The sequence below is a fragment of the Roseixanthobacter liquoris genome, from assembly GCF_043195135.2.
In the GTDB taxonomy this organism is placed as follows: Bacteria; Pseudomonadota; Alphaproteobacteria; order Rhizobiales; family Xanthobacteraceae; genus NCEH01.
In genome coordinates, this window is sequence record NZ_CM195537.1 from 1,785,410 (window position 1) to 1,843,080 (window position 57,671).

At 67.0% G+C, this 57,671-nt stretch carries 46 protein-coding genes (2 of these 46 running past the window's edge); 25 read left to right on the top strand and 21 right to left on the bottom strand.

The window, feature by feature from the left end:
• Positions 1 to 374: the 5' portion of a GatB/YqeY domain-containing protein gene (locus tag V5F84_RS07895; protein ID WP_394044150.1), read on the bottom strand. It extends 85 nt beyond the left edge of the window; only the first 374 of its 459 coding nucleotides appear in the window; its start codon is at positions 372 to 374; the stop codon falls past the left edge of the window.
• Between the two features lie 256 nt (positions 375 to 630).
• Here V5F84_RS07895 and carA point away from each other — a divergent pair, with 256 nt between their 5' ends.
• A complete protein-coding gene (carA, locus tag V5F84_RS07900) occupies positions 631 to 1,836 on the top strand; it encodes a glutamine-hydrolyzing carbamoyl-phosphate synthase small subunit (protein ID WP_394044149.1) in 1,206 nt (401 codons plus the stop codon).
• A 61-nt stretch (positions 1,837 to 1,897) separates the two neighbouring features.
• Here the strand turns inward: carA and V5F84_RS07905 are convergent, their stop codons facing one another.
• On the bottom strand, positions 1,898 to 2,587 hold the full coding sequence (locus V5F84_RS07905) for a GntR family transcriptional regulator (RefSeq protein WP_348847416.1): 690 nt from the start codon (positions 2,585 to 2,587) through the stop codon (positions 1,898 to 1,900).
• A gap of 318 nt (positions 2,588 to 2,905) precedes the next feature.
• Between V5F84_RS07905 and V5F84_RS07910 the strand changes: the two genes are divergently transcribed.
• From V5F84_RS07910 to oxlT (V5F84_RS07925), 4 genes are all read left to right on the top strand, one after another.
• A complete protein-coding gene (locus tag V5F84_RS07910; protein WP_394044148.1) occupies positions 2,906 to 3,376 on the top strand; it encodes a CBS domain-containing protein in 471 nt (156 codons plus the stop codon).
• Positions 3,377 to 3,621: 245 nt separating this feature from the next.
• Positions 3,622 to 4,851, top strand: coding sequence for a formyl-CoA transferase (gene frc, locus V5F84_RS07915; protein ID WP_394044147.1), 1,230 nt, complete (start codon positions 3,622 to 3,624; stop codon positions 4,849 to 4,851).
• A gap of 88 nt (positions 4,852 to 4,939) precedes the next feature.
• Complete coding sequence (gene oxlT, locus V5F84_RS07920) at positions 4,940 to 6,244, top strand: oxalate/formate MFS antiporter (RefSeq protein ID WP_394044146.1); 1,305 nt, start codon at positions 4,940 to 4,942, stop codon at positions 6,242 to 6,244.
• 468 nt (positions 6,245 to 6,712) lie between these two features.
• Positions 6,713 to 8,020, top strand: a complete 1,308-nt coding sequence (gene oxlT, locus V5F84_RS07925; protein WP_509277182.1) for an oxalate/formate MFS antiporter — start codon at positions 6,713 to 6,715, stop codon at positions 8,018 to 8,020.
• A 125-nt stretch (positions 8,021 to 8,145) separates the two neighbouring features.
• Here the strand turns inward: oxlT (V5F84_RS07925) and V5F84_RS07930 are convergent, their stop codons facing one another.
• The 5 genes from V5F84_RS07930 to V5F84_RS07950 all read right to left on the bottom strand — a co-directional run bounded on the left by V5F84_RS07930 (position 8,146) and on the right by V5F84_RS07950 (position 13,561).
• Positions 8,146 to 8,379 carry a hypothetical protein gene (locus V5F84_RS07930; protein ID WP_394044144.1) on the bottom strand — a complete coding sequence of 78 codons (234 nt, stop codon included), beginning with the start codon at positions 8,377 to 8,379 and terminating at the stop codon, positions 8,146 to 8,148.
• A gap of 178 nt (positions 8,380 to 8,557) precedes the next feature.
• A complete protein-coding gene (gene pgi / locus V5F84_RS07935; protein WP_394044143.1) occupies positions 8,558 to 10,219 on the bottom strand; it encodes a glucose-6-phosphate isomerase in 1,662 nt (553 codons plus the stop codon).
• 13 nt (positions 10,220 to 10,232) lie between these two features.
• Positions 10,233 to 10,928, bottom strand: coding sequence for a 6-phosphogluconolactonase (gene pgl / locus V5F84_RS07940; protein WP_394044142.1), 696 nt, complete (start codon positions 10,926 to 10,928; stop codon positions 10,233 to 10,235).
• A gap of 172 nt (positions 10,929 to 11,100) precedes the next feature.
• Complete coding sequence (gene zwf, locus V5F84_RS07945) at positions 11,101 to 12,576, bottom strand: glucose-6-phosphate dehydrogenase (RefSeq protein WP_394044141.1); 1,476 nt, start codon at positions 12,574 to 12,576, stop codon at positions 11,101 to 11,103.
• A 31-nt stretch (positions 12,577 to 12,607) separates the two neighbouring features.
• The gene (locus tag V5F84_RS07950; protein ID WP_394044140.1) at positions 12,608 to 13,561 is read right to left on the bottom strand and encodes a LysR family transcriptional regulator; all 954 of its coding nucleotides are present in this window, start codon (positions 13,559 to 13,561) and stop codon (positions 12,608 to 12,610) included.
• A 109-nt stretch (positions 13,562 to 13,670) separates the two neighbouring features.
• Here V5F84_RS07950 and V5F84_RS07955 point away from each other — a divergent pair, with 109 nt between their 5' ends.
• A complete protein-coding gene (locus tag V5F84_RS07955) occupies positions 13,671 to 14,915 on the top strand; it encodes an MFS transporter (RefSeq protein WP_394044139.1) in 1,245 nt (414 codons plus the stop codon).
• A gap of 186 nt (positions 14,916 to 15,101) precedes the next feature.
• Here the strand turns inward: V5F84_RS07955 and rpsU are convergent, their stop codons facing one another.
• Complete coding sequence (gene rpsU / locus V5F84_RS07960) at positions 15,102 to 15,332, bottom strand: 30S ribosomal protein S21 (RefSeq protein WP_348847404.1); 231 nt, start codon at positions 15,330 to 15,332, stop codon at positions 15,102 to 15,104.
• A 222-nt stretch (positions 15,333 to 15,554) separates the two neighbouring features.
• A complete protein-coding gene (locus V5F84_RS07965) occupies positions 15,555 to 18,857 on the bottom strand; it encodes an Rne/Rng family ribonuclease (protein ID WP_394044138.1) in 3,303 nt (1,100 codons plus the stop codon).
• A gap of 877 nt (positions 18,858 to 19,734) precedes the next feature.
• On the opposite strand from V5F84_RS07965, the gene V5F84_RS07970 reads away from it, so the two are divergent.
• From V5F84_RS07970 to prfB, 3 genes are all read left to right on the top strand, one after another.
• Positions 19,735 to 21,048, top strand: a complete 1,314-nt coding sequence (locus V5F84_RS07970; protein WP_394044137.1) for an N-acetylmuramoyl-L-alanine amidase — start codon at positions 19,735 to 19,737, stop codon at positions 21,046 to 21,048.
• A gap of 240 nt (positions 21,049 to 21,288) precedes the next feature.
• A complete protein-coding gene (locus V5F84_RS07975) occupies positions 21,289 to 23,739 on the top strand; it encodes a penicillin-binding protein 1A (RefSeq protein WP_394044136.1) in 2,451 nt (816 codons plus the stop codon).
• 223 nt (positions 23,740 to 23,962) lie between these two features.
• Positions 23,963 to 25,093, top strand: coding sequence for a peptide chain release factor 2 (prfB, locus tag V5F84_RS07980; RefSeq protein ID WP_394044135.1), 1,131 nt, complete (start codon positions 23,963 to 23,965; stop codon positions 25,091 to 25,093).
• Between the two features lie 57 nt (positions 25,094 to 25,150).
• Here the strand turns inward: prfB and V5F84_RS07985 are convergent, their stop codons facing one another.
• A complete protein-coding gene (locus tag V5F84_RS07985; RefSeq protein ID WP_394044134.1) occupies positions 25,151 to 25,621 on the bottom strand; it encodes a peroxiredoxin in 471 nt (156 codons plus the stop codon).
• A 134-nt stretch (positions 25,622 to 25,755) separates the two neighbouring features.
• On the opposite strand from V5F84_RS07985, the gene V5F84_RS07990 reads away from it, so the two are divergent.
• Positions 25,756 to 29,307 (top strand): YhdP family protein, encoded by a 3,552-nt coding sequence (locus tag V5F84_RS07990; protein WP_394044133.1) that lies wholly within the window; start codon positions 25,756 to 25,758, stop codon positions 29,305 to 29,307.
• A 160-nt stretch (positions 29,308 to 29,467) separates the two neighbouring features.
• Positions 29,468 to 29,872: a PRC-barrel domain-containing protein gene (locus V5F84_RS07995; protein WP_394044132.1), complete on the top strand. Its 405-nt coding sequence runs from the start codon at positions 29,468 to 29,470 to the stop codon at positions 29,870 to 29,872.
• Positions 29,873 to 30,698: 826 nt separating this feature from the next.
• Here the strand turns inward: V5F84_RS07995 and V5F84_RS08000 are convergent.
• Together V5F84_RS08000 and tyrS are read right to left on the bottom strand one after the other, a co-directional pair.
• Positions 30,699 to 31,133: a hypothetical protein gene (locus tag V5F84_RS08000; RefSeq protein ID WP_394044131.1), complete on the bottom strand. Its 435-nt coding sequence runs from the start codon at positions 31,131 to 31,133 to the stop codon at positions 30,699 to 30,701.
• Positions 31,134 to 31,324: 191 nt separating this feature from the next.
• Entirely contained in the window at positions 31,325 to 32,569 is a 1,245-nt protein-coding gene (gene tyrS / locus V5F84_RS08005; protein WP_394044130.1) for a tyrosine--tRNA ligase, read from the bottom strand.
• Positions 32,570 to 32,644: 75 nt separating this feature from the next.
• Between tyrS and V5F84_RS08010 the strand changes: the two genes are divergently transcribed.
• Positions 32,645 to 33,757 carry an anhydro-N-acetylmuramic acid kinase gene (locus V5F84_RS08010; protein WP_394044129.1) on the top strand — a complete coding sequence of 371 codons (1,113 nt, stop codon included), beginning with the start codon at positions 32,645 to 32,647 and terminating at the stop codon, positions 33,755 to 33,757.
• A 223-nt stretch (positions 33,758 to 33,980) separates the two neighbouring features.
• Here the strand turns inward: V5F84_RS08010 and V5F84_RS08015 are convergent, their stop codons facing one another.
• Positions 33,981 to 34,643, bottom strand: a complete 663-nt coding sequence (locus tag V5F84_RS08015; protein ID WP_348847392.1) for an alpha/beta hydrolase — start codon at positions 34,641 to 34,643, stop codon at positions 33,981 to 33,983.
• A gap of 324 nt (positions 34,644 to 34,967) precedes the next feature.
• On the opposite strand from V5F84_RS08015, the gene V5F84_RS08020 reads away from it, so the two are divergent.
• The 7 genes from V5F84_RS08020 to V5F84_RS08050 all read left to right on the top strand — a co-directional run bounded on the left by V5F84_RS08020 (position 34,968) and on the right by V5F84_RS08050 (position 43,061).
• A complete protein-coding gene (locus V5F84_RS08020; protein WP_394044128.1) occupies positions 34,968 to 36,167 on the top strand; it encodes a cysteine desulfurase family protein in 1,200 nt (399 codons plus the stop codon).
• Positions 36,168 to 36,332: 165 nt separating this feature from the next.
• On the top strand, positions 36,333 to 37,802 hold the full coding sequence (sufB, locus tag V5F84_RS08025; RefSeq protein WP_394013370.1) for a Fe-S cluster assembly protein SufB: 1,470 nt from the start codon (positions 36,333 to 36,335) through the stop codon (positions 37,800 to 37,802).
• A 145-nt stretch (positions 37,803 to 37,947) separates the two neighbouring features.
• Complete coding sequence (gene sufC, locus V5F84_RS08030) at positions 37,948 to 38,703, top strand: Fe-S cluster assembly ATPase SufC (protein ID WP_394044127.1); 756 nt, start codon at positions 37,948 to 37,950, stop codon at positions 38,701 to 38,703.
• A 10-nt stretch (positions 38,704 to 38,713) separates the two neighbouring features.
• Positions 38,714 to 40,054 (top strand): Fe-S cluster assembly protein SufD, encoded by a 1,341-nt coding sequence (sufD, locus tag V5F84_RS08035; protein WP_394044126.1) that lies wholly within the window; start codon positions 38,714 to 38,716, stop codon positions 40,052 to 40,054.
• A gap of 905 nt (positions 40,055 to 40,959) precedes the next feature.
• The gene (locus V5F84_RS08040) at positions 40,960 to 42,207 is read left to right on the top strand and encodes a cysteine desulfurase (protein ID WP_394044125.1); all 1,248 of its coding nucleotides are present in this window, start codon (positions 40,960 to 40,962) and stop codon (positions 42,205 to 42,207) included.
• Positions 42,204 to 42,578 carry an SUF system Fe-S cluster assembly protein gene (locus V5F84_RS08045; RefSeq protein ID WP_394044124.1) on the top strand — a complete coding sequence of 125 codons (375 nt, stop codon included), beginning with the start codon at positions 42,204 to 42,206 and terminating at the stop codon, positions 42,576 to 42,578. The genes V5F84_RS08040 and V5F84_RS08045 overlap by 4 nt, the downstream gene beginning before the upstream one ends.
• Positions 42,579 to 42,659: 81 nt before the next feature.
• On the top strand, positions 42,660 to 43,061 hold the full coding sequence (locus tag V5F84_RS08050) for a VOC family protein (protein WP_509277183.1): 402 nt from the start codon (positions 42,660 to 42,662) through the stop codon (positions 43,059 to 43,061).
• A 163-nt stretch (positions 43,062 to 43,224) separates the two neighbouring features.
• Here V5F84_RS08050 and V5F84_RS08055 read toward each other — a convergent pair whose 3' ends face one another.
• Positions 43,225 to 44,211 (bottom strand): formate/nitrite transporter family protein, encoded by a 987-nt coding sequence (locus tag V5F84_RS08055; RefSeq protein ID WP_394044122.1) that lies wholly within the window; start codon positions 44,209 to 44,211, stop codon positions 43,225 to 43,227.
• A gap of 163 nt (positions 44,212 to 44,374) precedes the next feature.
• Here V5F84_RS08055 and V5F84_RS08060 point away from each other — a divergent pair, with 163 nt between their 5' ends.
• On the top strand, positions 44,375 to 44,761 hold the full coding sequence (locus tag V5F84_RS08060) for a HesB/IscA family protein (protein ID WP_394044121.1): 387 nt from the start codon (positions 44,375 to 44,377) through the stop codon (positions 44,759 to 44,761).
• Positions 44,762 to 45,418: 657 nt separating this feature from the next.
• On the opposite strand, the gene ilvA is transcribed toward V5F84_RS08060, so the two are convergent.
• Both ilvA and V5F84_RS08070 read right to left on the bottom strand, forming a co-directional pair.
• Positions 45,419 to 46,936 (bottom strand): threonine ammonia-lyase, biosynthetic, encoded by a 1,518-nt coding sequence (gene ilvA, locus V5F84_RS08065; protein WP_509277184.1) that lies wholly within the window; start codon positions 46,934 to 46,936, stop codon positions 45,419 to 45,421.
• A 497-nt stretch (positions 46,937 to 47,433) separates the two neighbouring features.
• Complete coding sequence (locus V5F84_RS08070; protein WP_394044119.1) at positions 47,434 to 47,574, bottom strand: hypothetical protein; 141 nt, start codon at positions 47,572 to 47,574, stop codon at positions 47,434 to 47,436.
• Positions 47,575 to 47,932: 358 nt separating this feature from the next.
• On the opposite strand from V5F84_RS08070, the gene V5F84_RS08075 reads away from it, so the two are divergent.
• From V5F84_RS08075 to V5F84_RS08095, 5 genes are all read left to right on the top strand, one after another.
• A complete protein-coding gene (locus tag V5F84_RS08075; protein WP_394044118.1) occupies positions 47,933 to 48,271 on the top strand; it encodes a GCG_CRPN prefix-to-repeats domain-containing protein in 339 nt (112 codons plus the stop codon).
• Positions 48,272 to 48,321: 50 nt separating this feature from the next.
• Positions 48,322 to 48,840: a Spy/CpxP family protein refolding chaperone gene (locus V5F84_RS08080; protein WP_394044117.1), complete on the top strand. Its 519-nt coding sequence runs from the start codon at positions 48,322 to 48,324 to the stop codon at positions 48,838 to 48,840.
• 47 nt (positions 48,841 to 48,887) lie between these two features.
• Positions 48,888 to 49,370 (top strand): cupin domain-containing protein, encoded by a 483-nt coding sequence (locus V5F84_RS08085; RefSeq protein ID WP_394044116.1) that lies wholly within the window; start codon positions 48,888 to 48,890, stop codon positions 49,368 to 49,370.
• A 90-nt stretch (positions 49,371 to 49,460) separates the two neighbouring features.
• Complete coding sequence (locus V5F84_RS08090) at positions 49,461 to 50,930, top strand: FAD-dependent monooxygenase (protein ID WP_394044115.1); 1,470 nt, start codon at positions 49,461 to 49,463, stop codon at positions 50,928 to 50,930.
• Between the two features lie 122 nt (positions 50,931 to 51,052).
• A complete protein-coding gene (locus tag V5F84_RS08095; protein WP_394044114.1) occupies positions 51,053 to 52,315 on the top strand; it encodes a phthiocerol/phthiodiolone dimycocerosyl transferase family protein in 1,263 nt (420 codons plus the stop codon).
• Positions 52,316 to 52,453: 138 nt separating this feature from the next.
• Here V5F84_RS08095 and V5F84_RS08100 read toward each other — a convergent pair whose 3' ends face one another.
• From V5F84_RS08100 to dld, 5 genes are all read right to left on the bottom strand, one after another.
• Positions 52,454 to 54,265: a CocE/NonD family hydrolase gene (locus V5F84_RS08100; protein ID WP_394044113.1), complete on the bottom strand. Its 1,812-nt coding sequence runs from the start codon at positions 54,263 to 54,265 to the stop codon at positions 52,454 to 52,456.
• Between the two features lie 55 nt (positions 54,266 to 54,320).
• Positions 54,321 to 54,689, bottom strand: coding sequence for a hypothetical protein (locus V5F84_RS08105; RefSeq protein ID WP_394044112.1), 369 nt, complete (start codon positions 54,687 to 54,689; stop codon positions 54,321 to 54,323).
• Entirely contained in the window at positions 54,686 to 55,021 is a 336-nt protein-coding gene (locus V5F84_RS08110; RefSeq protein WP_394044111.1) for a hypothetical protein, read from the bottom strand. The genes V5F84_RS08105 and V5F84_RS08110 overlap by 4 nt, the downstream gene beginning before the upstream one ends.
• A 60-nt stretch (positions 55,022 to 55,081) precedes the next feature.
• Entirely contained in the window at positions 55,082 to 56,689 is a 1,608-nt protein-coding gene (locus tag V5F84_RS08115; protein WP_394044110.1) for a thiamine pyrophosphate-binding protein, read from the bottom strand.
• Positions 56,690 to 56,758: 69 nt separating this feature from the next.
• Positions 56,759 to 57,671: the 3' portion of a D-lactate dehydrogenase gene (dld, locus tag V5F84_RS08120; RefSeq protein ID WP_394044109.1), read on the bottom strand. The gene runs 887 nt beyond the window's last position; the window shows 913 of its 1,800 coding nt (coding positions 888-1,800); its start codon lies beyond the right edge, outside the window; its stop codon occupies positions 56,759 to 56,761.

The following is a 57,671-nucleotide window of genomic DNA, read 5'->3' on the forward strand; positions in this document are numbered from 1 at the left end:
ATGGTGCGGCCCATGTCCTTGATGCCCTTGGCCTCGATCTCGGTGACCACGGCGGCGATGATGGCGCGGGTTTCCGCTTCGCCGAGCTGGCGCGGCAGGAAGTCCTGGATCACGGCGATTTCCGCCCGTTCCTGCTCGGCAAGCTCGGGGCGGCCGTTCTCGGTGTAGATCCGCGCACTTTCCTCGCGCTGCTTCACCATCTTGGCCAGCAGGGCGCGCAGATCATCATCGCTCAGCGGGTCCTTGCCGAGGCCGCGCGCTTCGATGTCGCGATCCTTCAGCGCGGCGTTGACCAGGCGCAACGTGGAAAGGCGCACCTTGTCGTGGGCCTTCATCGCATCCTTAAGGGCGGTGTTGATGTCGTCGCGAAGCAATGTCTGTCCTCTTGAAACTGTGTTGCGGCGCACGTTCGCGCCGTCCGGCGCCCGGCCCACCTTGCCGGGCCTACCTCGCCCGGACCGGCGGCGCGGGGCCAGCGGTCTGCGGCGCCGGTTGAACGCGGCCGGTGGGCAAAATGCGCACCCTCGACCCCGCATATACCGCGAAACTGGAAAAATCCCGAGCGGAATGGCGGGCAAACGTGCGCGAAGCACTGGAAGTGCGGCGCGTGACTCATTATCTAGGCGAGCCATGACGCAGGAACAAGATCACGCAAACGTCCCGGCCGAAGGCTGGGCCGAGCCGAAGCCGACCGCGCTTCTCGTGCTCGCCGATGGCACCGTGCTCGAAGGCTTCGGCCTCGGCGCTGTGGGAGAGGGTGTTGGCGAGGTGTGCTTCAACACCGCCATCACCGGCTATGAGGAAATCCTCACGGACCCCTCCTATTCCGGCCAGATCATCACCTTCACCTTTCCGCACATCGGCAATGTGGGGACCAACGAGGAGGACATCGAAACGGTGTCCATGGCCTCGGCCTCCGGCGTGCGCGGCGTGGTGCTGCGCACCGCGGTGAGCGACCCGTCCAATTACCGCGCCACGCGCGGCCTCGACCAATGGCTGAAGGCACGCGGCATCGCCGGCATCAGCGGCATCGATACCCGCGCGCTGACCGCCCTGATCCGCGACACGGGCATGCCGAACGGCGTCATCGCCCATGCGCCCGACGGGGTGTTCGACATTCCGGCGTTGAAGGAGAAGGCGCGCGCCTGGCCCGGCCTGGAAGGCATGGACCTCGTGCCCGGCGTCACCTCGGTGCAGCGCTTCGAATGGGACGAGACGCCCTGGCAGTGGAACACGGGCTTCGGCACCCGCACGGAGGGCAAGTTCCACGTGGTGGCCATCGATTACGGCGTGAAGCGCAACATCCTGCGCCTGCTCGCCCGCGCCGGCTGCCTGGTGACGGTGGTTCCGGCCACCACCACGGCGGACGAGGTGATGGCGCTCAAGCCCGACGGCGTGTTCCTCTCCAACGGCCCGGGCGATCCGGCGGCGACCGGGGAATATGCGGTGCCGGTGATCCGCGAACTGATCGCGCGCGACGTGCCGACCTTCGGCATCTGCCTCGGCCACCAGATGATCGGCCTCGCCGTGGGCGGTCGCACGGTGAAGATGCACCAGGGCCACCACGGGGCGAACCACCCGGTGAAGGACCTGACCACGGGCAAGGTGGAGATCACCTCCATGAACCACGGCTTCGCTGTGGATCGCGAGAGCCTGCCCGAAAACGCGGTGGAGACCCACGTCTCCCTGTTCGACGGCTCGAATGCCGGGCTCTCGCTCGCCGACAAGCCGGTGTTCTCGGTGCAATATCATCCCGAGGCGAGCCCCGGCCCGCAGGACAGCCATTATCTGTTCGATCGCTTCGTCGAACTGATGGCAAAGAACAAGGCGGCCTGAACCTTATGGCGCTCCTCCCGAAGGGGGAGCGCAATTCACGCCGTGGGCCGGCGGCGTACCCTCAGTCGAGAAAATCCCCGTGCGCTTCCACATGCTTGGCGATGCCGAGCGTGTGCTCGCGCACGAGGCGCTCGGCCAGATCGCCGTCGCGCTTCTCGATCGCCTCGACGATGCGGGTGTGATCGACGATGGAGCGCTGGGCGCGGTGGTCCTGCGCGATCGTCACCTTGCGGACGCCGCGCATGTGGGGGAACAGGCTGTCCGTCGTGTCGGCGATCAGCTGGCAGCCGGACATGCGGATGATCTGGCGGTGGAAGGCGAGGTTGGCGGCGGAATATTCGGAGACGAATTCTTCCGGATTGCGATCGGCGAAGGCGCGGACATTCTCGCGCAGCATGCGGATCTCGGCGTCCGAGGCGTGCTGGCAGGCGAGGCGGGCGGCCATGCCTTCAAGCGCGGCCCAGACCGTGATCATCTCCAGGATTTCCTGCTTGGTCTTGCGCACCACGAAGATGCCGCGCCGGGGCACCGAGCGCACATAACCTTCCTGTTCCAGCAGCGTCATGGCTTCGCGGATGGGGGTGCGCGAGACGCCGAGCTTTTCCGAGAGCTGGCGTTCTTCCAGCCGGATCTCCTCGGCGTGGCTATAGATGTCCATCTCCATGATGGCCGCCTTAAGCGCCTTGTATGCCTTCATGCGGAAGCTCGATTCGGTCTCGATCGGCTTCACGTTGATGTCCTGGTACGTCATCTCACCCCTTGCCCCGACTGCGCTGCGCGCGGCCCGCCACGCCCCGCCCGCCCGGCGGGCGAAATACATCATACTGTGATGGCATCGAATATAGCTTTCGGCAAGTAATGCCGGCAAAGCCAAGAGTCGCACTCGGTTCTGTTGCAGTGCAGCGCAGGCAGTCTGGAGTGATTCCGCATCGCTTATTGACACTGGGTATTTTGCATACCAGCATAGGATCCATGATGCGGCCGCAGTTTTTCCGTCGGGGAAGGGCGGTGGCCGAAGCCTTCGACAACCGCGGGCAAACCGTGGGCGCACAAGGTGAGGAAACAGCTGATGATTACCGTCGATGACATCCTGCGCGAGAAGCGCGACACCCGCATCGTCACCGTGCGGATGAACGAGACCGTGGCGACCGCCGCCATGGTGATGAAGCGGGAGAATATCTCCAGCGTCGTCGTCAAGGACGTTTGCCGGACCGAGGGCAATACGGTGGTCGGCGTGTTTTCCGAGCGCGACGTGACCCGCGCGCTGGTGGAACACGGGGCCAATACGCCGAACGTCACCGTGGCGGCGCTGCTGAAGCGCGCGGTGATCTCGTGTGAGCTCGGCGATTCCATCGCCACCGCGCTGCGCCTCATGAATGAACACCAGGTGCGCCATCTGCCGGTGATGGTGGAGCACAATCTGGTGGGCGTGATCAGCGCCACCGATCTGATGCGCCATTACTTGCATGAGGAAGAAGTCCACACCCATGCCGAGCAGGCCGACACCGGCCTGATGGCGGGCCTTTCCGCTCTGCGCTGAGCGGCTTTCAAGGCGCTGGAATAAGGCGCGTCGCGGCTGCGGCGCGCGTGCAGGAAGCCTGTCCTACAGTTTTTCGATGTGAGCGCCGCAAACCGTTTGCGACGGCACGGTGACAGTGATATTTCTGTATTTGGCATACGAAATTCAATAGACGGCATATCTCGCATGACGCATGATGATGTGCTGCTGCAAGCCGGCACAGATCGGCATCGCAAAAGTGGTCGGGATGGTTCCAGGGGTTTGGCATGAGCAAGGCACTTGATGGTGTGCGCGTGCTCGACATGACGCACGTGCAGTCCGGTCCGTCGGCAACCCAGTTGCTGGCCTGGCTCGGCGCCGATGTGATCAAGGTCGAGATGCCGCGCCGTGGCGACATTACGCGCACGCAGTTGCGCGACAAATCCAATGTCGACAGCCTCTATTTCACGATGCTCAACGCCAACAAGCGCAGCGTCACCCTCAACATCAAGTCGCAGCAGGGGCAGGACGCCCTGGTCCGCCTGATCGAGCGGTGCGACGTGATGGTGGAGAATTTCGGCGCCGGGGTTCTGGAGCGCCAGGGCTTCTCCTGGGAGCGTATCGAGGCCATCAATCCCCGCATCATCTACGCCTCCATCAAGGGTTTCGCGGAAGAAAGCGGCCTGGAGGCAAAGGCTTACGAGACCATTGCCCAGGCCATGGGGGGCGCCATGAGCACCACCGGCTGGCGCTCCGGCCCGCCGACCGCCGCGAGCGTCCAGGTGGGCGACACAGGCACCGGCATCCATTGCGTGGCCGGCATCCTCGCCGCCTTGTTTCAGCGCACCGTCACCGGGCGCGGCCAGCGGGTGGACGTGGCCATGCAGGATTGCGTGATGAACCTGCTGCGCGTGAAGCTGCGCGACCAGCAGCGCCTCGCCAGCGGCCCGCTCACCGAATATCCCGGCGCGCCCGCGACCGAGAGCGTGCCGCGCGCCGGCAATGCCTCGGGTGGCGGCCAGCCCGGAGCGGCACTGCGCTGCGCGCCCGGCGGCGAGAATGATTATTGCTACGTCATCATCCAGCCCCAGGGCTGGGCGCCGCTGATGCGCCTGATCGGCCGCAAGGACCTGATCGACGACCAGCGCTTTGCCAGCCACGAGGCGCGCGCGCAGCGCATCGACGCGTGCTTCGAGCTGATCGAGGCCTGGACGCGCCAGCGCACGAAATTCGAGGTGATGAAGGCCTTGCAGGCGATCGACGTGCCCTGCGGCCCCATCCTCTCCACCAAGGACATCATGGAAGACCGCGCGCTCTACGACCGCGGCTTTCTCGTGGAGGTCCCCCATCCCGAGCGTGGGACCTATGTGACCGTCGCCTCCCCCATCCGCCTGTCGGAAAACGACGTGCCGGTGGAGCGGGCGCCCCTGCTTGGCGAGCACACGGAAGAGGTGCTCTCCTGGGTCGGCTTCAGTGCCGAAGAACTCGCGACTATGCGCGCCACCGGCGTCGTGTAATCCGTCAACATGCCGCCCTAAGAGGGCCCAAGGGTGGGGCGGTTCATCTCATAAAATAAGAAGAGAATGACGTGAAAAGGGTAGGAAAATGGGATCGTCGGAGTCAGGTGGCACCGCCATTGTGACGACAAACCGCTGGCTGCAATTGATTGCCGGCGTCGTCTGCATGGTTGCTGCGGCTAATATTCAGTATTCTTGGACCTTGTTCGTCCCGGAAATTCAAAATGCGCACGGCTGGAGCCGGGCGTCGATTCAGGTCGCCTTCACGGTGTTCGTGGTCGTCCAGACCTGGCTCACCCCGATCGAAGGCTATTTCATCGACAAGTACGGCCCGCGGACCGTGGTGTTCGTCGGCGGCTTCTTCACCGGTCTGTCCTGGATCGTGAATTCCTATGCCACCTCGCTGACCGGCTTTTATATCGGCGCGGCGATCGGCGGCATCGGCGTCGGCTGCGTCTATGCGACCTGCATCAACAGCGCGCTGAAATGGTTCCCGGACAAGCGCGGCCTCGCGGTCGGCCTGACGGCGGCGGGCTATGGCTCGGGCACCGTGCTCACCATCATCCCGATCGCCAACATGCTGAAGACCTCCGGTTATTCGGAGACCTTCTTCCTGTTCGGCCTGATCCAGGGCGCGATCATCCTGCTTGCGGCCGGCTTTTTGCGGGCTCCCAAGAAGGGCGAAGTGACGTTCTCGTCCAGCGTGGCGCAGAGCCGTCGCGACTATACGCTCGGCGAAGCCCTTCGCACGCCGGTGTTCTACGTCATGCTCACCATGTTTATCTGCACCGTCACCGGTGGTCTGATGGCGGTGGCGCAATTGGGCGTGATCGCGGAAGATCTCGGGGTCAAGAAGGTCGAGGTCAATCTCTACTTCTTCGCCATGGCGGCGCTGCCGTTCGCCTTGATGCTCGACCGTATCCTGAATGGCGTGTCCAGGCCGCTGTTCGGCTGGGTTTCGGACCATATCGGCCGCGAAAAGACGATGTTCTTCGCTTTTGCGATGGAAGGCATCGGAATCGTCGCGCTCGGCGCGTTCGGCCACAATCCGTGGGCCTTCATTTTCCTCTCGGGCGTGGTGTTCCTGGCCTGGGGCGAAGTGTATTCCCTGTTCTCGGCAACTGCCGCGGACACGTTCGGTAGCGCACACGTGGGCAAAATCTATGGCGTTCTTTACTGCGCCAAGGGTGTGGCCGCGCTTCTCGTGCCGTTTGCAAATATTTTGATGGAAGCGACCGGCAGCTGGTCCACGGTTCTCTATACCGTTGCGATCATGGATCTGACCGCCGCCTTCATGGCCCTCTTCGTTCTGCGGCCGATGCTGAAAAAGCATCACCAGATGAACGCGGATGCGGCCGCCCGCGCGACGCTTCAGGCTCCGGTCGGCGCCTGATCAAACAGCCCTCTGCCGCCTTTGGGCGGCCCCTTGAGGCCCTGGCTCTGCCAGGGCCTTTTTTTTGACTCCGGTTCCCCGCGCGGCGCCTACGGCGGCGGACGTCGATTTTAATTGTATCTGTATCGCGCATGCGCATACTTGTAATGGCAAGATGAAGATCGCGCGAAATGGCGGATAAAGCACGCCATATATTGTATTGAAGCGAAAATCACTTCGTACAGCGTCGAATATATTTTCCGCCCTAGCGCATCTCGCCCCATTTTTCGACTGAAAATCTACATTTTCAGAGGGGCGGTAGCTGTTACATTACCGAAAATTACATGTTGCATACAGTATTTTGCATCGAACATTCGAGCCTGGTTCGCAGCGGGCCGCTCAAAACGAGCCCGCCACCATCAAGAATGGCGACCGTCACGGGCCGTTCATCGACTCGAATTCGATGACCCCAATAGGGAAGGGTAGGAAATGCCGTCTGTTGAGTCTGTGCAGAAGGGGCCCATTGGCGGGCGCTGGATGCAGCTGGTTATCGGCGTGATCTGCATGTCGATGATCGCCAACCTGCAATATGGCTGGACGCTGTTCGTCGAGCCCATCAACGACAAGCACCAGTGGGGCCGTGCGGCCATTCAGGTCGCCTTCACCATCTTCGTCCTGACCGAGACCTGGCTGGTCCCGATCGAGGGCTGGTTCGTGGACAAGTACGGCCCGCGCATCGTCGTGCTCATCGGCGGCTTCCTGTGCGGCCTCGGTTGGGTCCTGAACTCCATGGCCGATACGCTGGCCCTGCTTTACGTCGCGGCGGCCATCGGCGGCATCGGCGCGGGCGCGGTCTACGGCACCTGCGTCGGTTCGGCGCTGAAATGGTTCCCCGATCGCCGCGGCCTTGCCGCCGGCATCACCGCCGCCGGCTTCGGCGCCGGCTCGGCGATCACCATCATCCCGATCGCCGCGATGATCGCGTCGCAGGGCTATCAGCAGACCTTCCTCGTGTTCGGCCTGTTCCAGGGCGCGGTCGTGATGGCGCTGTCGATCTTCCTTCAGGCGCCCAAGCCCGGCCAGCTCCCGCCGGTCACCAATAAGGCCGCCACGCAGAGCCGCCGCGACTACGGCCCCGGCCAGATGCTCAAGGCCCCGGTGTTCTGGGTCATGTATGCGATGTTCGTGCTGGTTGCCGCCGGCGGCCTGATGGCGACGGCGCAGCTCGGCTCCATCGCCAAGGACTTCAACATCGCCGGCATTCCGGTGAGCCTGATGGGCATCACCCTTCCGGCGCTGACCTTCGCGCTGTCCATCGACCGCGTGCTGAACGGCCTCACCCGTCCGTTCTTCGGCTGGGTGTCGGATAATATCGGCCGCGAGAACACCATGTTCATCGCGTTCTCGCTCGAAGCCGTCGGCGTGCTCGCGCTCGGCCATTTCGGCTCGAACCCGGTGGCCTTCGTGCTGCTGACCGGCCTCGTCTTCTTCGCCTGGGGCGAGATCTATTCTCTGTTCCCGGCGACCTGCGGCGACACGTTCGGTTCCAAGTTCGCCACCACCAATGCCGGCTTCCTCTATACCGCCAAGGGCACGGCCTCGCTGGTGGTCCCGATCGCGAGCGTCGCCGTGGCGCAGCTCGGCAATTGGGATCTGGTGTTCCTCATCACCGCCGGCGTGAATGCCCTGGCGGCGCTGATGGCGCTGTTCGTGCTCAAGCCCATGCGCGCCCGCTTCGTTGCCGATGCCAAGCTGGCGACGGCGGCGGAAGCCAAGGCGGCCCAGGTCGCTCACTGAGCCTTTCTCGCTCACCGAGCCCCTTTCCCTGGCCGACGTCCCGTTCGGGGCGTCGGGACGGGACGGGAATGCACCTTGCGAAGGCAGGCGTCAGCGCCTGCCTTTTCGTTGACAACGGCGTCGGATCAGAAGCCGCGGGGGAAGGACGCGACGGCAGGCTCGCTGCCCTGCTTGTCCTTGTCGCCGCCGAACAGGGTGCCGGCCGTGCGGACCTGGTCCTGTTCCATCAGGGCCAGCTCGGCGGGCATGCCGGGGCCGCCGGCCGCAGCCATGAAGCTCTTGGGATTGCTGAAGCCGATCACGGCGCCGGTGACGGCGATGCCGAGGATGGCGAGGGCAACGAAGTCGAATGCGGTCATTTTAGCCTCCAGGCGTGGCGGGCGCGCCGCGCGTTGCGAGGAACCGGGGGCGATCGCTTGAGTGCCCCTGTCCTCATCCGGATGCCATACTGACCTAATTCGTCCCGGCTGTGGTATACATAATACGCAGAGGTCCCCCTCATTGCTGCATGGCAGCAATAATGGGCCGTCGACCGCCCTAGTTGGCTGAAAGATTTCGCAAGTGCGAGATGAGCCCCGCGGTCGAGCCCGAGGTTCCCCCGGGCGCCGCGCCGCCCTTCACCGCCGGCAACAGGGCCGTGGCCATTTCCTTTCCCAGCTCCACGCCCCATTGGTCGAAGGCGTTGATTCCCCAGATCGCGGCTTCCGTGAACACGCGATGCTCATAGAGCGCGATCAGGCGCCCCAGGGTGAACGGGTCGAGCAGGGTATAGGCCAGCGTCACCGAGGGGCGGTTGCCGGGGAACACCTTGTGGGGCGCGAGTTCCGCGACCCGCGCTTCGCCCATGCCCCCGGCGCGCAATTGCGCCTCCACCTGCGCCAGCGACCGCCCGCGCAGCAGCGCTTCCGACTGGGCGAGGCAATTGGCGATCAGCAGGTCGTGATGGGCCTGGAGCGCCGGTTCGTGCCCCTGGGCGGCGATGAGGAATTCCACCGGCACCACGTCGGTGCCCTGGTGGAGCAGCTGGAAGAAGGCGTGCTGGCCGTTGGTGCCCGGCTCGCCCCACACCACCGGGCCCGTCGGCCGCGCGACCGGGGCGCCGTCCCGCGTCACGCTCTTGCCGTTGCTCTCCATGTCCAATTGCTGGAGATAGGCCGGAAAGCGGGCGAGGTGCTGGTCATAGGGAATGACCGCCCGGCTGGCATAGCCGCAGACGTCGCGATGCCACACGCCCGCCAGGGCCAGGAGCACCGGCAGGTTTTCTTCCAGCGGCGCGTGGCGGAAATGATCGTCCATGGCCGCCCCGCCGGCGAGGAAATCGCCGAACGCGGCGGAGCCGATGGCGATCATCACGGGCAGGCCGATGGCCGACCACAGGGAATAGCGCCCGCCCACCCAGTCCCAGAAGCCGAACGTGTGCTCCGCCGAGATGCCGAAGGCGCTGACCTTGTCCAGGGCGGTGGAGACGGCCGCGAAATGATGCCCCACCGCCTCCTCGCCCAGCGCCGCGGCGATCCAGGCGCGGGCCGAGGCGGCGTTCGTCATGGTCTCGATGGTGGTGAAGGTCTTCGAGGCGATGATGAACAAGGTCGTGGCGGGCGTGAGCGGCTTCAACACGTCGCTGAGATGGGCGCCGTCCACATTGGAGACGAAATGCAGGCGCGGCCCGTCGTGATAGGGCGCGAGCGCGAGCGTCGCCATCACCGGGCCGAGGTCCGAGCCGCCGATGCCGATGTTCACGACATCGGTGAAGACCGGCCCGCGATGGCCGGCGATGGTGCCGGCGCGCACCGCGTCGGCGAAGGCGAACAGCCGGCCGAGGGTTTCGCGCACCTGGCCCTTCACGTCCGTGCCATCGATTTCGAGCGGCTCGGGGCCGCCGTCGCGCAGGGCCACGTGGAGCACGGAGCGCTGCTCGGTGGAATTGATGCGCGCGCCGGTGAACATGGCTTCGCGCCGCGCCTCGACCCCCGTGGCGCGCGCGAGCTGGAGCAGCAGGTCCAGGGTCTCGTCCGTCAGCGCGGTCTTGGAGAAGTCCAGCAGCAGGTCGCCGGCGCTGGCGGAAAAGCGGGTGAAGCGGTTCGGGTCGGCGAACAGATCCGCCAGGGGCGTGCCGGCGGCGCGGGCTTCGGCGGCGCTCAGCGCCTGCCAGAGGGCTTCGGCTTCGGTCCCGGACGCGGCAGCAGGGGCATCGGTCATGGTCGGATCTCCGTCAGGGGCACCACAGCACGTCGAGCGGGGCGCGGGCGCGCAGCACGGCGCGGATGGGCAGGGCCTCGGCCGGTCCCTCCGCGCACGCCGCCTCCAGCACCGCGCGCTTGCCGGCGCCCTCGATGTGCAGGAACAGCGCGTCGGCGGCGAGAAGCGGCGGCAGGGTGAAGGTGATGCGCGGCTCGCCCGCCGCCTCCGCGCGCACCGCGGCGAGCAAAGCGGAGGTCTTGGGATCGATGGCCGCGGGCAGGGCTTCCGCATGGGGAAAGAAGGAGGCGGTGTGGCCGTCATCCCCCATGCCGAGCACCACAGCGGCAAAGGGCAGGGGCAACCCCTCCGCCGCGCGCTCCGCGGCTGCCAATCCCTCCTCAGGGGAAGGGGCGCCGGTATAGAGCGGCAGGAAGCGGGCGGAAGCCGCCGCATTCTTCAGGAGATGCCGGCGCACCAAGGCGGCATTGGAGCGCTCGGAGGTCTCCGGCACCCAGCGCTCATCCACCAGGGTCACGGTGATGCGCGGCCAGTCGATGGGAGCGTTCGACAGGGTCTCGAAGAAGCGCGTGGGGGTACGCCCGCCGGACACCGCGAGGCTCGCCGCGCCCTCCCGCGCCGCCCGTGCGCGCAGGGCCTCCGCCACATGGGCGGCGAGCGCCCGGGCAAGGGCGTCGGGGTCGGGATAGGCGGCGAGCGCGATAGTCATATGCGTCCAGTCCCACGGCGATCCCACCGTAGCTTACCCTCCCCCTTGAGGGGGAGGGCAGGGTGGGGGGTATCTCTCCACTTGGTTCTGAGGTTGGGGGTCCAGGCGGCGCCATACCCCCCACCCCAACCCTCCCCTCAAGGGGGGAGGGAGCAGGTCGCGTCTGCCACCCTCAGGCATCGTCCATCCAGGTGCGGCCGTCCCGCTCGATCAGGGCGATCGCGGCGGAGGGCCCCCAGGTGCCGGCGGTGTAGGACCGGGGCGCCTCGCGCAGATTGCGCCAGGCGTCCAGGATTGGATCGATCCATTTCCATGCGGCTTCCACTTCGTCGCGGCGCATGAACAGGGTCTGGTTGCCCCGCACCACATCCATGAGAAGCCGCTCGTAGGCGTCCGGGTTCCGCACGCCGAACGCCTCGGCGAAGCTCATGTCGAGCGGCACATGCTGGAGGCGCATGCCGCCGGGGCCGGGATCCTTGATCATCAGCCACAGCTTCACGCCCTCGTCGGGCTGGAGGCGGATGACCAGATGGTTCGCCACGATCGGGCCCGCCTGCGCGTCGAACACCGAATGGGGGATCGGGCGGAAGGCCACGACGATCTCCGACACCCGGCTCGCGAGCCGCTTTCCGGTGCGCAGGTAGAAGGGCACGCCGGCCCAGCGCCAATTGCCGATTTCCGCCTTCAGGGCGACGAAGGTTTCGGTCTGGCTGGTGTTGGAGCCGAGTTCGTCGAGATAGCCCGGCACCGCCCCGCCGGAGGAGGCGCCGGCGCGATACTGGCCGCGCACGGTGAGCGCCGCCACATTGCTTTCGTCGATCGGCTCCAGCGCTTTCAGCACCTTCAGCTTCTCGTCGCGCACCGCGTCCGCGTCCATGTTGACCGGCGGCTCCATGGCCACCAGGCAGAGCAATTGGAGCATGTGGTTCTGCACCATGTCGCGCAGCGCGCCGGCGGTGTCGTAATAGCCCGCGCGGCCGGCGACCCCGAGGCTTTCGGCGACCGTGATCTGCACGTGGTCGATATGGGCATGGTTCCACACCGGCTCGAACAGGGCGTTGGCGAAGCGCAGCGCCATCAGGTTCTGCACCGTCTCCTTGCCGAGATAATGGTCGATGCGGAACACCGCTTCCTCGCGGAACACCCGGCCCACGGCCTCATTCACCGCATGGGCCGAGGCGAGGTCCTTGCCCACCGGCTTTTCCACCACCACGCGGGTCGTGGGCGTGACGAGATGGTGCGCGCCGATGCGGGCGCAGATGTCGTCGAACAGGTCGGGACCGACCGCGAGATAGAACACGCGCACCTTGTCGGCGCCGGGGGCGAGCAAGGCGGCGAGCGCGTCCCACCCCTCGTCGGACACCGCGTCCACTTCCACGTAATCGACCCGATCGAGGAAGCGATCGAGCTGCCGGCGTTCGATCTGGTCGATGCCGTCGCGATCCTCCACCGAATCACGGGCGAAATCCTGGAACGCGGCGCGGGTCATGGGGCGGCGCGAGACGCCGATGATGCGGGCGTCGTCCGGCAACTGGCCGGCGAGGTCGCGTTCGTAAAGGGCCGGAAGAAGCTTGCGTTTCGCGAGGTCGCCGGTCGCTCCGAACACGATGATGTCGAACGGTTCGACCGTGATGACGCGGGCTACCATGGGGACCTCCAGTTAACGGCCCAGGGCGCCGTCACGCGAGCCGATATTCGTCTTCTAGCAAATCTCTCGCGTCTGTGTTGCGACTGCGAGAGGCCGATGTTGATATCGCCTTTGTGAGGTGGTGCGCCAGATGCTCCATGGCCGGCACGAGCCGCCGCTGGTGCGGCGCGTGCACCAGCCACGCATCCATTTGCGGGGCGAAATCCACCAGGGCAACGCTCTGCAACTGGTCGCGGTGCCGGCTTCCCGCCAGCATGGCCGGCGTGGCGAAGCCGATGCCGACGCCGCGCGCCACAAGCGACAGCCGCAATTCCGAGGACACCGCCTCCGCCGCCACTTCGAACGGCAGGCGGGCATTTTCGAACGTGCGCTTCAGGACGCGGCGGAAATCGCACCCCCGCTGGCTCAGCACCCAGGGATAGGCGGAAAGATCGACCAGGCGCGTCGAGGCGGGAAAGGTGAAATGCCGGCTCGCCACCACTTCCACCGCGAGGCTGCCGAGCGGCAGCGCCACCAGGCCCTCCGGCGGCGCCACATGGGAGGCGAGCGAAAGGCAGGCGGCATCGAGGGCGCTTGAATTCACCAGATCGATGAGCGTGCCGCTCCAGTCGCTGGAGACGCGCGGCACGATGCGGGGAAAGGCGGCGCGCAAATGGTCCAGCGGCTCGGCAAGGGCCATTTCCGACAGGAACGGGGTCACGCCGAAGCGGAACTCGCCCTCCACCGCGCCGGTCGGGGCAAGGCGGGCCTTCAGATCCGCCACGGCGCCCACCACGTGGCGCCCCATCTCATAGGCGTCGCGGCCCGCCCGCGTGGGTTTCAGCGGCTTCGCCTGGCGATCCAGCAGCACCGCGCCGAGCGCCTCCTCCAACGCCTGGACGCGGCGGGTGACGCCGGGCTGGGTCAGATTCAGCCGCCCGGAGGCGGCGACGATGGAGCCGGTTTCCACCACGGCCAGGAAGGCTTCAAGATCGCGTATGTTCATGGTGCGTCTGTCTAATGCGAGATGCGCATATTGAAAATCATCTTAATTCAATTGTCGCATAAATAGGTGTGCACATAAAGTCCCGCCAACTCCATTCGCGGGATTTCCCATGACAGACGTTCCGGCCGCAGACAGCGCGCCATGCTCCACCACCGCTCCCCTCGCCCCGCTCGCGGCGGCAAAGGGGGCGCCGCCGACCTTGTTGTTCGCCATCGCCGCCGGCCTGCTGATCTCGGACATCACCGCGACCCAGCCGCTGGTGGGTGCCATGCGCGACAGCCTCGCCATCGGCGAAGGGCTCGCCAGCCTGGTGGCGACCCTGGCGCTGCTCGGCTACGCCGCCGGCCTTCTGTTCATCGTGCCCCTGGCGGATCGCATGGAAGCCCGACGGCTGGCGCTGCTGATGCTTGGGCTCGGCATCGCCGCGCGGCTCGCGCTTGCCGGCGCGGCGACCGCACTCGCCGCCTTCGGCGCGGCTTTCGCGGTCGGCGTCGGGTCCAGCGCCGTACAGGTGCTGGTGCCGCTCGCCGCCTCCATGGCGCCGGAACACGAGCGCGGCAAGGTGGTGGGCAACATCATGGCCGGGGTGATGGCGGGCATCCTGCTCGCCCGTCCGCTTGCCGGGCTGATCTCCGATTTCGCCGGCTGGCGCGGCTTCTTCCTCATGACCGCCGGGGCCACCACGGTGCTGTCGGTGGTGCTGGCGCTGCGCCTGCCGGATCATCCCCCGCGCTCGCAGGAGAGCTATCGCGCGCTGCTCGCGTCCCTCCTGACGCTGCTGCGGGAAGAACCGGTGCTGCGGCGCCGGGCCACCACCGCCGCCCTCGGCATGGCGGCCTTCAGCGCCTTCTGGACCATGGTCGCCCTGCGACTCGCGCAGGCGCCCTTCTCGCTCTCGCAGAGCCAGGTGGCCCTGTTCGCCCTGGCCGGCTGCGGCACCGTCATCATCGCCCCCATTGCCGGCCGCGCGGGCGACCGGGGCTGGACCAAGGGCGGCACCCATATCGCCCATGTCGCCATGCTGGCCGGCGCGGGGATTGCCGCGCTGGCCGGATGGCTGGCGCAGGACGGCGCGTTCGGCGTGCCGCTGGCTCTCCTGGTGGTGGCGGGGCTGGTGCTCGACATGGGCTGCGTCGGCGACCAGACGCTGGGGCGGCGGGCGATCAACATGATCCGCCCGGCGGCCCGCGGCCGCATGAACGGCTTGTTCTCCGGCATCTTCTTCATCGGCGGCGCCATCGGCGCATCCCTGAGCGGGATCGCCTATGCGAGCGGCGGCTGGCTCGGCGTGTGCGCGCTGATCGCGGGATTCGCCGTCGTGGCCGGGCTGATCGGCTTGTGCGAGCCGCGCTGATCCGAATCGCGGGTCGATCCAAGACAGAACGCCGGTCCCCTGGGGCCGGCGTTTTTCTTTGCCGCCCGCGCGGCCCCGAACATGAGCGGGCCGGCGCGTAAACGCAAAAAACCCGCGCGGCGGGGGCCACGCAGGTGTCGCTTCAGCTCAATGCCTCACCAGCCGCATGGGCGGCTGGAGACCCGCTCAGCGGGTGGGGCGGGGCTTGCTGGGGATCAGGCCTTCGCGCTGGGCGCGCTTGCGGGCCAGCTTGCGGGCGCGGCGAACGGCTTCCGCCTCTTCGCGGGCCCGCTTCTCGGACGGCTTCTCATAGTGCCCACGCAGCTTCATCTCGCGGAAGATCCCCTCACGCTGCATCTTCTTCTTGAGCGCCTTGAGGGCCTGATCGACATTATTATCGCGGACGAGAACTTGCACGTGTTGCCTCTTCGAGCTGTTGCGCCGAGCGAACTTGCACTGGTCTGAAAAACATATCCGGAAGCAGGAGGGGCGCTCTCACGCCGGACCGTCTCTGCCGGAAGGAGCGCTCTCATATCAGAGGCCCCGGTCTTTGTCCACACTTGCCCCGCGCGCGAGCGGGGCGGCACATCAAAAAAGGGCGGCATGCCTGCCGCCCTTTCGTGTCTGGACCTGATGAGATCAGGACCCGCCGAACAGCTTGCGCTGCCACCAGCCGGACCGCGGCTTGGCGGACGGGGCCGCTTCCTGGCTCTCGCGCGCCTCGACCGGCGCGGGCGGGGCCAGCGGAGCTTCCGCCTCGGCGGTCGCACCCTCGGCGGTCACGATATCGGCGTCGGCGATGGGAACGCTGGCGCTCTCCTGGTTCGAGGCCGCGGCTTCCGCGGCCGGGGCGCCTTCGCTCGCGGCCGGGGCCGCGGGGGCCGCCGGGGCGAGGACGCCGTCCTCGGTCAGGATGACCGGCGCCTTCTCGCGCACCGTCGAGCGGCGGCGCGGGGCGGGGGCGGGTTCCGGCTCCACCTCCGCCGGTGCGGCGGCCCGGACGGGTTCCGGCGCGGGCGCGGGAGCAGCCGCGACCGGTGCAGGCGCGGTCTCCTCCTCGCGGACGGGTTCCGCTTCGGAAACCGTCTCCGCCTGGGGAGCGGCCTCGGCCTCGGAGGCTGCGTAGGCGGGGGTGGCCGCGATATCCTCGGGGGCGCGGACCGGTGCCGCCTCGAAGGCGGCTTCGGTGAGAGCGACCGGAGATTCCGCGCTCAGCGTGGTCTCGGTGCCATCCGCCTCGCCTTCGCCCTCGGCGGCCAGCGGACCCTCGGCGGTGTCCTCGTCCTCGCCGGAGCGGGGCGCGCCCTCCTCGCCCTCACGGCGATTGCGGCGGCCGCCCCGGCGACCGCGACGGCGCCGGCGGCGCTCGCCCTCGGTTTCGCCGCGACCTTCGCCTTCGGCACGATCCTCGTCGTCCGCCTCGTCGCCTTCGCCATCGCCCTCGGCGTTCGCGGCGAGGTCGTCACTCTCGGCGGCGTCGCCCTCGCCCTCGGCGGGCAGGCTGCGCGGCTCGCCGTCACGCTCGCCGCGCCGGCGCCGGCGCCGGCGCCGACGGCGATTGCCGTTCTCGTCCACGCGCTCGGCGCTGCCCTCGCCGTCGGTCTCGGCTTCGCCTTCGCTCTCGCCGGCCTCGGTTTCCTCGCCGGTGTCCTCATCCTCCTCCTCGTACTCCTCCTCGGGGAGGATGGAATCGGGATGCACGGCCTTGGAGAGGCGCGGGGCGGCCGGCGGGGGCACGGCAAGATCGCCCTTCTCGATCAGGAACGGCTGGTGGCCGGTCACGCTTTCGTCCGCCGTGACGAGCAGCGTCACGGAGAAGCGCTCTTCCAGCTCGCGCAGATGGGCGCGCTTCTGGTTCAGCACATAGAGCGCCACTTCCGCGCGGGTGCGGGCGACCAGATTGTGCGTGGCGCCGCGCACCAGCTGTTCCTCGAAGGCGCGCAGCAATTGCAGCGCCACCGAGGCCGCCGAGCGCACATGGCCGGTGCCGCCGCAGACGGGGCACACCTCGATGGAGCTTTCCAGCACGCCGGTGCGGATGCGCTGGCGCGACATTTCCATCAGGCCGAAATGCGAGATCCGGCCGACCTGGATGCGCGCGCGGTCGTTCTTCAGGCAATCCTTGAGCTTGCGCTCCACCGCCCGGTTGTTGCGCTTCTCCTCCATGTCGATGAAGTCGATGACGATCAGGCCGGCGAGATCGCGCAGGCGCAGCTGGCGCGCGATTTCCTCGGAGGCTTCCAGATTCGTCTTGAGCGCGGTGTCCTCGATATGGTGCTCGCGCGTGGAGCGGCCCGAGTTCACGTCGATGGAGACCAGGGCCTCGGTCGGATTGATGACGATATAGCCGCCGCTCTTGAGCTGGACCACGGGGGAGAACATCGCATCGAGCTGATGTTCCACGCCGTGCTTGGCGAAGATCGGCTGGTGATCGTGATAGGCGACGACGTTCTTCACATGGCTCGGCATGAGCATGCGCATGAAGTCGCGGGCCTCGCGGAAGCCCTCCTCGCCGGCGACGTGGATGTCGTCGATGTCCTTGTTGAACAGGTCGCGGATGGCGCGCTTGATCAGCGAGCCTTCCTCATACACCAGGCTCGGGGCGCTGGAGGTGAGGGTCAGCTCGCGCACCGTCTCCCACAGGCGCAGCAGATATTCGAAGTCGCGCTTGATCTCGACCTTGGTGCGGTTGGCGCCGGCGGTGCGCAGGATGATGCCCATCCCTTCCGGCACCTCCAGGTCCTGCACCACCTCCTTCAGGCGCTTGCGGTCGACCGCATTGGTGATCTTGCGCGAGATGCCGCCGCCCCGCGCGGTGTTGGGCATCAGCACGGAATAGCGGCCGGCGAGCGAGAGATAGGTGGTGAGGGCCGCGCCCTTGTTGCCGCGCTCCTCCTTGACCACCTGCACCAGCATCACCTGGCGGCGGCGGATGACTTCCTGGATCTTGTAGGAGCGGGCGCGGCGCTGGTGCGAGCGCTCGGGCACCTCTTCCATGGCGTCGTCGGAGCCCATCTGCTCCACGCCTTCGTCTTCTTCCTCGCCGTCCTCGTCCTCGTCGTCCTCGGCGGAGCGGCGGGACTTCTCCGAACCGCGACGGCCGCGCGGCGCGCGCTCGCGCGGCTCACGCTCGGAGGTCTCGCGTTCGGCGGTCTCGCCGTCCGACGCCTCGCCCGCGCCTTCGCCGGCCGGTGCGCCGTCCTCGGGCGGCAGGATGGGATTTTCCTCGCGGTCGGCCAGGGGGGCTTCCGCGCGCGCCTCGTCCTCGAAGGCGGCGCGGGCGTGAAGGCCGGCCTGCTCCTGGGGCGCGGGCAACTCGGCCTCGAGGTCGGCGGCGCGCTCATGGCTCGCGCCCGCCTCGTGGGCGATGATGTCGGCGACGTCGGTGGAGGCCGGCAGGTCGCGCGGATCGACCGGGATCTCCTCGCCGGTGTCGGTCTCGGCATAGTCGACGCGCCGCTCGTTGGGCGCCTCGTCGTCGTCGTCCGAGGCCGGGCCGCCGGAAATCTGGCCGTCCTCGATGGTTTCCACCACGTCGGACTCGTCGATCTCCTCGACATTGCTGGAGACGCTCTCGTCGGACGAGGGGCGGCGCGACTTCGGCCGCTCGCGGCGGCGCTCGCGGCGCTCGTCTTCCTCGTCGGCGGCGCGCGCGGCGCGCTCCTCTTCCTCGATCAGGGCGAGGCGGTCGGCCACCGGGATCTGGTAATAATCGGGATGGATCTCGCTGAAGGCGAGGAAGCCGTGCCGGTTGCCGCCATATTCGATGAAGGCCGCCTGAAGCGAGGGCTCGACCCGCGTCACCTTGGCCAGATAGATGTTGCCCCGCAATTGCTTGCGGGATGCGGACTCATAGTCGAATTCTTCGACCCGGTTGCCGCGCACGACCACGACCCGGGTCTCCTCCGGGTGGGTCGCATCGATGAGCATTTTGTTGGGCATGGAAATCTCTCTGCGCGGCGTCGGAGACACAGCTCCGCGACGGTCGGCGCGGCAAAGCCTGCGAACCGCCGATACGCCTGAAATTGAAGCGGGAGGAGACAGAGGAGCTGTAGCGCGCGGGGGTCATTTCGACACCCTCCGCATCGAGACACACGGGCGCACGTGGTGCGCGCTGTTCGTGCGGTTGAAAGTCATGCCCTCGGCTACTCGTTCCTCAGCGAAGCATCAGACCAGGCGAGTGCCCGGCCCCGGCATACGGCAGCCCGATTCCCCCCGACAGACAGCTTCCTCGGCGGCATGAGCGACGCGAGCGGCCGTCCAGTCGCGCGCTTTGGGCGCGCGCGCCGCAGGGTGGCACACTCAAATTCTTGAGCAGCCTGCGACGGGAGATGCCGGACCAGCTTCGGGAAAGTGGAAGTTCCCAAGCAGGACGCCATCAGCGGCAGCCGCGGCAGCCGGGGGCCGAAGAGCCTGTTCCGGAACGCGAACCGTATACATCTCCTTCTTACTCGTCCCGCTCGCCTCTTGGCAAGGTTCATGCCTGTTCCACCGGCAACAATGTGGTTCAAGCCTGTGTCGGAGCGACAACAGGGCGGCGATAAGTGTGCCCGGCGTCAACCTTGGATTAACGAAAGCGCCCCTATCCGGTACAAATGGCAAGTCTTGCCGTCTCCGGAAGGCGGACAAGGGAAGGTTCCTGGACATGTGGGCCCGCAGGCAGCGCGCCGGATGGACAAAAGCGGCGCCGGCATCGCGCCGGCCGCGCCGTGCCATCCCCTCGTGGGGCATGGCCGAGCATCCGCTCGCGCCCCGCGCCGCCGCGCGTGTCCCCGCTGCCGGGCGCCTCCTCACTCTCGTTTTGGCCGTCGCGGGCTGCATGAGCCTTTGCCTCGCCCCGGGGCACCCCGCCCGCGCCGCCGAGGCTCCGGCGGTGCAACTCGCGGCGCGCCCGGAAGCGGCCCCCGGCGCCGCCCCGTCGCCCGCGGTTCCGGCGGAAGCGGCCACCCGCCCCGCCGCCGCGCCGGGACCCGCCATCGCCACCGACGCGCGCCTCGCCGGCGATGCCCAGCGCACGCGCCTCGTGATCGACCTCAGCCGGCCGGTGGAATTTCGGGCCTTCACCCTGGCCAATCCCTATCGCGTCATTCTCGACCTGCCGGAGGTGCGCTTCGCCTTCGACGCCTCCAAGGGGCAGGCCAAGCGCGGCCTGGTGAATGCCTATCGCTATGGCGATTTCGCGCCCGGCAAGGCGCGCGTCGTGATCGATCTCGCCGAGCCGGTCGCCATCGACAAGGCGTTCGTGCTGGAAGCGGTGGACGACCAGCCGGCGCGCCTCGTGCTCGACCTCGTGAAGACCGATGCGGCCAATTTCACCTCCACCGTGGCGACCGCGTCCGAAGCGCGCGGCGCGCCGCCCGAGGTGCCGCACGTGGATGTCGCCGCCGACGGCGATACACGGCCGGTGATCTGCCTCGATCCCGGCCATGGCGGCATCGATTCGGGCACCACCGGGGCCAGCGCCTTTGCGGAAAAGAACATCGTGCTGGATGTGGCGCTCGCCCTCAAAGCCAAGCTGGAGGCGGGCGGCCAGTATCGCGTCGTCATGACGCGCTCCACCGACACCTTCATCGCGCTGGGCGAGCGGGTGCGAATCGCCCGCGCCAATCGCGCCGCCCTGTTCGTCTCCATCCATGCCGACGCGCTCGCCCGCAACGACGGGCAGGCGCGCGGCGCCAGCGTCTACACCCTCTCGGAGACCGCCAGCGATGCCGAGGCGGCGCAGGTCGCGGAAAAGGAGAACAAGGCCGACCTGATCGCCGGCGTCGACCTCTCCGAGGAGAGCAACGAGGTCGCCGGCATCCTGTTCGACCTTGCCCAGCGCGAGACCAAGACTTTCTCCGCCCTGTTCGCCCGTACCCTGGTGGGCGCCATGAAGGGCGCCGGGCGAATCCACAAGACGCCGCTGAAATCCGCCGGCTTCCGCGTGCTGAAGGCGCACGACGTGCCCTCGGTGCTGGTGGAGCTGGGCTATATGTCGAGCCGCGAGGATCTCAAGCTGATGACCTCGGACGCCTGGCGCGACAAGGTCACGGACGCCATGCAGGCCGCCATCGGCGAGTTCTTCGCGACCCGCGTCGCCGGCGGCGCCGGTGCTGCCGCACCCGTGGCCACGGGCAGCCTGCCGCGCTGAAGCCTCGCGCGCGATCTTGGGACCCGCCGAAACCTGCCGCTAGGTGAGCCCGGTCCTTTTTGACGTTCCGTCGTGAAGCAGCCACTTTTGGCCAACATAGCCGTCTCAGCGGCGTCGATTTCCCAGGTTCTCGCGCCGCGACCCTTGCACAAAGGGGGCGAATGCGGCTTTTGGACAGGCTCGCCCGGATCGGGCAGGGAAAGCCGCCGTTGCGGGTGTCGTGGAGGGAGAGCCGGCGAAATGCGGCTGCTGTTGAGGTTCTTCGGATTTCTGTTCGCCCTCGGCACCCTGGTGCTGCTCGCGGGGGCGGCGGGGGCGACCTATTTCGTCTGGAAATATTCCCAGGACCTGCCCGACTACACCCAATTGCAGAATTACGAGCCACCGGTGATGACGCGCGTCCATGCGGATGACGGCGCCCTGGTGGCCGAATGGGCGCGTCAGCGCCGCCTTTATATTCCCATCCAGTCGGTGCCCAAGCTGGTGATCGAGGCGTTCCTGTCCGCCGAGGACAAGAATTTCTACGAGCATGGCGGCATCGATCCCTCCGGCATTTTCCGCGCCGGCATGCTTTATCTCCAGAATTTCGGCTCGAACCGCCGGCCGCAGGGCGCGTCCACCATCACCCAGCAGGTGGCGAAGAACTTCCTGCTGACCAACGAGGTGTCCTTCGACCGCAAGATCAAGGAAGCGCTCCTGGCGCTGCGCATCGAGCGCGCCTATTCCAAGGACCGCATCCTCGAATTGTATCTGAACGAGATCTATCTCGGCATGGGCGCCTACGGCATCGCCGCCGCCGCGCTGGTCTATTTCGACAAGTCGGTCGAGGACCTGAACATCCAGGAAGCGGCCTATCTCGCCGCCTTGCCGAAGGCGCCGTCCTCCTACAACCCGTTCCGCGAGCGCGAGCGCGCCACCGACCGCCGCAACTGGGTCATCGACCGCATGGCGGAGAACGGCTACATCACCGCCGCCCAGGCGGAGGCCGCCAAGAAGTCCCCCATCGACGTGACGCCGCGCCCCACCGGCGCGCAGATCTTCGCCGCGGAATATTATGCCGAGGAAGTGCGCCGCCAGATCTATGAGCGCTACGGCGAGACCAAGCTCTATGAGGGCGGGCTCTCGGTGCGCACGGCGCTCAATCCGAAGATGCAGATGATCGCCAAGAAGACCCTGTCCGACGGTCTCGTGCGATTCGACGAGCAGCGCGGATGGCGCGGCCCGGTCAACCACATCGACATCACCGGCGACTGGGGCGCCAAGCTCGCGGAGCTGAAGGCCTATTACGACATTCCCTGGAAGCTTGCCGTGGTGCTCGATTCGGGCAAGGACACGGCACGCATCGGCATGCAGCCGCCGCGCGAGAAGGGCGGCGGCATCTCCTCCCAGCGCGACCTCGGCGTCGTCACGCTGGACGGCGTGAAATGGGCCCGCTGGATCAAGGGGCCGGACGCCTACAAGGCGGTGAGCTCGGTCGCGCAGGTGCTCAAGCCCGGCGACGTGATCTATGTGGAGCCGATCGCCGGCAAGGACGGGCAGTACCGCCTGCACCAGATCCCGGACGTCGAGGGCGCCATGGTGGTGATGGAGCCGCTCACCGGACGCGTGCTCGCGCTCTCCGGCGGCTTCTCCTACGACGAAAGCCAGTTCAACCGCGCCACCCAGGCGCTGCGCCAGCCCGGCTCCTCCTTCAAGCCGATCGTCTATTCCTCCGCCCTGGACAATGGCTATACGCCTTCCACGGTGGTGCTGGACGCGCCCATCGAGATCGACCAGGGCCCCGGCCTCGGGGTATGGGCGCCGGAAAACTACGCCAAGAAATTCTATGGCCCGCAGACCCTGCGCTTCGGCCTGGAACAGTCGCGCAACGTGATGACCGTGCGCCTCGCCCAGGACATCGGCATGCCGCTGGTGGCGGAATATGCCAAGAAGTTCGGCGTCTATGACGACATGCTGCCGGTGCTCTCCATGGCCCTCGGCGCGGGCGAGACCACGCTCATGCGCATGGTCGGCGCCTATGCGATCATGGCCAATGGCGGGCGCAAGGTGACGCCCTCGCTCATCGACCGCATCCAGGACCGCTACGGCCACACCATCTATCGCCACGACGAGCGCGAATGCCGCGGCTGCGACGCGGACAGCTGGCAGAACCAGCCCGAGCCGACCCTGATCGACCGCCGCCCCGTGGTGCTCGATCCCATGACCGCCTATCAGATCACCTCCATGATGGAGGGCGTGGTCCAGCGCGGCACCGGCACGGCCCTGAAGGATCTCGGCAAGCCGGTCGCCGGCAAGAGCGGCACCACCAACGACGAGAAGGACGCCTGGTTCGTCGCCTTCACGCCGGAAGTCGTGGTGGGCGTCTATCTCGGCTACGACAAGCCCAAGCCCATGGGCAAGGGCGCCACCGGCGGCGTGCTCTCCGCCCCGATCGTGCGCGACTTCATGAAGACCGCCCTGGCCGACCGGCCGGCGATCCCGTTCCGCGTGCCGCCGGGCATCAAGCTGGTGCGCATCAATCCCAAGAGCGGATTGCGCGCGAGCACAGGCGAAAACGCGATCCTGGAAGCCTTCAAGCCGGGCACCGCGCCGCCGGACAGCTATTCGGTGATCGGCGCCAGCGACGCCCCGCTCACCGTGACGCCCGAGGCCGACCGCGCGGTGCGCGCCGGGACCGGCGGACTCTACTGAGGGTATCGTCCTCATTCCCTCTCCCGCTTGCGAGGGAGGGGGCCTCTTCCTCCGCTTAATCCCGGCGACGGTCCCGGCACCCCTTGCCCCCGCCCGCTCCCGCAAGGGGGGAGGGTGTCGGCGCGGCGGGAGCGGGGCGTTTCGCGCTCTTTCGCCCCGCGCCCGTTTACAGGCCGGCGCCCCGCCGCTATTTTCCGCGGCCCTCGGATCAGAAAGGTTTCCCATGCGCGCGGAGCTCGCCGCGAAAGTCGACGAGATCAATCAGTCCGTTGATCTGCTGCGTCAGCATCTCAATGTGGACCGCTCGCGCCGGCGCCTCGCCGAATTGAACGCCATCGCCGAAGACCCGAACCTCTGGAACGATCCCGAGCGGGCCCAGAAGATCATGCAGGAGCGCACGGGCCTTGAAGATGCGCTCGGCGCCATCGACCGGGTCAATCGCGACCTCGCCGACAATGTCGAGCTGATCGAGCTCGGCGAGGCCGAGGGCGACGAGGGCGTGATCGCGGAAGCCGCCGCGGCCCTGGACGGGCTGAAGGCCGAGCTGGCGCGCCGCGAGCTGGAAGCCCTGCTCTCGGGCGAGGCGGATTCCAACGACAGCTATCTGGAAGTCCATGCGGGCGCCGGCGGCACCGACAGCCAGGACTGGGCGGAAATGCTGCTGCGCATGTACCGGCGCTGGTGCGAGCGCCACGGCTTCAAGGTGGAGCTGATGGACGAATCGCAGGGCGAGCAGGCGGGCCTGAAGTCCGCCACCATCCAGGTGAAGGGCCACAATGCCTATGGCTGGCTGAAGACCGAGGCGGGCGTGCACCGGCTGGTGCGCATCTCGCCGTTCGATTCGAACGCCCGCCGCCAGACCTCGTTCGCCAGCGTCGATGTCTATCCGGTGGTGGACGACCGCATCGTGGTGGACATCAAGGAAGCCGACGTGCGGGTGGATACCATGCGCTCCGGCGGCGCCGGCGGCCAGCACGTGAACAAGACCGAATCGGCGGTGCGCCTGACCCATCTTCCCACCGGCATCGCGGTGGTGAGCGAGGGCGACCGCTCCCAGCACAAGAACCGCGCCACCGCCTGGAACATGCTGCGCGCCAAGCTCTACGACCTGGAGCTGAAGAAGCGCGAGGCCGAGGCGATGGCGGAGCAGGCGGCCAAGACCGATATCGGCTGGGGCCACCAGATCCGTTCCTACGTGCTCCAGCCCTATCAGCTGGTGAAGGACCTGCGCACGGGCGTCACCTCCGGCACCCCGCAGGAAGTGCTGGACGGCGATCTCGACCCCTTCATGGAAGCCGCCCTGGCGCAGCGCGCCTATGGCGGCGGGCCGGACCAGGTCGAAGACGTGGAGTGAAACACGCCGCGTGAGAGAAAGGACGGCGCCCCTTGCGCGGCGCCGTCGGGGCCCGGGTCACAGCGCCTTCGCGGCCTCCAATACCTCTTCCGCGTGGCCGGCGACTTTCACCTTCGGCCAGACCCGGGCGATGGTGCCGTCGCGGTCGATGAGCAGGGTGACGCGCTCTATCCCCATGTATTTTCGGCCATACATGCTCTTTTCTCCCCACACGCCATAAGCCGAGAGCATGGCCGTGCTCTCGTCCGAGCCGAGCGGAATTTCCAGGTCGTACTTGGTCTTGAACTTGTCCTGCTTGCCCACGGGATCGGCCGAGACCCCGAGAATGGCGGTGTCGGCCTTTTCGAATTCGGCGCGCAGGCCGTTGAAGGCAATGGCTTCCTTGGTGCATCCCGGGGTATCAGCCTTGGGATAGAAATAAAGCACCAGCTTGCGGCCGGCGAAGTCGCCGAGGGAAATGGTGCCGCCGCCGTCGCGGGGCAGGGTGAAGGCGGGGGCGGGTGCGCCCAGCGGGGGAATTTCGGCCAAGTGCCTTCCTTTCGACGTGTCGGTGTCATACCGCCTGAGCCAGATGCCCTTGCCTGGAGAACAGGATCGTACATTCTGGCGCCGCACCATGCGGGCGCGGGGGCGCCAGTCGGCACGCGGAGGGTTGCATAGGGATGAGCGAAAACGCGAGGCAGCTCAAGCCGGGCGAACGGCATCTGCGGCGTTCGCGCCTGCAAGGCATCGCCGGTGCGCTCGTGCCTCGCAGCCGCGCCGCGCGGCTGGCCATGTGGCTGCTGGTGGGCGTGTTCGCCATCGGCGGCCTCGCCGCGCTCGCGCTCTATGCGCTGATCTCCCAGGGCGTCGTCACCGCGAACCTCGCCACGCCCTATATCGAGCGCGCCATCGAGGAGCGCCTCGGGCCGCACTACAAGGTCAAGATCGGCTCCACCACGATGGAGACCATCGAGGAGGGGCGGACGGTCGTCATCGTCCACGACATCCGCGTCACCGGCCCCGGCGACGAACTGGTCGCCAGCGCCCCGAGCGCCGAGGTGGAGCTGGAAGGCAGCCTCCTGACCCTGTCGCCGCGCGCGCGCCGGATCGACCTCATCGGCGCGGAAATGACGGTGAAGATCGCCGCGTCCGGTTCGGTCGCGGTGGCCGCCGGCAAGGGCGCGAAAGAGATCACCGCCACACCCGCCGGCGAACCGCTGGTGCCCCCCATGGGCGCCGTGACGGCCCCGGCGGCCGGCACCGCCGCGCCGCCCGGCACCGGGGCGACGCCGGGCGCGCAGGCCACCGCCGCGCCCTCCGCCGCCGGCGCCACGCGCGCGCAGATGGCGGATCCGCTGGTGCTCAAGGGCCTTGCCCAATGGCTGGAGCAATTGGAGCGCGGCGGGCTCGATGGCGCGGCGCTCCAGGACGTGGGCCTGAAGGACGGCACGCTGGTGGTGCAGAACGAGGCGAGCGGCCGCAAGGTGGCGTTCGACGACATCTCGATCCGCCTCGCCCGTCCCTCCCATGGCGGCGTGGTGCTCACCTTCACCGTGAAGAGCCCGCACAGCACCGCCACCCTGGTCGCCACCATCGGCCCGGTCGCCGATCGCGAACGCAGCGTGATGCTGGACCTCAAGGACGTCTCGACGCGCGACCTGGTGCAGGCGTTCAGCCAGGATTGGCGGCGCTTCTACATGGACATGCCCCTGTCCGCCTCGCTCAACGCGCGCCTCGCCCTGGACGGCAACGTGCGCGCCGCCAATGCCAAGGTGCAGCTCGGCGCCGGCCAGATCGGCAATGGCGAGGACGTGCTGGAGCGCTTCACCCTGGACGGCGCCGAACTGGCGATGACCCTGGACCCGCAGCGCCGCGTGGTGGCGATCGACCAGCTGGTGGCCAGCAAGAATGCCAACAAGGTGGCCTTGCAGGGCGAGGTGAAGGTTCCCGCCGCCGCCGACCAGGATTGGCCCTACACCTTGCGGCAGCGCGAAGTGGTGTTCGCCGGCCCGGAAATGCCCGATCCGCCCCTGATGCTCACGTCCGTCGAAGTCGCCGGGCGCTATGCGCCGCCCAACAAGCAATTGCTGTTCGAGCGCGGCGCGCTCGCCAGCGCCGCCGGCGGCCTCACCTTTACCGGCATGGTGGATTTCGGCATCGACGTCCCGGCCATCAAGCTGAATGCGGTCGGCTCGCGCATGCCCTCCAGCACGGTGCGCCGCTTCTGGCCGGTCTCCATCGCTCCGCCCGCGCGCAGTTTCGTGCTGGAAAACGTCACCGGCGGCACGGTGGACGGCTCGACCATCGTCGTGAACATGCCGCTCGACCTGATCGGGCAGAAGGAAATCCCGCTGCCCGAGGATGCGGTGCATCTGGAGATGGCCGGCAGCGGCTTCACCATCCAGGCGCTGAAGGGCCTGCCGCCGATCCGCGATGCCCGGCTTTCCGTGGTCGTCACCGGGCGGACCGTGCGGGTGAACCTGCCCGACGGCACCGTGGTGACGCCCGGCAACCGCAAGCTCGCCCTGAGCGACGGCGTGTTCTTCATGCCGGATTATTTCCCGCGCGAGCCGCGCAGCCAGATCCGCGTGCGGATCGAGGGGCCGGCCGATGCCGGCATCGAGGTGCTCGGCATGGACGCCCTGAAGGGGCCGACGGGAGCCGCGTACGATCCCGCCACCACGCGCGGCCGCCTGTCCGCCCTGGTGCAGATCAACATCCATTTCCGCAAGGTCGCCGATCCCGCGGACACCGATTATTCGGTGGAGGCGACCCTGACCGATTTCGGCGTCGACAATGTCTTCGCCGGCCAGCGCATGGAAGGGGCGACGGTGTCCGTGTTCGCCACGCCCGCCGGCATCCTGCTGCGCGGCGACGGCAAGCTCGCCGGCGCGCCCGCGACCTTCGAATATGAGAAGAAGAAGGACCAGGCGGACGCCGACCTGCGCGTGAACGCGACCCTGGACGATGCCGCGCGCAGCAAGATCGGCATCGGCCTGACCGCGGTTTCCGGGCCGGTGCTGCTGAAGCTCGTCGGCACCACGAACAACCAGGAAACCAAGGCCAATATCGAACTGGACCTGACCGCGGCGCGGATCTCCGACCTGATCCCCGGCCTCTCCAAGCCGCCCGGGCGGCCCCTGAAGGCGCGCTTCTCCACGGTGGACACGGGCACGCGCATCAAGATCAACGAACTGGTGCTCGACGGGTCCGGCGCGCTCATCAAGGGCTCGCTGGAACTGGCGGACAATGGCGATGTGAACGCCGCCAATTTTCCCACCTTCCAGCTCTCCGACGGCGATCGCGCCAGCCTGAAGGCCGAGCGCTCCGGCGATGTGCTGCGGGTGCGCATCACCGGCGACGTGGTGGATGCGCGCGGCATCATGAAAAGCCTTGTCGGCAGCCCCGCCGCGCCCAAGGACCCCAAGACCGGTAAGCCGCCGCGCAACCAGGACGTGGATGTGGAGGCGAAGATCGGCGCGCTCACCGGCAATAATGGCGAGGTGCTGCGCCAGATGGACCTGACGGTGAGCCGGCGCGGCGTGGAGCTGCGCAACTTCTCCCTGAGCGCGAAAGTGGGGCGCGAGGGCAATCTCGCCGGCGAGATCCGCAATACCGACGCCGGCCGCCGGGCCCTGTTCCTGCGCACCTCGGACGCCGGCGCGGTGCTGCGCTTCCTGGAGATCTATCCCAAGATCGAGGGCGGTGACATGTGGGTGGTGGTGGACCCGCCGCGCGGCGACAGCTCGCCCCAGGAAGGCACGGTCAACATCCGCGATTTCGTGGTGCGCGGCGAGCCGGGGCTGGAGAGCCTGAGCGCGGCCGCGCGCGATTCCACCGGCCGCCAGGAGCCGGGAACGGCGGTGTTCCAGAAGGCGCAGGCGAAGTTCATCCGCACGCCGGGCAGCGTCACCATTCGCGAGGGGGCGATCTGGGGACCGGTCGCGGGGGTGACCGTGGACGGCACCATCGATTTCGCCGCCGAGCGCATTTCCATGCGCGGCACCTATGTGCCCGCCTATGGGCTGAACAATCTGTTCAGCAAGGTGCCGGTGATCGGCATGCTGCTGGGCGGAGGGCCGAACGAGGGGCTGGTGGGCGTGACGTTCGAGGTCACCGGCCCCATGAGCGGGCCGACCTTGCGGGTCAATCCCCTTTCCGCCGTGGCGCCGGGCTTCCTGCGCAAGATGTTCGAGTTCCGCGATTCCAGCGATACGCCTCCGGTGCGGTAATTGCGCTCTCCGCGCGCGCAACCGCGTCCCGGGACTTCATTGTTCCGTGTCATGGGGAAATATTAATTGGCCGCCTAAGGCTAAGGCCAAGTCATAGGCGCGGGAACTTTTGGGTCGCATCTGCATTACTCCTTCGCACGCTGAAGCAGGAGCAATAATAATGCGCAAGACTCTACTCGCCCTGACCGCCCTTTCCATGATCGCCGCGCCCGTTGGCGCCGTGATGGCCCAGACCGCCGTGTCGGTTCAGTCCGATACCTTCGTGACCGCCAAGCCGACCGATGTGCTGAGCTATAATCTCGTCGGGCTCAAGGTGATGAACGGCGAAAAGGAGACGGTGGGCGAGATCAAGGATCTCATCCTGTCCAACGGCCAACTGGCCGGCTACATCGTCTCGGTCGGCGGCTTCCTCGGCATGGGCGAGCGCTATGTGATCGTGCGCCCCAATGCGGTGCAGATCGCCTATTCGGAGACCGACAAGAAATGGTCGGCGATGATGAACGCGACCAAGGACCAGCTCAAGGCCGCGCCCGAGTTCAAGTATGAGGGCCGCTGGAAGAGCTGATCGGGCGCCCCTCGTCCCGATCGGCTGACCTGAAGCGGAACCGCCCGGCGTTGAGCCGGGCGGTTTTTTGTGTCAGACCGGCTTCAAGCGCGATGTCAAATAGTGGGTGGGAGCAGGTAAGAAAGACAACGGGTTTAGGGAGGCGATCGAAGCCTCATACTATCCGCGCCGCATCCGCATGTCTGATGGGAGTGCTGTGCGGCCTACGCCGCCTTTCATCACGCCAAAGGGAGGGCGCGGCCTCAAACAATGCGGATCTGGTCGTTTGTGGTTCTTCAGGGCAATGGACGGTTGCCAAGCTTAGATTGAAACCCCTTACCCACACTCAGTTGCCGAACTTCCTCGCGGGACGGATGCGCCACTGGCGAGCACGGCGCACAATTTTGGTCGGCGAGTGAGGAGCGGTCATCATCGCTCGAAGCTGTGCAATTAATTGCAACTGGACGAAATAATGCGATTCCGCTAACTTCCAATGGATCGGCGCACCGAGTTTCCGCTCAGTGCGCCGATTGGTGGAGCTAGAGGGACTTGCACCCTCGGGACGTTGGATGTACGGCCGTGTCCCGCACTTGCTAGCCCCCACGGGCCTGGGTGCCTGCCGGTTTACCACTGCTAACGCGGTGTCACCCGGCAGGGCTTGCTCAGACTTTTTTAACCATAGGCTTTGCGGCCCTTACCGCCTCCCTGCTTGTGGTTCTGCGTCGCGTTTGCTGGCTCGCTACCCGCGACACACTCGAAACGGAAAAGCGGTTGTGCCTATGGCATGGCCGTTTTTTTGTTTGACGGGCACATCCGAGGATCTCCTCGAATGTACCCTTTCGCCCAGCTACACGTCCTTTTCAGGCGTACGCTCGGCTGTATTATGAACCTGCGTCGCAGGTTCCTCGGAAGCCCGAGAACCCTGCGGTCCGGGTGACTCCAGGAGCAAATCTGTCGCCTCTTTTCCGAGGTTCTGAGACCAAAGGCGACCCTCTAGGGCGACCAAGCCTTGATCCTTGAGCCGGGATAGAGTGGTGGACACCGTGTTGAACGTGGTGTCTTGAATTTCCCGCACCTTCTCAAAGATGTCTCGGCTTTCGAGAGCACCGTACGCGCCAAGAACCTCAAGAATGAGATCACCCACCGTCCTCGCCCGTGGGGCGCGTTGCACCGGGGGCGTATCGTCATCATCCTCTGATCCCAGGCGTCCAATCACGCGCTCAGCAACCCGCAACTCCTCAAGCTCGCGCTGCATCTCTTTGATGCCTGCTTCAAGCTCCAAGACCCGTGTGCGGATGCGAGTTATGTAGGACGCGCGCGCCATGAGACCATGCCTTGCAGAACAAGGTCATACATAGCACGATTCTGCTGGGCGTCAAACGCCTCATACAATGTATGTCGCGGACTTTGATTTTTTGATCGTGGTGCTGTGCCTGTGCCGGCGCCCGGCTGCATGGCCGGGCGGTTTTTGTGTCAGACCGGCTTCAACAGCACATGCCGCTTCTTGCCCAGCGAGAGCTTCAGCAGCCCCTCGGGGGTGAGGTCGCGGGGGGTGAGGACGGCCTTTTCGTCGGCGACGCCGGCATCATTCACCTTCAGGCCGCCGCCCTTGATCTGGCGGCGGGCTTCCGAGGTGGAGGCGACCAGCCCGGCGGTGACGAAGGCGGTGGCCACCGGCAGCCCGGCTTCCAGCGTGGCGGCCGCCACCGCGATGGTCGGCAGGTTCATGGCGAGCGCGCCGTCCTCGAACGTGCTGCGCGCGGTGGCCTTGGCCTCCTCGGCGGCGGCGCGGCCGTGCAGCAGGGCCGTGGCCTCGGTGGCGAGGATTTCCTTCGCCACATTGATCTCCTGGCCTTCCAGCGCGCCCAGGCGGGCGATCTCGTCCAGCGGCAATTCGGTGAACAGCTTGAGGAAGCGGACCACGTCCGCGTCCCCGCTGTTGCGCCAATATTGCCAATATTCGTAGGGGCTCAGCAGGTCCGCATCGAGCCACACGGCGCCGCCGGCGGTCTTGCCCATCTTGGCGCCGGAGGAGGTGGTGAGCAGCGGCGTCGTCAACGCGAACAGGTCCGCGCCATGCATCCGGCGGCCCAGCTCCATGCCGTTGACGATATTGCCCCACTGGTCCGAGCCGCCCATCTGCAAAATGCAGCCGTGGCGCTTGTTCAGCTCCACGAAATCGTAGGCTTGCAGGATCATATAGTTGAATTCGAGGAAGGTCAGCGGCTGCTCGCGCTCCAACCGCAGCTTCACCGAATCGAAGGTCAGCATGCGGTTGATGGTGAAGTGCGGCCCGACTTCCCGCAGCAGCGGGATATATTTCAGCTCGTCGAGCCAGCTGGCGTTGTTCTCCATGGTCGCGCCGGCGGAGAAGTCCAGGAACCGCTCGAACACCTTGCGGATCGAGGAGATGTTCGCGTCGATCTGCGCGTCCGTGAGCATCTTGCGGGCTTCGTCCTTGCCGGACGGGTCGCCGATCTTGGTGGTGCCGCCGCCCATGAGCGCGATGGGGTTATGCCCCGTGCGCTGGAGCGTGCGCAGCATCATGATGGAGAGCAGGTGCCCGGCGTGCAGGGAGGAGGCCGTGGCGTCGAAGCCGATATAAGCGGTGATCGGCCCTTCGCACGCCTTGGCGTCCAGGCGCTCGGCATCGGAACATTGGTGGATATAGCCGCGCTCGGAGAGCACGCGCAGGAAATCGGAGCGAAAGGCAGTCATGGGGTCCGCACAGCAGGCTTTGGAAAGGCGGCTGGTGTAACAGGTCTGAAGCGCTATTGCATCGGGGGGAAGCGCATGCGGGCTCTGGGGCTGATGAGCGGCACGTCCATGGACGGCATCGACGCCGCCTTGATCGAGACCGACGGGGAGCGCGTGTTCTGGCTCGGCCCGTCCACCACCTGTCCCTATGCCCCGCCCATGCGCGCGCTGCTGGAACAGGCGATGAGCGATGCGCGCGGCGTCAATTCCCGCGAGGCGCGGCCGGGGGTGCTGGCGGAGGCGGAAGCACGCATCACCGCGCTTCATGCCGAGGCGGTGCGCGCCCTGCTGGACCAGATGCGCCTCATGCCCGGCGATGTGGACGTGGTGGGCTTCCACGGCCAGACCCTGCTGCACCGCCCCCATGCGCGCCTCACCTTGCAGATCGGGCAGGGCGCGGCGCTCGCGCGCGCGCTCGGGGTGAAAGTGGTGGGCGATTTCCGCGCGGCGGATGTGGCGGCGGGCGGGCAGGGGGCGCCGCTGGTGCCGGTGTTCCACCAGGCGCTGGTGCGCGCGCTCGATTTCGCCGGCCCGGTGGCGGTGCTCAATATCGGCGGGGTGGCGAACGTCACGGTGATCGAGGGCGATGCCGATCCCATCGCCTGCGACACCGGCCCCGGCAATGCGCTGCTGGATGATTTCGTCTTTGCCCGCACGGGCATTCCGTTCGATGCGGACGGGCTTTTGTCGGAGGCCGGGACGGCGGATGCGGATGCGGTCGCGCGCGTGCTCGACCATCCCTTCTTCGCGCTGCCGCCGCCGAAATCCCTGGACCGGAACGAGTTTCGCGCCTTCGTGGCGGAGCGCGTCCGGCTCGACGGCGTGCGCACCGAAGATGGCGCGGCGACGCTTGCCGCGATTACGGCGGCATCGGTGGCCGCCATCGTGCCGCTGCTGCCGGCGCCGCCCGCGCGCTGGATCGTCGGCGGGGGCGGCGCGCGCAATCCGACGCTGATGGCGATGCTGGAAGCGCGGCTCGGCGTTCCGGTGATGCCGGCGGAGGCCGTGGGCTGGTCCGCCGATGCGCTGGAGGCCCATGCCTTCGGGTTTCTTGCGGTGCGGACCTTGCGGGGGCTGCCGCTGACCTTCCCCTCCACCACCGGGGCACCGGAGCCGCTCACGGGCGGGGTGGTCTTTTCACCGGACTAGGGGAAGCGGTGTTCTGCGCGGGTTCCCCTGACCTCCCCGCACCTTCCCCCTCCCTAACCCTCCCCCGCACGCGGGAGAGGGAACGAAGGGTGCGTAGGGGAGATATGCTCCCCGTCCGCAGGCTCCCTCTCCCGCTTGCGGGGGAGAGCTGGGGAGGGGGCTTCGCGAAGCTGGCAGGGGAGGCGCGGCTTCGCGAGAAGGAGAGGCCGCTAGAGAGAAACCCTCAGGCGGCGCTGGTGGTGCGGGCGCCGGGGAGGCGCTTGTCCAGATAGGTGCCGACCACGTTCATCAGCTCGTCGGTCTTGCCGTCGAAGAAATGGTTCGCGCCGGGCACGATCTGCTGCTCGATGACGATGCCCTTCTGGGTCTTCAGCTTTTCCACCAGCGTGGCGACCGCCGTGGTCGGCACCACCGCGTCCTTGTCGCCATGGACGAACAGGCCGGAGGAGGGGCAGGGGGCCAGGAAGGAGAAGTCGAACAGGTTCGCGGGCGCGGCGATGGAGATGAAGCCTTCCACCTCCGGCCGGCGCATCAGAAGCTGCATGCCGATCCAGGCGCCGAACGACACGCCGGCGATCCAGCAGGCGCGCGCGTCCGGGTTCACCGACTGCGCCCAGTCGAGCGCGGCGGCGGCGTCGGAAAGTTCGCCTGGGCCGTGGTCGAACGAGCCCTGGCTGCGCCCGACGCCCCGGAAATTGAAGCGCAGCACCGAGAAGCCGCGGTTCACGAACTGGTAGTAAAGATTGTACACGACGGGATTGTTCATCGTGCCGCCGAACTGCGGGTGCGGATGAAGAATGATCCCGATGGGGGAATTACGTGTCTTTGCGGGCTGATAGCGACCCTCAAGCCGCCCCTTCTCGCCGGTGAAGATGACTTCTGGCATGGACGTCCGCAACCTCTCGGCGGGCAGCAGCAAAGGCGGGGCAGATGCTTTTCGGCCGGGCCGAAACACGAACCTGCCCAAAGACGTCTTCGCGAGGACGTCTTGACTTGGCCTGGACGCCGCCCTATCTATTTAGAATAATTCTAATTTATCCCTTCCGGCCGCGCGATGTTAACAACGCTGCGGGGCAGAGACGGATGAAGTCTGACATATGGATGAGAAGATGCCCAATTGCAAGCCTTTGGTCCGGATCGCGCGGTCTGCCGCAGCGCCGGGCCGGGGCTTGGCCGTGGCGCGCATCCCGACGGGCGCGGGGACGCGGTCATGATGACGGGCGCGGCGGCAGCGCCCGTCCGGCGGGTGTTTCTCGATCATAACGCCACCTCGCCGCTGCGGCCGCAGGCGCGCGCGGCGATGATCAATGCCCTCGACCGGGGCGGCAATGCCTCCTCCATCCATGCGGACGGGCGCGCCGCGCGCCATCTCGTGGAACAGGCGCGCCGGGAGATTGGCGCGCTGACCGGCGCCGATCCGCGCGGCATCGTTTTCACCTCCGGGGCGAGCGAGGCGAATGCCCTGGCGCTCCATCCCGCCCTCGAGGTGCGCGGACGGCGGGTGACCTGCGATGTCCTGCTGGCGGGCGCGGGCGAGCATCCCTCGGTGCTGCACGGCCATCGCTTCGCGCCGGAACAGGTCGAGATCCTGCCCTTGGACAGCGGCGGCCGGATCGACCTCGCGGCGCTGGACGCGGCGCTCGCGCGCCATGCGGCGGCCGGGCGGCAGGCGCTGGTGTCGGTGATGCTGGCCAATAACGAGACCGGCATCCTCCAGCCGGTGGCGGAAGCGGCGACGCTCGCCCATGCGCGGGGCGCGGTTCTGCATTGCGATGCGGTCCAGGGCGCCGGGCGCCTCGCCCTCGACATCGCCGCGCTGGGCGCGGATTTCCTCACCGTGTCGTCCCACAAGATGGGCGGCCCCCAGGGCGCCGGCGCGCTGGTGGCGGGACACGGGGACAATGTGGTGCGCCAGCCGCTGATCGCCGGCGGCGGGCAGGAGCGCGGCCGGCGCGCCGGGACCGAGAACGTGCCCGCCCTCGCGGGCTTCGGCGCGGCGGCCCATGCGGCCCGCGCCGAGCTTGAGGGGGAGGGCGCGCGCCTCGCCGCCCTGCGCGATCGCCTGGAGGCGGGTATTCTCGCGCAGGTGCCGGACGCGGTGGTGCTCGGCGCGCATGTCGCGCGCCTGCCGAACACGGCTTGTGTTATATTTCCCGGCATCAAGGCCGAAACCCTGGTGATCGCCCTCGATCTTGCCCATCTATCGGTAAGCGCGGGGTCCGCCTGCTCGTCGGGCAAGGTCGGTGCATCCCATGTGCTCAAAGCCATGGGGCTCGCGGAAGACGAAGCGCGCGGCGCAATCCGCCTGTCGCTCGGCTGGTCGAGCACGAATGAAGATATCGACGCGGCGCTGGCGGCCATCGGCCGCACGGTACCGCGCGTCAGGAACCGCCCGGAACGGGCGGCTTAGAGCAATTCCAGAAAAAGTTTCTCGACTTTTGAGATCTGGAAATGCTCCAAGCACAGCGTGGCGGGAACAGGATGGCGGCCGTCTTCAGGACCGGGCCCGCGCCATCCCCTCGCCGAAGGACTTGACCCGCGGGCCTTGACCCCGCGCGGGAGAGGAGACGAGAAGATGCCTGCAGTTCAGGAGACGGTCGATCTCGCCCGATCGATCGATGTCGACCAGTACAAATACGGGTTCGTCACCGATATCGAGAGCGAGAAGGCCCCGAAGGGCCTGAGCGAAGACACCGTCCGCTATATCTCGGCCAAGAAGAACGAGCCGGAATGGATGCTGGAATGGCGCCTTGACGCCTATCGGCGCTGGCTGACCATGGAAGAGCCCACCTGGGCCCGGGTCAGCTATCCCAAGATCGATTTCCAGGATTATTATTATTACTCCCAGCCCAAGGCCAAGCCGAAGTCGCTGGATGAGATCGACCCGGAGATTCTGGCCACCTACGACAAGCTCGGCATCCCGCTGCGCGAGCGCGAGGCGCTGCTGGGCATCGAGAGCAGCGCGCCGCGCATCGCCGTGGACGCGGTGTTCGACAGCGTGTCGGTGGCCACCACCTTCAAGGCGGAACTCGCCAAGGCGGGCGTGATCTTCTGCTCCATCTCGGAAGCCATCCGCGAGCATCCCGAGCTGGTGAAGCAATATCTCGGCTCGGTCGTGCCGGTGTCGGACAATTTCTACGCCACGCTGAACACCGCCGTGTTCTCCGACGGCTCGTTCGTCTACATCCCCAAGGGTGTGCGCTGCCCCATGGAGCTCAGCACCTATTTCCGCATCAACGAGCGGAACACGGGACAGTTCGAGCGCACGCTGATCATCGCCGACGAAGGCGCCTATGTGAGCTATCTGGAAGGCTGCACCGCCCCGCAGCGCGACGAGAACCAGCTGCATGCCGCCGTGGTCGAGCTGGTGGCGCTGAAGGATGCCGAGATCAAATATTCCACCGTCCAGAACTGGTATCCCGGCGACAAGGACGGCAAGGGCGGCATCTACAACTTCGTCACCAAGCGCGGCGATTGCCGGGGCGACAATTCCAAGATCTCCTGGACCCAGGTGGAAACCGGCTCGGCCATCACCTGGAAATATCCGAGCTGCATCCTGCGCGGCGACAACAGCCAGGGCGAGTTCTATTCCATCGCCATTTCCAACGGCTACCAGCAGGTGGACAGCGGCACGAAGATGATCCACCTCGGCAAGAATACGTCGAGCCGCATCATTTCCAAGGGCATCGCCGCCGGCCATTCGGAGAACACCTATCGCGGGCAGGTGACGGCCCATCGCCGGGCCACCAATTCCCGCAACTTCACGAATTGCGACTCGCTGCTGATCGGCAACAAGTGCGGGGCGCACACCGTGCCCTATATCGAGGCCAAGAATTCCAGCGCGGTGTTCGAGCACGAGGCCACCACCTCGAAAATCTCCGAGGACCAGATGTTCTATTGCCTCCAGCGGGGTCTCTCGCAGGAAGAGGCGGTGGCGCTGATCGTCAACGGCTTCGTGAAGGACGTGCTCCAGCAGCTGCCCATGGAGTTCGCCGTGGAGGCGCAGAAGCTGATTTCCGTGAGCCTGGAAGGCTCGGTGGGCTGAGGCCCGTCCGCGCGCCGTCCCCTCGCCGTGCCCCCGATGCGGGGCGCGGCCCCCGCCCGACCTGAAATAGCGCGGCGCCGTTCCGCGCGAGGCCGAAGATGCCTCGCGGATTCCGGCCGCCGCAGTCTGACGAATGGAACCGAACATGGCTTTGCTCGAAATCAAGAACCTGCACGCCCGCATCGACGACAACGAGATCCTGAAGGGCCTCGACCTGACGGTGAAGGCCGGCGAAGTGCACGCCATCATGGGGCCGAACGGCTCCGGCAAGTCCACGCTGTCCTATGTCCTCGCCGGCAAGCCGGATTATGAGGTCACCGCCGGCGAAGCGCTGCTGGACGGGCTGGACCTGCTGGACATGGCGCCGGAAGAGCGCGCCTCCGCCGGCCTGTTCCTGGCGTTCCAGTATCCCATCGAGATCCCCGGCGTCGCCACCATGACCTTCCTGCGCACGGCGCTGAACGCGCAGCGCAAGGCGCGCGGGGAAGAGGAGCTTTCCACCCCCGAGTTCCTGCGCCTCGTGAAGGAAAAGGCCGGCCACCTCGGCATCAGCCAGGAGATGCTCCGGCGCGGGGTCAACGTGGGCTTCTCCGGCGGCGAGAAGAAGCGCAACGAAATCCTCCAGATGACCCTGCTCCAGCCGAAGGTCTGCATCCTCGACGAGACCGATTCCGGGCTCGACATCGACGCGCTGAAGGTGGTGTCCGAGGGCGTCAACGCCCTGCGCTCGCCCGAGCGCGGCATGGTGGTCATCACCCATTACCAGCGCCTGCTGGACCATATCGTGCCGGACGTAGTGCACGTGATGCACAAGGGCCGCATCGTGCGGACCGGCGGCAAGGAGCTGGCGCACGAGCTGGAAGCCTCCGGCTATGCCGGCTACGGCCAGGACGCGGCGTGAGGATCGGATCATGACCATCCACAACCAGCCGGTCCGCACGGCCGCCGAAGACGAATTGCGCGTGACCCTGGACGGGCGCGTGGCGCAGGACGCCCTGAGCGGCCCGCTCGCCGCCCGCCTCGGCGAAGTGCGCGAAGCCGCGCTCGCGGCGTTCCGCGAGCATGGCTTGCCCCACCGCCGGGTGGAGGAATGGAAATACACCGACCTGCGCGCTTTGCTGCGCGAGGCCTTCGCCCCGGTGACGCAGATCTCCGACAGCGCCGCGGCGGAAGGGCATCTGCGCGCGCTCGCCTTCCCCGGCGCGCGCCGCATCCTGTTCGTCAACGGCGTGCTGGATCGCCAGCATTCCGATCTGGTCGGCCTTGAGCCGGGCCTGTCCGTCATGCCGCTCGGCAGCGCCATCGCCAAGGGGCACGGCGCGGTGGAGAAGCTCGGCACGCTCGCGCCGCAGCGCTATGATGGCGCGCTGGCGCTCAACACCGCCTTCCTCGGCGAGGGGGTGGTGATCCATGTGGCGGACGGCGCGACGATCGCGCGGCCGCTGCATATCGCCCATGTGTTCACCCTGGACGATGCGGCCGCCACCTATTCCCGCAGCCTCGTGGATGTGGGCGTCGGGGCCGCGCTCACCCTGGTGGAGAGCTTCCAGGGCCGCGACGGCGTGCCCTATCAGGCGAACGATGCCATCGAGGTGTTCGCCGGCGACGAGAGCCACCTGGATTACATCCGCGTCCAGGAAGAGGGCGACAAGGCCCTTCACCTCGGCACCTTCATGGCCGACATCGGCCGGGACGCGCGGTTCCACACCTTCGGCCTCACCTCCGGGGCGCAGACGGCCCGGCTCAGCGTCTACGGGCGCTTCTCCGGCACCCATTCGCAAGCCGGCCTGCGCGGCGTGACCCTGCTGAAGGGGCGCCAGCATGCCGACGTGACCTTGCTGCTGGACCATGCGGTGGCCCATTGCGAGAGCCGCGAATTGTTCAAGACCGTGCTGGCGGACGAGAGCCACGGCGTGTTCCAGGGCAAGATCGTGGTGCGCCCGGACGCGCAGAAGACCGACGGGCGCATGATGAGCCAGGCGCTCCTGCTCGGCGAGACCGCCGAGATGGACAACAAGCCCGAGCTTGAGATCTTCGCCGACGACGTGCAGTGCGGCCATGGCGCGACGGCGGGCGACCTCGACGAGGACCTGCTGTTCTATCTCAAGGCGCGCGGCATTCCGGCCAAGGAGGCCGAGGCCATGCTGATCCAGGCGTTCGTGGGCGAGGCGCTCGAATTCATCGAGAATGACGATCTGCGCGACAGCCTGATCGCCCGCGCCGAGGCCTGGCTGAAGAAGCGGGCGGGGTGAGCTGGGCGCGCCTTGTCGCCCGAGGGAACACCATGATTCTCTCCCCCGCAAGCGAGGGAGGGGGAGGCTTCTTTAGGCCCCCTCTCCCGCTTGCGGGGGAGGGTTAGGGAGGGGGAAGCTTCTTCAGGTCCCCTCTCCCGCGTGCGGGGGAGGGTTAGGGAGGGGGAGGGTGCGGCAGGTTCGGGAGCGGCAGGAGCCACCCGGTACAGCCCCCACCCCAACCCTCCCCCGCAAGCGGGAGAGGGGGCTTTCGTCCCCTCCGCGCCGCTTACGGAAGAACGGTAAATTCTCTCCCCCGGCACGCGAGGGAGGGGGAAGCTTCTTTAGGTCCCCTCTCCCGCGTGCGGGGGAGGGTTAGGGAGGGGGAAGGTGCGGCAGGTTCGGGACCGGCAGGACGCCGCCGGGCAGGCCCCCACCCCAACCCTCCCCCGCAAGCGGGAGAGGGGGCTTTCGGCCCCTCCGCGCCGCTTATGGAAGAACGGTAAATTCTCTCCCGCGTGCGAGGGAGGGGAAAGCTTCTTTAGGTCCCCTCTCCCGCGTGCGGGGGAGGGTTAGGGAGGGGGAAGGTGCGGCAGGTTCGGGACCGGCAGGACGTCGCCGGGCAGGCCCCCACCCCAACCCTCCCCCGCAAGCGGGAGAGGGGGCTTTCGGCCCCTCCGCGCCGCTTACGGAAGAACGGTAAATTCTCTCCCGCGCACGCGAGGGAGGGGGAAGGTTCTTTAGGTCCCCTCTCCCGCGTGCGAGGGAGGGGGAAGCTTCTTTAAGTCCCCTCTCCCGCGTGCGGGGGAGGGTTAGGGAGGGGGAAGGTGCGGCAGGTTCGGGATCGGCAGGAGCCACCCGGGACAGCCCCCACCCCAACCCTCCCCCGCACGCGGGAGAGGGGGTCATCCGGCAAGGGTATATCCATGACTGAGACGCATCCCGCAGTGGCCAACGGCACCTATGACGTCGAAAAGGTGCGCGCCGATTTCCGCGCCCTGTCGCTGGAGGTGAACGGCCACCCCTTGAGCTATCTGGACAATGCCGCCTCCGCCCAGAAGCCGGCGCAGGTGCTGGACCGGATGCGGCACGCCTATGAGTTCGAATATTCCAACGTCCATCGCGGGCTGCATTATCTCGCCAATGCGGCGACCGAGGCCTATGAGGCGGCGCGCGAGACCATCCGCGCCTTCTTCAATGCCGCGAGCATCGATGAAATCATCTTCACCCGGTCCGGCACGGGATCGCTGAACACGGTGGCGAGTTCGCTCGGCCAGTCGATCGTGGCGGGCGACGAGATCGTGCTCTCCATCATGGAGCACCATTCCAACATCGTGCCCTGGAACTTCCTGCGCGAGCGCAAGGGCGCCATCATCAAATGGGCGCCGGTGCGCGAGGACGGATCGTTCGATTTCGAGGCGTTCGAGCAGCTTCTGACGCCGCGCACCAAGATCGTCGCCATCACCCAGATGTCGAACGTGCTCGGCACGGTGACGCCCATCAAGGAGATCGCCCGCGCCGCCCATGCGGTGGGCGCCAAAGTGGTGGTGGACGGGTGCCAGAGCGCGGTTCACATGCCGGTGGACGTGCGCGACCTGGACGTGGATTTCTTCGCGGTCACCGGCCACAAGCTCTATGGCCCGACCGGCATCGGCATCCTCTACGGCAAGCTCGACCTGCTCGCCCAGATGCCGCCCTATGAGGGGGGCGGCGAGATGATCCGCGAGGTGAGCGAGGAGCGCGTGACCTACGCCACCCCGCCGCACCGCTTCGAGGCCGGCACCCCGCCCATCGTCCAGGCCATCGGCCTCGGCGCGGCGCTGGACTATATGACCTCGCTCGGCCGCGCGCGCATCGAGGCGCATGAGCGCGAACTCTCCGCCTATGCCCACGAGGTGCTCGGCGCCATGAACAGCCTGCGCATCATCGGCACGGCGGCGAACAAGGGCGCCATCATCTCGTTCGAGATGAAGAATGCCCATCCCCACGACGTCGCCACCGTGCTGGACCGCTACGGGGTCGCGGTGCGCGCCGGAACCCATTGCGCTCAGCCGCTTCTGGCCCGATATGACACCACGGCCACCTGCCGGGCTTCGCTCGCCCTCTACAACACGCGCGCCGATGTGGACCGCCTTGCGGCGGCCTTGCTGAAGGCGCAGGATCTGTTCGCATGACCGAAACGGCGCTCAACGACACCCCGAACGCTCCGGAAATCAAATCCACGATTCCGGAAGCCGAATTGGCGCGTCTCACCGACGACATCGTCGCGGCCATGAAGACCGTCTATGACCCCGAAATCCCGGTCGACATCTACGAACTGGGCCTGATCTACAAGGTGGATATCGCCGACGACCGCTCGGTCGCGGTCGAGATGACGCTGACCACGCCCAATTGCCCCTCGGCGGCCGAACTGCCGGGCATGGTGGAAAACGCCGTGAACACGGTGGAAGGCGTCGGCGGCGTCACGGTGGAAATCACCTTCGATCCGCCCTGGGACCAGGGCCGGATGTCGGAAGAAGCCCGCGCCACGCTCAATTTGTGGTGAACGGCCGTGGCGGGCGAGACGAGCGCGCCGCCCCTTGGCCCTCCTGTGGCGCCGCCCGTTGCGCCGCCCGTTGCGCCGCCATTGGGGCCGGTCCTGGAGACCGGCCTTTATGTGGACGATCTGGCGCGTGCCGCCGCCTTCTATGAAGGCGTGCTCGGCCTCTCCCCCCTGCTGGCCGACGCCCGGTTCCGTGCCTATGCCCTCGGCGGCACGGTGCTGCTGCTGTTCAGGCGCGGCGCCGCGAACGAGACGCTGACCTTGCCGGGCGGCACCATTCCGCCCCATGACGCTTCGGGCCGCGCCCATGTGGCCTTCGCCATCGCCGCCGAGACGCTGGCGCACTGGCGGTCCCATCTCGCACGCCATGCCATCCCCATCGAAGGCGAGATGGCTTGGCCCAAGGGCGGCGTGAGCCTCTATTTCCGCGACCCCGACGGCGCCCTGCTGGAACTCGCCACGCCCGGACTGTGGCCGAACTATTGACGCACGGGCGCGGCGGGGCCGGTTACCTCCTCGCCGAAATCCTTGCCTGAACGTTCGTCCGAAACGCGGGTTTGGTGTGCGGAAGAGGCGCGGACAGGTGCCGAAACGCGCCACAAAACCGCTGTTCGTCTACGCTAAGTTATTGTTTCACGTGAAACATTTTTCACGCTTTGGGGCGCATGCCCCGGCCTGCCGCCAGCTTTTTCGGGCGGGTCGCCCCGCCGGGAGCGGGCGCCTCGGCCTCGCCGCCGGCGGGTCCGGGGCCCGCCGCGTCATCCTTCATCTCATCCTTCACCTGCCCATAGGCCAGCAGGGCGAACAGGGCCGATCCGCCGATCACATTGCCCACCAGCAAGGGCAGGATGAACCCGCCGAGCGCCGTGCCGACGCCGATTTCGCCCAGCGCCGCGAGATAGAAGATCTCCACCGAGCCCGACACCACATGGGACAGCTGAAGCAGCGAGATCAGCCCCGTGAGCGCGACGATGATGACGACGCGCGAATGCTCCGCACTGGGCAGCAGCCAGGCCACGGTCGCGATCAGCCAGCCGGCGACGATGCCGCGCACCAGCGCATCGGTGGGGGTGAGGGTCGCCAGCTCCCGCGAGAGCGAGAGGATGGCTTCGTCAATCTCCGCCGGCAGGATCAGGCGGGTAGAGAGCAGGCCGGCGAAGATCGCCGTGCCGACCATGTTGGCGGCGAACACCACGCCCCAGATGCGCGCCAGCGCCCAAAGTGCGCTGCGCGTGGGCTCCGCCAGAACGGGCAGGACCGCGGTCAGGGTGATTTCCGTAAACAGCTGGTAACGCCCGAGAATCACGATCAGGAAGCCGAGCGAATAGCCGATGCTCTCGATGATCGGGCGCCAGGGTGCGTCGGGCAGATGGGCATGCAGGGCGGCTTCGGCGACCACCGAAAAGCCGATGGACAGCCCGGCCGCGAGCCCTGACCACCACAGGCTCGGCAACGGGCGGCGCAATTCGTCCACGCCTTCCCGGCGGATCACCTCATAGACCGCCAGCGGGCGCAGGTTGCGATGCTCCTCCACCTGCGCATGCTCCTGCGCGGAGAGATCCTTGGGCGCGGCCTGATCAAGCGTGTGATCCTCTGCCCCGTCCCGTGCCGTCCCGGTCGCCGCGTGCACCGCCATGCTTGTGCTCCTATTGCCAAGCTGAACGCGCGAGCCCGGTTTCGGTTGCATGGCGCGCATCGACGGCCCGCGCGCACGGCCCTTGCCGGGAGGGCCGGGCTCCCCCATTTTAGGAACACTTATCCGCCGGCCTTGAACCGGCGTGGTTCGGAGTTTTGAAAAAATGGCTGCCCTGCGTCCCCGCCCGCCCGTCATGCGCATCACCGATGCCGCCGCCGAACGCATTCGCCAGATCATGGCGCGCTCGGAGCCGCCGGCCGAGGCCGTGCGCGTGGGGGTCAAGAACGGCGGCTGCGCCGGCATGTCCTACACCCTTGATTACGCGCCGGAAATCTCCCCCCGGGACGAGGTGGTGGAGGACAAGGGCGTGAAGGTGATCGTCGATCCGAAGGCGATCCTGTTCCTGCTCGGCACCGAGATGGACTTCAAGACCGACAAGATGTCGGCCCAGTTCGTGTTCAACAATCCGAACCAGACCTCGGCCTGCGGCTGCGGCGAGTCGGTGGCGATCACCCCGGTCACCACCGAACAATTGGAAGGCCGCGCCTGAGGCTTCGCCGCGCCAGTTCCGCCCCGCACGGGAATGGTTGTCGGCGCGCGAGCTCTCGCATAAGGTCCGCGCAGTTGAAGGCGGACGTGGCGAAATCGGTAGACGCAGCAGACTTTAGAAATTGGAGTGCGCGCGGGGAAATCCGCGATGTAGAACCGCTCAAAGTCGGGGAACGCTAACGGGCAAATGCCCCAGGCCAATCCCGAGCCAAGCCCCGGACGGGGAAGGTGTAGAGACTGGACGGGCGGCGCCTAAAGCCCATGGCTATGGCGAAGGGACAGTCCAGACCACGAACGTCGGAGGACGGCGGCGAAAGCCGAAGTGGTATGAAAATCTGCTTCTCTTTGAGAGTACGGGTTCGAGTCCCGTCGTCCGCACCAGCCCATCGGCCGGCTGAACGGGGAAGCCCCGACACATGGCGCGGACATCAGCCCGCGGACCGCAGCGGCCTGAGCGTCATCGCCGGCCCTGGCGGGAGGCTCGCCGTACCGTTTCCTCCCCGCCGAGAGAATTTTGCCGACCCAGCCGGGCCGCCACCTCCGCAACCGGATGCCTCCAGAGGCCGAGGGTGCCGGCACGCGGTCGGGTGGGGGTGGTGCCGAAGCGGAGGACGGTTCCGATCAGCACGGGCTTCCGCGCCGATTTCAGCCGCTTTCGCTAACCGGCCAGGAATTGGTGATAGGCCGGATTGGCCGTTTCGTCCCAATAGGGATAGCCGAGACTTTCCAACCAATTGCCAAAACGCAGCAGGGCGTCGGGCGGCACTTGGATGCCCGCCAGGACGCGGCCGTGGTCGGCACCGTGATTGCGATAATGGAACAGCGAGATGTTCCATTCCGGCGCAAGGCTTTCCAGGAAGCGCGACAGCGCGCCCGGCCGCTCGGGGAATTCGAAACGATAGATCAGCTCGTTGTCCAGTCCCGGCACGCGGCCGCCCACCATGTAGCGGACATGGGCCTTCGCCATCTCATTCTCGCTGAGATCGATCACCTCGTAGCCCGCGTCGCGGAGAAGGGCGATGACCTCGTGCTTCTCCTTCTCGCCGCGCGCCAGCCCGATGCCGACGAAAATGCGGGCCCGCGCATCCGGACCCGCGAAGCGATAATTGAACTCTGTGATGGAGCGCGTGCCGAGCGCCCGGATGAACTGACGGTAGCTGCCCGGCTTTTCCGGAATGGTCACGGCCAGGAGCGCTTCGCGATGCTCGCCCACTTCCGCCCGCTCGGCGATTGTGCGTAGGCGGTCGAAATTGAGGTTGGCGCCGCTGTTGATGGCGATGAGGCTGCCGGTACGCCCGCCGCCGCGTTCCACATAGGCCTTGAGACCCGCAAGGCTCAGGGCGCCCGAGGGCTCAGCGATCATCCGCGTATCGTCGAAAATGTCCTTGATGGCGGCGCAGATGGCGTCGGTGTCCGCGGTCACGACCTCATCGAGGAATTCCCGGCAGAGCCGGAATGTCTCTTTCCCGACCTGGCGGACCGCCACGCCGTCCGCAAACAGGCCGACCTGATCGAGCATGACGAGTTCACCGGCCGCAAGGGCCGCGCTCATGCTTGCCGCGTCGGTCGGCTCAACCCCGATGACCTTGGTGGACGGGCTGAGGAATTTCACGAAGGCGGCGACGCCGGCGGCAAGCCCCCCGCCGCCGATCGGCACGAAGATCGCCTCGATCGGATTGGGGTGCTGGCGCAGGATCTCCATGCCGAGCGTTCCCTGGCCGGCGATCACGTCCGGGTCGTCGAACGGATGGATGAAGGTGAGGTGGCGCTCGGCCTGGATTTCCCGCGCCTTGAGCTGCGCCTCATCGAACGCGTCCCCGTGCAGGACCACGGTTCCGCCGAGCCGCTTCACCGCTTCGATCTTGATGGTGGGCGTCGTGCGCGGCATCACGATGATGGCGTCGACGCCGAGCTTTTTCGCCGCCAGGGCGACGCCCTGCGCATGGTTGCCCGCAGACGCGCAGATCACGCCGCGATCCAGCACCTCGCGCGGCAGCCTGACAAGCTTGTTGTAGGCGCCGCGCAGCTTGAACGAGAAGACCGGCTGCAGGTCCTCGCGTTTGAGATGCACCTGTGCGCCGAGCCGCTCGGAGAGGCGCGGCATGGCATCGAGCGGGCTTTCGATGGCGACGTCATAGACGCGGGCGGACAGGATACGCTGGACGTAATCGTTCATGGACACTGCGGAAGGCTCCGTCGCAGGCCGCACTGCGTGCGCCATACGCGCCGGCCTTATAGGGACTGCCAACGACCTTGACCAGATTGGCCTGTTGCCGGCGAGGCATATTCCCGTCGGCGGGGGCGGACTGCGGCCGCGCCGCCCCTGCGCGGGCCGTGGTGTGGCGAACCGCGCTCCCCATGCCCTCGATCGATCTCGCCTAACAGATTATCCCGCCGCGGATTTCGGCCGTGGCGGGGGCTCGCTGTGGGGCAATGGGACCGGGCGCGCGGTAAAGTGGGCAGGTCTGCGCCGGCAGGATTTTCCGCCAGCCGAGCCTGCTCGCCGCCGGTCGATCCCCGGCGCTCGCGGCTGCGGCCGAGACCGAGGTCGGCCGCGCCGCCCCTTTCAACAGCCGCGACGTATCCCGCGTCTGCGGGTGGCGGAGGTGCCGGAGATCGGCATGGTTGCGTCAATACCGGCACGATCTCACCAGGTGGGACCGTTTGGCGTCATCAAGCAGCGGCATCAAGCAATCGGGCTTCGGCCAATCGTCCGGCCAGCGGATGGGCCGCAGCCAGCCCCTGTTCTGCCGTTACGTCATCCATTCCAAAGACTTCAACCGCGAGAATCGAACCAAAATCAGTCGTTGCCATTGCGTTCGGGCACCATCCTAGCGCCGGCGCGGCGGGCCCGGGCCGGGCTTGGCTGAGACTGCGAGGCGCGCCTCACGCCCACGCGATGATCATTCGGCATGAGTGCGCACCTTCGTTATTGAGCATGCGCTTCAAGTCTACGCCCCTCCGATACCATCCGTTGACGGGCGGTATATTTGCGCATGCGACATGAGGCCGTTTCGATGCCGGAGCGCCGCGAGACGACATGTCGCATCACCAGTTCTGTCGATGCGCCCGCAACGCGGTCGAGTTAATTTCTTGGCACCCGGGTCCACGAAGGGCCCTTGGTGCGGGCTGCGATCTTCGAGGCCCGGGACGTCTCACCGCGAGTGATCCCATGCGAAATACCTTCGGATTGATTTCCGGCTTGTGGCTCGGAGCGCTGGCGGCGCTGCCGGCTTCGGCGATGCCCCTGGCGCGCCCTGCTGTACCGGATTCCGCCCTCTTGACCCCCGTCGCCCAAGGCTGCGGCCCGGGCTGGTGGCGCGGGCCGTGGGGCCATTGCCGCCACACGCCCTATACCGGCCGCGTGCCGGGCGGCGGGTGGGTCTACGACCTGCCTCCCGCCTACGGCTATTTCGGCAATGGCTGCCCGCCCGGCTATTGGCACGGGCCGTGGGGCCACTGCCGCGACACCCCCTATCACGGCCGGCTGCCCGGCGGCGGATGGCAGTGAGGGTGACGACCGTCTCCCACTCAAATTCAATGGTAAGAAAGATAGTCGCCATGAACCGCACGACCGTGAACCGCACCCTCGTGGCCGCCTTGATGGGCGCACTCGTCATGACAGGGCCCGCAGTGCAGGCGCAGACGGCACCGTCCGCCGGCGTTCCGCCGGAGCCGCCCGCCGTGGAACTCTACAGCACGGCGGATGCCCAGGCCGTGCTCGAGGCGCGCCTTCTCGCGCTGAAGACGGTGATGACCCTCAGTCCCGAACAGCAAAAACTCTGGCCGCCGGTGGAGGCCGCCATCCGCGCGGTGGCGAAGCTGTCCGCCGAGCGCCGGGCCGAGCGGGCCAAGGCGCCGCCCCCGGACAATTTCGTCGACATCCTGGACCGCGTCGCCGATGCCGAGGCGCTGCGGGCGCGGGACCTGAAGACCGTGACGGCCGCGTTGAAGCCTCTCGTTGCGTCTCTGACGCCGGAGCAGCTGCGGCGCATCCCCGCCTTCCTGGGACTGCGCGAAGGTGCTGACGGTCTGCCTCAGCCCACCGCCGAGATCTGGCTGTTCGAGGAAGAAAACTAGGATCGAACCAATTTCATCTCATCACCTGCGGTCTCAAGGACACTCCCATGCCCATCTCGTTCCTGCATTCGAAAGGAACCGAAGCGCCTATCAAGATCCCCGCCATCGGGCTCGACCTGTTCGTGCGCATGCCGCCGGCGGCGAGCTCGGGCGAGTTCTGCTTCATCGAGACCATCAATGCCCCGGGCGCGGGTCCCCCCCGGCATCGCCACCGCGAAGCGGAGATCTTCCGCGTCATCGAGGGTCGGTATCTCTATGAGGCGGATGGCCGGCGCTTCTACGCCGAGGCCGGTGACGTGGTGAGCATTCCCGGTGGGGTCGAGCACGGCTTCTGCAACGTGACCGACAAGCCCGCGCGCCAGTACATCCTCATGGCCCCGGCCCTCGATGCGGCGGCCTTCTTCACCGAGCTTGCCGGCGTGATGCACGACGGCATTCCCGACCAGGCGGCGCTCAATGCCTTCGGGCTGAAGTGGCACGTGGAGTTCCTGGGGCCGCCGGTCAACAGGAACGACCAGCCCACGGACTGATGCGGCCGCATCTCAACGGCCGCCAACGACGCAAGATCGAAAGGTGCGTCCCGCCGGGCGGGCCGAAGCACACCATCAGGGGGGAACAGGATGAAGGATCAGGTGCTCATCGCCGGCGCGGGGCCGGTAGGCCTGACGATGGCGCTGGAACTGGCGCGCTATGGCGTACCGGTGCGCATCATCGACAAGGTGCCCGAGGCGACCCACACGTCTCGGGCGGTCGCGGTGTGGCCGCGAACGCTGGAGCTGCTCGACCGCTCCGGGGCGGCGGCTGACATCATCGCCCTGGGCAACAAGGTCACCATTGCCAACATCCTGTCGGGCGGGCGGACCGTGGCCTCGCTGTCGCTCGACCAGATTCCCTCCCCTTATCCGTTTGCGCTGATGGTGCCGCAGTACGACACCGAAGCCGTGTTGCGGCGTCACCTCGCCGCTCACGGCGCCAAGCCCGATCTCGGCGTCGAGCTTCTCGGTTTCGAGCAGGACGAGGATGGCCTCTCCGTCCGCCTGCGGGAGCCCGACGGCACGGAGCGCACCGAGCCATATGCCTTCCTGGTGGCCTGCGACGGCGCGCACAGCGTGGTGCGCCATCACCTCGGCCTCGACTTCAGGGGTGACACCCTCGGCCTCGACTGGACGCAGGGCGACTTTCACCTGAGCGGATATCCCTTCCCCGCCTCGCAGATGGCCATCTTCTGGCATGAGGACGGGCCGCTGCTGTTCTTCCCCATGGCGCCCGACCGCGCGCGCATCATCACCAGTCTCGGCCCCTCGACCGCAACGCCGCCGGTCGCGCTGGACCAGGAGGCGTTCCAGAAGATGCTGGACGCCCGCGGCCCCGGGGGCATCACGCTCACCGGGACGGAATGGGTCAGCGCCTTCCGCATCAATGAGCGGCAGGTGGACAATTATCGGTCCGGGCGGGTCTTCCTCGCCGGCGATGCGGCGCACATCCACAGCCCGGCCGGCGGGCAGGGCATGAACACGGGCATGCAGGACGCCATCAATCTGGCGTGGAAGCTGGCCCTTGTCATCCGCGGCATCGCCAGCGCGCCCGCGCTGCTGGAGAGCTATGATCTGGAACGTCGCCCGGTCGGCGCGCTGGTGATCGCGGCCTCCGGGCGCATGACCCGCATCGGCACGCTCGCGGACCACACGCTGCAGCATGTGCGCGACTTCGTCGCCCATATCCTGATGGGGCTGCCGCCGGTGCGGCGGGCCCTCACGGGGCTGATGGCGGAAGTCTCCATCGGCTATCCGGACAGCCCGCTCAACGGCCCCTCCCAGGGCGAAGCGAAGGCCGGCGCGCGGGTGCGGCCGGTGGCGGGCGAGAGGCCGTTCGGCGCGGGCGACACGCCGTTTTTCATCGCGTGCGGCGGAGACGGCGCAGCCGAACTCGCCGCGCGCTTTCCCCGCCTCGTGGCGGCGTCGCCGCGTCTGCCCGACGGCGGAGGATTCATCTCTCTGGTCCGGCCGGACGGCTACCTTGCAGCCCAGGTGAAGGATGCCGACTGGCAGGACCTCGTGCCCTTTCTTCAGCGGATCGGGGCGCAGCGGTGACCACCCTTCGGCTCGCCCGGTCGCGCAGGGGGACGGACGGCCAGCGAGCGCCGATCGTCCGAGCGGCGCCCTCGTTCGTCCATCCGCCACGTTCCGATCTGACCTCCTTAAAGGAACCGCACATGCACAAGGACTTCAGCGAAGCGACGCCGGACGGACAGGGCCCGGCGGATCGGCGCGTGTATCGCGAAGCCTCACCCACGGAATTGATCTACATCGCCACGCGCATGATCGTCGTCAGCCGCAGCAGCATCTGCGGAACGATCGACAGGGCGCAGTTCGAGGCGGCCGTCGCACATCTCGAAACGCGATATGGAATCCTGCGCTCGGTGGTCGAGGACGGGCATTTCGTGGGACGGACGGACGACCGATCGGCGGTCGAGGCCTGGGTGCCCGCCGATCGCTGCTCCGCCGAGACCATTTACACGCAATTGCTGAACGCCGACCTCGATACCGGAAAGACCCTCTACGCCATCCACGTCAGCGCCGCCGATGACGCGCTGGATGTCTTCATGCTCACGTCCCATGCCATCACCGACGCAACATCGCTGATCGAGCTGCATTCCTGCCTCGCCCACATGTGCGACTGCGTCGTGCGCGGCGAGGCACCGGCCCTCGGCGTGCAGCCCTTCCCGACCCCGGTCGACCATGCCGTGAGTTGCAGTCTGGCCGCGCTCGGAACGGATGCGCCGCCGTCGTCCTATTCCGGCGTATTCGCCGAGATTCCCATGCACGCGCCCCATGATGGCGGTGCCGTGACCCATCGGCTCGAACGCGTTGTGATCGGGGCGGACGCGATGCATCGGATCAAGGAGACGAGCCACGCAAACGGCGCTTCCGTGCACGCGCTCCTGTTGGCCGCGCTCGCCCTCGCCATACGCGACGTGGCGGACGGACACCCGCGTCAGATTCTCATGCGATCATCGGTGGACATGCGCCGGCGGCTCGAGCCCCATGTTTCACCCGAACTGGTCTTCACTGCCATCACCGGGCACATCACGCCCATACCCGATCTCGACCGGCCGATGGTCGAGATCGCCCGCTTCATCTTTGACGACATCCATCAGGGACTGGCCAACGGCAGCATTTTTCACGACTACGTCAACTATCCACGGGCGTTCGGCAGCCCGCAGCAGTCGCCGGTCGCCATCAATGTTTCCGACATCCAGACGGTGCAGTTTCACTGGCCGGTCGAGCGGCTGGCCGTGACCGGATTTGAGTATGCATTGGGCTGGATGAAGAAATTCCCGAATGTCTCCGTGTCGGTCTACGACGGAACGCTGATCGCAAACATCGTCTATGTGGAAGAGTTCGCCGCTCCGACAACGATCCGCGCCATCTCGGACGGATTCGTCAGGAGGCTCGCTTCGGTCTGCGGACAATAGAAGCCCTGCGCCGACAGCAGTCCGTGGAGATGGAAGACGTCGTGCTCGTCCTCGAAAAAGGCCGTGCCCGCGTCGCGCCGGGGATCGGCCAGCAGTTCGTATCCGCTCCATGCAGTGGATACGATCGCAGGGGTCGCTTCAGACATGAAGATCGCTGCCGGACCCGCCGGCCCGGGCGAATTCGATGTGGGTGTCAGGTCCGTAGTGGAGGGTGTTGCGGGCGTAATAGGGCGGCACCTGCATGTCGAATTGTGCGTGCCCGTGGCTGACGTCGCTGCGCAGGAGATCGGTGCGGCTGGCGATGTCGAGGCGCAGCCGCTCGCCCGGCTTCAGCACCACGGGCTGCGGCGTGAGGCTGAAGCGCAGCGTCACCGGCACGCCAGGGGTGAGCGGCTCGGGCTGGTCGATGTCGATGGCGATCTCGGTCGCGGTGGAGCGCGCGGCGTCGATTCTGCGGCACGCGGGGCGGATCGCGCCCATGGAGAGGATCTGGTAGGCGCCGTCCGCCGAGACGACGCCGGTGCGGGCCACCACGTGGGTATCGATCTCGTTGCAGCTGACGGAGAGGCTGACGGTGATCGGGCCGGTCAGCTCCATCTCCTCCTCGACCGGCAGCTCGAAGGTGAGGCGCTGGCTCTCCACCTCATCGAAGCCCGCCGTCACGATGGCGCCGAGGGGCACCGCGGCCCATCGGTTCGTCCCGCCTTCGCCCGGCGCGCGGTCGAGGCGGTGGGTTGCGGCGTCGGCGCCATTGGAGGCGGGGTAAAGGCGCAGCGCCGTGCTGCCCGGCAGCGGCCAGCCGGACGCGCTGCGATAATCCTTCGCCCCTTCCCTCCAGTATCGCACCCGCGCCTGGCCGGCATAGCCGTTGTCCGCGCCGTAGACCAGATGGTCGAAGAAGGCGAGCGCCTCCAACTGCCACGCATAGACCGGCAGGTCATAGGCCGCCGGGCCGATGATCAGCCAGCGTTGATCCTTCGGCGTGCCGGCATTCTCGAACAGGTCGTAGGCGCCGAACTGGTGCAGGTTGAGATAGCCGGTGTTCTGCACCACCACGAACGGCACCTCGATGTCGCCCAGCGCGCCGGACGGGCCGGCGGGCAGCACGCTCGTCGCCCGGGTCTTGCCGTCGAGCATGAGGCCGGCGAACAGGCGGCGCGCCTGCGGCGTCGGCACCTGCCGCTGGAACGCCTTCATGATCCGCGCCATGCGCTTCTTCAGCTGCGGCCACCACACGTGCTTCAGGGCTGAGTTGGTGATGTGGCTCACCACCGCGCGCAGAAGCGGCGGCAGGTGCAGCCTGAATTGCAGGGGCGTGAAGTTCGCACCCATCCAGAGCGCGAAGAAATCCGGCTGCGGCGCGCCGCCGAACATGGCGATGTGGCGGAAGAAGTCCGTGCACATCTCGTTGGTGAAGAAGCCCTTCAGCGCCGGCGGGCGAAGCCGCGCCACCTGCGGCTGGGTCAGCCCGTAATAGGAGGTGCCGAACAGCACCACCTGCCCGTCGCACCAGGGCTGCGTGGCGGCCCATTGGATGACCTTGGCGTGGTCTTCCACATCGGTATCGTTGAGATAGACGGCGTCCGCGCCGCCCGAGCGGCCCATGCCGCGGCGGGTGACGATCACATGGGCATAGCCGCGATCGGTGAAGACCGGGGGGCTGCCGGTCTCGTTGTTGCCGGCAGGCACGCCGGCGGCTTGCAATTCCTTGGAATAGGCCGCGAAGGCGATGACCGCCGGCCAGCGGCCCGGCACCTTCGGCACATAGACGTCGGCCGCGAGGCAGATGGAGGGCGCGACCTCGATCATCTGGTCGGCGAGCACGCGGCAGCCGAGGCCGGATTTTGCGGCGGGGCCGGGCGTCCAGCCGGCCAATTGCGTGCCGAACAGGCCGCCCTTCGGCGCGATGAGATTGTCCCAGAAGCCCGGCTGACCGGTTTTGGCCGTCATGTGCGTTCTCCCCCCGGTTCCCGGTCCGCTGCGTCAGGTCGCGGCGCCGGGCGTCCTACAATTGCGAGATGTCGAGGCCGGTCTTCTTCTGCGCCGCCAGCCGCATCTCCCGCACCACCCATTTCTGCCTGTCGTCCGGGATGAAGAAGCCGCCGATGCCGGACGAGAAGAGCAGATCGAAGACCCGCTCCGTCACCTCGGTGAGCGCCTGCTCCAGGTCCGCCCCGGGCTCCGGCTTCGGGGGCACCATGATGACGATGGTGTCTTCCGCCTGCTCGATGATCTCGATCTTGAAATCCGGGCCCGGCGTGTAGCCGAACTCCGTGCAGACCACTCCGACCGGGTCGGCGATGAGCTTTGCGCGGTAATCGAGATCGGTGGCGATGCGTTCGTAATTCTTCTCGACGAAATCGGCATTGCTCACGGCTGATCTCCCTCGGTACGGGCCGCGTTGCGCAGGGCCAGCAGCTTGAATTTTGCAGCGACGGGCACGAGCCAGATGAACAGGCCCTGGCTGGACCACAGGTCCATCTGGTTGAGCGGCATCGCGGCGGGCGGCGCATGGGGCGGACGGGCCGGCGGGATGGTGAAATAGACGCGGTCGCGCCGCTGCACCACCACCTTCACCTTGACCCCCGCCGGCACCGCGACGCCCATGGACTTGAGCGCCTCGACGGGGTCGCTCTCCACCTGCGCGGCGAACGCGTCGTCGGTCCAGACGCGCCTTGTCAGCTCTTTCTCGAAATCTCCAGACACGGATGTCTCCCAAATTCCGTTTCGGTGGGATGCGGCGGGCGGTGATGCGCCGCCGCCAGCTCACGGCTCGCGATTGATGATCAGGAAGCTCGGGCCCTGGTGCGCGAGCGCGCGGGAGAGAACATCGCCGACGCCCTCGACGGCGTCGATCGTCTCCACGCGGGCACCGAAGCCCTCGGCGATCTTCTGCATGTCCACGTCGGGATCGCTGAAGTCCAGGCCGACGAAGTGCGTGGTCGCGATGGTCGTGCCCATCACATTGCACCACAGGTCCTTCAGCAGCCGGTATTCGTTGTTCACGAAGCAGATGAAGATGGACGGGATGGAATATTTCGCCGCCGTCCAGAGGGCGTGGATCGAGAACAGGCTTCCTCCATCGCCCACGAAGCAGGCGGCGTGCTTGCCGCTCGCGAGGCCGATGCCGACGCCGAGCGGCATCGCCCAGCCGAGCCCGCCGCCGCGCGGCGAGAAATGCACGTTCCGAAAGCCGAGGCTCACCGCCATGTCCTGCACGATGGCGTCCTCGGACGACCCTTCCGTGATGACATGGGTGGAGTGGTCGAGATGGCGCAGCACGGCGAGGATCAGCGCATCGCTCGCGCGCGGCCCCACGCCGGGATATTTCGCATCCAGAGCTGCCACGTCGATCGTCCGCGCACCGGCTTGCGCCGTGTCAGCGCCGAGCGCGATGGCCAGCGCATCCAGGGTCGCATGAATGTCGCCGAGCACGGCCATATCGCAGGGAAAGTCGAAGCCCAGTTGGCTCGCCGCCGGCGCGATCTGGATGACCTGCAATTCCGCCGGCAGGGCCTGGAGGCCATCATAGGTGAAGCTGTCCACCTTCTCGCCGACCAGCAGCATGGTGTGGTAGCGGCCGAGCGTCTCGTTGATCTTCTTCGTGGTGGGCGGAAGCTGGCCACGGAAGTTCGGATGCAGCGGATCGACCGTGCCCTGCACATGGAAAGGCGCGGCATAGATGTCGGCGCCGAGCGTGCTGGCGATGCGGCTCACGGCGTCGACGCCGCGCGCCGCGCCCACCGCATAGTCGGCGACGATGGCGAGCTTGCCCCCGGGCACCGCCGCGAGGGCTGCGGCCACCGCGCCGATGGAGTGCGGCGCCACGTCCTCGATGATGCGCGTCTTCTTGAACGTGGTGTGCCCGGTCTCCTCCAGCATGAAGTTCATGGGGATGGAGAGGAAAACGGGGCCCGTCGGCTGGAGCCGCGCGTGCAGGTAGCACCGCTGCAGGGCGACGGCGAGATCGTCCGTGCGGGTCACTTCATAGGCGTATTTGGTGGCGGTCTGGGCCAGCTGGACATTGGGCGCGCCCAACACCGGATTGTGGATGAGGAAGCGGGAATCCTGCTGCCCGTTGATGACAAGCAGGGGCACCCCGGACATCAGCGCATTGCGCATGTTGAACATGCCGTTGGCGAGGCCCGGATAGGTATGGAGGCTGACGATGGACGGCTTGCCGCTGATCAGGGCATAGCCCGCAGCGATGCCGACCGCGCTCGATTCATGCAGCGCTAGGATATAGGTGGCCTGCGAGGCCGCTACGGCCGCGAGGAAGGTCGTCTCCGTGGTTCCCGGATTGCCGAAAACAAACGGAATTTCGTAAGTCTCAAGAAAATCCTGGATGAGTTCGCCGCCGGTCCGTGTCGTCATGTTTCTCCCCCCAGATGATCTTGCTGCAGCATTGCGAGCGGCTCAGGCCGCAACTGGCATTCGATACGGTCAGCCGTCGCATCGGAGGCGGCTTGGTGCAACGGTCTGTCCGCGCGGCATCCAGTGCGCGCATTTCGTGGTGCGGCCGATCCCGGGGTTGAAGGTGTTGCAGGGATCGAGCGCCTTGAAATGGTCGACCATTGCCGGCTTCGCGAAATAAAGGTGCCCCACATTGTGCTCGGCGGGATATTCCGCGCCGCGTGCATCGAGGAGCGTCCACAAGGCGTGCTCGATCTCCTCGCAATTGCTGCCCTTGGCCACGATATAGTCCTGGTGGAAGACGTGGCAGAAGAAGTGGCCGCAATAGAGCTTGCGGATCATGTGCTTGTCGATCTCTTCGGGCAGCGTCTCGAACCAGTTTTCGTCATTGCGACGGAGCGCGATGTCCAGCGCGACGATGTCCTCCACCTCCGTGTCGTGGACGGCGCGATAGCGGATCGCGGCGCCGGCGGCGGCGAAGCGGTGCAGGAAGGCCTTGTCGCCTTCATCGGGCGTGCACTCGAAATAGTCCCCGGACTTCGAAGGGAAGATCGATTTCAGATGGGCGCGGGCTTCCGCGATGCCCTCGTCCCCCATCTTCAACAGCAGATAATGCTCGAAGCGATCGCGGTAGTCCGTCATGCGCCGGGGCAGATGCTTCGGAAAGAGGTGGCTCAAGGCTTGCAGCATCTTGGCGCTGAGATTCTTCGGCAGAAAGCTGAAGCGCCGGCAGATATTGTCGAACGCCGCCTCTAGAGCGTAGAGGCGCGGGATCATGTCCGTGCCGAGAGTGTTGATCACCACGAAGGTGTCCTTGCCGTAGACCTCTGCGCAATTGAAGGAGTCGCGATGCATGTACTCGCCTTCGATCGGCAGATTCTTGAATCCTCCTAGGATATGGCGGCGAATGTCTTCGAGTTCTGCGGTATCGTTCGAGCCGATG

What these genes read in the sequence shown, in the direction of transcription:
- V5F84_RS07950 (WP_394044140.1), bottom strand. Translation starts at nt 13,561, where the DNA reads ATGAACATACGCGATCTTGAAGCCTTCCTGGCCGTGGTGGAAACCGGC.
- V5F84_RS08040 (WP_394044125.1), top strand. Translation starts at nt 40,960, where the DNA reads ATGACTGAGACGCATCCCGCAGTGGCCAACGGCACCTATGACGTCGAA.
- V5F84_RS08115 (WP_394044110.1), bottom strand. Translation starts at nt 56,689, where the DNA reads ATGACGACACGGACCGGCGGCGAACTCATCCAGGATTTTCTTGAGACT.
- V5F84_RS07995 (WP_394044132.1), top strand. Translation starts at nt 29,468, where the DNA reads ATGCGCAAGACTCTACTCGCCCTGACCGCCCTTTCCATGATCGCCGCG.
- oxlT (WP_509277182.1), top strand. Translation starts at nt 6,713, where the DNA reads ATGCCGTCTGTTGAGTCTGTGCAGAAGGGGCCCATTGGCGGGCGCTGG.
- zwf (WP_394044141.1), bottom strand. Translation starts at nt 12,576, where the DNA reads ATGGTAGCCCGCGTCATCACGGTCGAACCGTTCGACATCATCGTGTTC.
- V5F84_RS08060 (WP_394044121.1), top strand. Translation starts at nt 44,375, where the DNA reads ATGGCTGCCCTGCGTCCCCGCCCGCCCGTCATGCGCATCACCGATGCC.
- V5F84_RS08045 (WP_394044124.1), top strand. Translation starts at nt 42,204, where the DNA reads ATGACCGAAACGGCGCTCAACGACACCCCGAACGCTCCGGAAATCAAA.
- sufC (WP_394044127.1), top strand. Translation starts at nt 37,948, where the DNA reads ATGGCTTTGCTCGAAATCAAGAACCTGCACGCCCGCATCGACGACAAC.
- V5F84_RS08010 (WP_394044129.1), top strand. Translation starts at nt 32,645, where the DNA reads ATGCGGGCTCTGGGGCTGATGAGCGGCACGTCCATGGACGGCATCGAC.
- V5F84_RS08015 (WP_348847392.1), bottom strand. Translation starts at nt 34,643, where the DNA reads ATGCCAGAAGTCATCTTCACCGGCGAGAAGGGGCGGCTTGAGGGTCGC.
- V5F84_RS07990 (WP_394044133.1), top strand. Translation starts at nt 25,756, where the DNA reads ATGAGCGAAAACGCGAGGCAGCTCAAGCCGGGCGAACGGCATCTGCGG.
- prfB (WP_394044135.1), top strand. Translation starts at nt 23,963, where the DNA reads ATGCGCGCGGAGCTCGCCGCGAAAGTCGACGAGATCAATCAGTCCGTT.
- V5F84_RS08055 (WP_394044122.1), bottom strand. Translation starts at nt 44,211, where the DNA reads ATGGCGGTGCACGCGGCGACCGGGACGGCACGGGACGGGGCAGAGGAT.
- V5F84_RS07970 (WP_394044137.1), top strand. Translation starts at nt 19,735, where the DNA reads ATGAGCCTTTGCCTCGCCCCGGGGCACCCCGCCCGCGCCGCCGAGGCT.
- tyrS (WP_394044130.1), bottom strand. Translation starts at nt 32,569, where the DNA reads ATGACTGCCTTTCGCTCCGATTTCCTGCGCGTGCTCTCCGAGCGCGGC.
- frc (WP_394044147.1), top strand. Translation starts at nt 3,622, where the DNA reads ATGAGCAAGGCACTTGATGGTGTGCGCGTGCTCGACATGACGCACGTG.
- V5F84_RS07975 (WP_394044136.1), top strand. Translation starts at nt 21,289, where the DNA reads ATGCGGCTGCTGTTGAGGTTCTTCGGATTTCTGTTCGCCCTCGGCACC.
- V5F84_RS07965 (WP_394044138.1), bottom strand. Translation starts at nt 18,857, where the DNA reads ATGCCCAACAAAATGCTCATCGATGCGACCCACCCGGAGGAGACCCGG.
- carA (WP_394044149.1), top strand. Translation starts at nt 631, where the DNA reads ATGACGCAGGAACAAGATCACGCAAACGTCCCGGCCGAAGGCTGGGCC.
- sufB (WP_394013370.1), top strand. Translation starts at nt 36,333, where the DNA reads ATGCCTGCAGTTCAGGAGACGGTCGATCTCGCCCGATCGATCGATGTC.
- V5F84_RS08020 (WP_394044128.1), top strand. Translation starts at nt 34,968, where the DNA reads ATGATGACGGGCGCGGCGGCAGCGCCCGTCCGGCGGGTGTTTCTCGAT.
- V5F84_RS08085 (WP_394044116.1), top strand. Translation starts at nt 48,888, where the DNA reads ATGCCCATCTCGTTCCTGCATTCGAAAGGAACCGAAGCGCCTATCAAG.
- V5F84_RS08075 (WP_394044118.1), top strand. Translation starts at nt 47,933, where the DNA reads ATGCGAAATACCTTCGGATTGATTTCCGGCTTGTGGCTCGGAGCGCTG.
- V5F84_RS07905 (WP_348847416.1), bottom strand. Translation starts at nt 2,587, where the DNA reads ATGACGTACCAGGACATCAACGTGAAGCCGATCGAGACCGAATCGAGC.
- V5F84_RS08090 (WP_394044115.1), top strand. Translation starts at nt 49,461, where the DNA reads ATGAAGGATCAGGTGCTCATCGCCGGCGCGGGGCCGGTAGGCCTGACG.
- V5F84_RS07930 (WP_394044144.1), bottom strand. Translation starts at nt 8,379, where the DNA reads ATGACCGCATTCGACTTCGTTGCCCTCGCCATCCTCGGCATCGCCGTC.
- V5F84_RS08080 (WP_394044117.1), top strand. Translation starts at nt 48,322, where the DNA reads ATGAACCGCACGACCGTGAACCGCACCCTCGTGGCCGCCTTGATGGGC.
- V5F84_RS08070 (WP_394044119.1), bottom strand. Translation starts at nt 47,574, where the DNA reads ATGGCAACGACTGATTTTGGTTCGATTCTCGCGGTTGAAGTCTTTGGA.
- V5F84_RS08100 (WP_394044113.1), bottom strand. Translation starts at nt 54,265, where the DNA reads ATGACGGCCAAAACCGGTCAGCCGGGCTTCTGGGACAATCTCATCGCG.
- sufD (WP_394044126.1), top strand. Translation starts at nt 38,714, where the DNA reads ATGACCATCCACAACCAGCCGGTCCGCACGGCCGCCGAAGACGAATTG.
- pgl (WP_394044142.1), bottom strand. Translation starts at nt 10,928, where the DNA reads ATGACTATCGCGCTCGCCGCCTATCCCGACCCCGACGCCCTTGCCCGG.
- V5F84_RS07955 (WP_394044139.1), top strand. Translation starts at nt 13,671, where the DNA reads ATGACAGACGTTCCGGCCGCAGACAGCGCGCCATGCTCCACCACCGCT.
- V5F84_RS07910 (WP_394044148.1), top strand. Translation starts at nt 2,906, where the DNA reads ATGATTACCGTCGATGACATCCTGCGCGAGAAGCGCGACACCCGCATC.
- V5F84_RS08095 (WP_394044114.1), top strand. Translation starts at nt 51,053, where the DNA reads ATGCACAAGGACTTCAGCGAAGCGACGCCGGACGGACAGGGCCCGGCG.
- oxlT (WP_394044146.1), top strand. Translation starts at nt 4,940, where the DNA reads ATGGGATCGTCGGAGTCAGGTGGCACCGCCATTGTGACGACAAACCGC.
- pgi (WP_394044143.1), bottom strand. Translation starts at nt 10,219, where the DNA reads ATGACCGATGCCCCTGCTGCCGCGTCCGGGACCGAAGCCGAAGCCCTC.
- ilvA (WP_509277184.1), bottom strand. Translation starts at nt 46,936, where the DNA reads ATGAACGATTACGTCCAGCGTATCCTGTCCGCCCGCGTCTATGACGTC.